52 protein-coding genes (2 of these 52 cut by a window edge) are annotated in these 57671 nt (G+C 39.0%); 45 read left to right on the forward strand and 7 right to left on the reverse strand.

From position 1 onward, the window contains the following. The 3 genes in view from H8692_RS08315 to H8692_RS08325 are tightly spaced (at most 24 nt apart) and all read left to right on the forward strand, a layout consistent with a single transcriptional unit that may run on beyond the window. A protein-coding gene (locus H8692_RS08315; protein WP_187525449.1) for a metal-dependent hydrolase family protein crosses the window boundary here: on the forward strand, window positions 1-1091 show its 3' portion. It extends 241 nt beyond the left edge of the window; only the last 1091 of its 1332 coding nucleotides appear in the window; its start codon lies beyond the left edge, outside the window; the stop codon is at window positions 1089-1091. 14 nt (window positions 1092-1105) lie between these two features. Continuing rightward, a complete protein-coding gene (locus H8692_RS08320; RefSeq protein ID WP_187525450.1) occupies window positions 1106-2800 on the forward strand; it encodes a M28 family peptidase in 1695 nt (564 codons plus the stop codon). Between the two features lie 24 nt (window positions 2801-2824). Continuing rightward, the gene (locus tag H8692_RS08325) at window positions 2825-4114 is read left to right on the forward strand and encodes an MFS transporter (protein ID WP_187525451.1); all 1290 of its coding nucleotides are present in this window, start codon (window positions 2825-2827) and stop codon (window positions 4112-4114) included. A 72-nt stretch (window positions 4115-4186) separates the two neighbouring features. Here the strand turns inward: H8692_RS08325 and gdhA are convergent, their stop codons facing one another. Then, entirely contained in the window at window positions 4187-5554 is a 1368-nt protein-coding gene (gdhA, locus tag H8692_RS08330; RefSeq protein WP_177268495.1) for an NADP-specific glutamate dehydrogenase, read from the reverse strand. A 249-nt stretch (window positions 5555-5803) separates the two neighbouring features. Between gdhA and H8692_RS08335 the strand changes: the two genes are divergently transcribed. From H8692_RS08335 to H8692_RS08465, 27 genes are all read left to right on the forward strand, one after another. Beyond that, a complete protein-coding gene (locus tag H8692_RS08335; RefSeq protein WP_187525452.1) occupies window positions 5804-10675 on the forward strand; it encodes a nicotinate-nicotinamide nucleotide adenylyltransferase in 4872 nt (1623 codons plus the stop codon). Next, window positions 10672-11643 carry a lactate/malate family dehydrogenase gene (locus tag H8692_RS08340; protein ID WP_187525453.1) on the forward strand — a complete coding sequence of 324 codons (972 nt, stop codon included), beginning with the start codon at window positions 10672-10674 and terminating at the stop codon, window positions 11641-11643. The genes H8692_RS08335 and H8692_RS08340 overlap by 4 nt, the downstream gene beginning before the upstream one ends. A gap of 35 nt (window positions 11644-11678) precedes the next feature. After that, a complete protein-coding gene (locus tag H8692_RS08345) occupies window positions 11679-12743 on the forward strand; it encodes a flavodoxin family protein (RefSeq protein ID WP_187525454.1) in 1065 nt (354 codons plus the stop codon). A gap of 51 nt (window positions 12744-12794) precedes the next feature. After that, window positions 12795-14201 (forward strand): magnesium transporter, encoded by a 1407-nt coding sequence (gene mgtE, locus H8692_RS08350; RefSeq protein ID WP_243206956.1) that lies wholly within the window; start codon window positions 12795-12797, stop codon window positions 14199-14201. Between the two features lie 143 nt (window positions 14202-14344). Then, window positions 14345-15610, forward strand: a complete 1266-nt coding sequence (locus H8692_RS08355) for an ArsB/NhaD family transporter (RefSeq protein WP_187525455.1) — start codon at window positions 14345-14347, stop codon at window positions 15608-15610. A 242-nt stretch (window positions 15611-15852) separates the two neighbouring features. Continuing rightward, a complete protein-coding gene (locus tag H8692_RS08360; RefSeq protein ID WP_187525456.1) occupies window positions 15853-16719 on the forward strand; it encodes an NAD(P)H-hydrate dehydratase in 867 nt (288 codons plus the stop codon). A gap of 148 nt (window positions 16720-16867) precedes the next feature. Next, a complete protein-coding gene (locus tag H8692_RS08365) occupies window positions 16868-17227 on the forward strand; it encodes a type II toxin-antitoxin system PemK/MazF family toxin (protein WP_177268482.1) in 360 nt (119 codons plus the stop codon). Window positions 17228-17284: 57 nt separating this feature from the next. Next, complete coding sequence (locus tag H8692_RS08370; RefSeq protein WP_187525662.1) at window positions 17285-18103, forward strand: transketolase; 819 nt, start codon at window positions 17285-17287, stop codon at window positions 18101-18103. Further along, entirely contained in the window at window positions 18103-19032 is a 930-nt protein-coding gene (locus H8692_RS08375) for a transketolase family protein (protein ID WP_187525457.1), read from the forward strand. Before H8692_RS08370 ends, H8692_RS08375 begins: the two co-directional genes overlap by 1 nt. Window positions 19033-19124: 92 nt before the next feature. After that, complete coding sequence (locus H8692_RS08380) at window positions 19125-19601, forward strand: protease complex subunit PrcB family protein (protein ID WP_177268476.1); 477 nt, start codon at window positions 19125-19127, stop codon at window positions 19599-19601. Window positions 19602-19747: 146 nt separating this feature from the next. Beyond that, a complete protein-coding gene (gene ftsE, locus H8692_RS08385; protein WP_177268474.1) occupies window positions 19748-20518 on the forward strand; it encodes a cell division ATP-binding protein FtsE in 771 nt (256 codons plus the stop codon). Next, a complete protein-coding gene (gene ftsX, locus H8692_RS08390) occupies window positions 20512-21408 on the forward strand; it encodes a permease-like cell division protein FtsX (RefSeq protein ID WP_346727778.1) in 897 nt (298 codons plus the stop codon). Before ftsE ends, ftsX begins: the two co-directional genes overlap by 7 nt. Before the next feature lie 23 nt (window positions 21409-21431). Further along, entirely contained in the window at window positions 21432-22469 is a 1038-nt protein-coding gene (locus H8692_RS08395) for a murein hydrolase activator EnvC family protein (protein WP_177268472.1), read from the forward strand. An 81-nt stretch (window positions 22470-22550) separates the two neighbouring features. After that, window positions 22551-23678, forward strand: coding sequence for a peptidoglycan DD-metalloendopeptidase family protein (locus H8692_RS10940; RefSeq protein WP_177268470.1), 1128 nt, complete (start codon window positions 22551-22553; stop codon window positions 23676-23678). 23 nt (window positions 23679-23701) lie between these two features. Continuing rightward, entirely contained in the window at window positions 23702-25327 is a 1626-nt protein-coding gene (gene recJ / locus H8692_RS08405) for a single-stranded-DNA-specific exonuclease RecJ (protein ID WP_177268468.1), read from the forward strand. Continuing rightward, window positions 25327-26493 (forward strand): S41 family peptidase, encoded by a 1167-nt coding sequence (locus H8692_RS08410; RefSeq protein WP_177268466.1) that lies wholly within the window; start codon window positions 25327-25329, stop codon window positions 26491-26493. Before recJ ends, H8692_RS08410 begins: the two co-directional genes overlap by 1 nt. A 49-nt stretch (window positions 26494-26542) precedes the next feature. Continuing rightward, complete coding sequence (gene recQ / locus H8692_RS08415; protein ID WP_187525458.1) at window positions 26543-28375, forward strand: DNA helicase RecQ; 1833 nt, start codon at window positions 26543-26545, stop codon at window positions 28373-28375. Window positions 28376-28455: 80 nt separating this feature from the next. Next, on the forward strand, window positions 28456-28758 hold the full coding sequence (locus H8692_RS08420; RefSeq protein ID WP_177268463.1) for a YerC/YecD family TrpR-related protein: 303 nt from the start codon (window positions 28456-28458) through the stop codon (window positions 28756-28758). A 71-nt stretch (window positions 28759-28829) separates the two neighbouring features. Continuing rightward, a complete protein-coding gene (locus H8692_RS08425; protein ID WP_187525459.1) occupies window positions 28830-29336 on the forward strand; it encodes a 4'-phosphopantetheinyl transferase family protein in 507 nt (168 codons plus the stop codon). A gap of 23 nt (window positions 29337-29359) precedes the next feature. Further along, window positions 29360-30217, forward strand: coding sequence for an MBL fold metallo-hydrolase (locus tag H8692_RS08430; protein WP_187525460.1), 858 nt, complete (start codon window positions 29360-29362; stop codon window positions 30215-30217). Then, window positions 30180-30668 carry a RecX family transcriptional regulator gene (locus tag H8692_RS08435; protein ID WP_187525461.1) on the forward strand — a complete coding sequence of 163 codons (489 nt, stop codon included), beginning with the start codon at window positions 30180-30182 and terminating at the stop codon, window positions 30666-30668. Before H8692_RS08430 ends, H8692_RS08435 begins: the two co-directional genes overlap by 38 nt. 16 nt (window positions 30669-30684) lie before the next feature. Beyond that, window positions 30685-31386, forward strand: coding sequence for a tRNA threonylcarbamoyladenosine dehydratase (locus H8692_RS08440; RefSeq protein WP_187525462.1), 702 nt, complete (start codon window positions 30685-30687; stop codon window positions 31384-31386). Window positions 31387-31388: 2 nt separating this feature from the next. Next, a complete protein-coding gene (locus H8692_RS08445; protein ID WP_207722979.1) occupies window positions 31389-32645 on the forward strand; it encodes a DNA recombination protein RmuC in 1257 nt (418 codons plus the stop codon). A gap of 15 nt (window positions 32646-32660) precedes the next feature. Next, window positions 32661-33368 (forward strand): metallophosphoesterase, encoded by a 708-nt coding sequence (locus H8692_RS08450; RefSeq protein WP_187525463.1) that lies wholly within the window; start codon window positions 32661-32663, stop codon window positions 33366-33368. Between the two features lie 16 nt (window positions 33369-33384). Then, the gene (locus H8692_RS08455) at window positions 33385-34689 is read left to right on the forward strand and encodes a pyrimidine-nucleoside phosphorylase (protein WP_177270014.1); all 1305 of its coding nucleotides are present in this window, start codon (window positions 33385-33387) and stop codon (window positions 34687-34689) included. 9 nt (window positions 34690-34698) lie between these two features. Further along, the gene (locus H8692_RS08460) at window positions 34699-35778 is read left to right on the forward strand and encodes a BMP family ABC transporter substrate-binding protein (protein WP_243206957.1); all 1080 of its coding nucleotides are present in this window, start codon (window positions 34699-34701) and stop codon (window positions 35776-35778) included. A gap of 98 nt (window positions 35779-35876) precedes the next feature. Then, the gene (locus H8692_RS08465; protein ID WP_177270016.1) at window positions 35877-36521 is read left to right on the forward strand and encodes a TetR/AcrR family transcriptional regulator; all 645 of its coding nucleotides are present in this window, start codon (window positions 35877-35879) and stop codon (window positions 36519-36521) included. 13 nt (window positions 36522-36534) lie between these two features. Here H8692_RS08465 and H8692_RS08470 read toward each other — a convergent pair whose 3' ends face one another. Beyond that, the gene (locus tag H8692_RS08470) at window positions 36535-37629 is read right to left on the reverse strand and encodes a CdaR family transcriptional regulator (protein ID WP_177270018.1); all 1095 of its coding nucleotides are present in this window, start codon (window positions 37627-37629) and stop codon (window positions 36535-36537) included. 146 nt (window positions 37630-37775) lie between these two features. On the opposite strand from H8692_RS08470, the gene H8692_RS08475 reads away from it, so the two are divergent. The 7 genes from H8692_RS08475 (at window position 37776) to H8692_RS08505 (ending at window position 43860) form a co-directional block, all read left to right on the forward strand. Beyond that, window positions 37776-39164, forward strand: coding sequence for a C69 family dipeptidase (locus H8692_RS08475; RefSeq protein WP_177270020.1), 1389 nt, complete (start codon window positions 37776-37778; stop codon window positions 39162-39164). 26 nt (window positions 39165-39190) lie between these two features. Further along, complete coding sequence (locus H8692_RS08480; protein WP_177270022.1) at window positions 39191-40783, forward strand: APC family permease; 1593 nt, start codon at window positions 39191-39193, stop codon at window positions 40781-40783. Further along, complete coding sequence (locus H8692_RS08485) at window positions 40776-41924, forward strand: glycerate kinase family protein (protein ID WP_187525464.1); 1149 nt, start codon at window positions 40776-40778, stop codon at window positions 41922-41924. The genes H8692_RS08480 and H8692_RS08485 overlap by 8 nt, the downstream gene beginning before the upstream one ends. A gap of 177 nt (window positions 41925-42101) precedes the next feature. Further along, window positions 42102-42536: a hypothetical protein gene (locus H8692_RS08490; protein WP_177270026.1), complete on the forward strand. Its 435-nt coding sequence runs from the start codon at window positions 42102-42104 to the stop codon at window positions 42534-42536. 137 nt (window positions 42537-42673) lie between these two features. Beyond that, entirely contained in the window at window positions 42674-43237 is a 564-nt protein-coding gene (locus tag H8692_RS08495; RefSeq protein WP_346727779.1) for a D-alanyl-D-alanine carboxypeptidase family protein, read from the forward strand. Between the two features lie 146 nt (window positions 43238-43383). After that, window positions 43384-43635 (forward strand): hypothetical protein, encoded by a 252-nt coding sequence (locus H8692_RS11050; protein WP_187525465.1) that lies wholly within the window; start codon window positions 43384-43386, stop codon window positions 43633-43635. A 3-nt stretch (window positions 43636-43638) separates the two neighbouring features. Then, on the forward strand, window positions 43639-43860 hold the full coding sequence (locus tag H8692_RS08505; protein ID WP_187525466.1) for a hypothetical protein: 222 nt from the start codon (window positions 43639-43641) through the stop codon (window positions 43858-43860). Window positions 43861-43997: 137 nt separating this feature from the next. Here H8692_RS08505 and H8692_RS08510 read toward each other — a convergent pair whose 3' ends face one another. The 3 genes from H8692_RS08510 to H8692_RS08520 form a co-directional block, all read right to left on the reverse strand. Then, entirely contained in the window at window positions 43998-45029 is a 1032-nt protein-coding gene (locus H8692_RS08510) for a HAMP domain-containing sensor histidine kinase (RefSeq protein ID WP_177270032.1), read from the reverse strand. Continuing rightward, window positions 45019-45699: a response regulator transcription factor gene (locus H8692_RS08515; RefSeq protein ID WP_187525467.1), complete on the reverse strand. Its 681-nt coding sequence runs from the start codon at window positions 45697-45699 to the stop codon at window positions 45019-45021. The genes H8692_RS08510 and H8692_RS08515 overlap by 11 nt, the downstream gene beginning before the upstream one ends. A gap of 176 nt (window positions 45700-45875) precedes the next feature. Next, the gene (locus H8692_RS08520; RefSeq protein WP_187525468.1) at window positions 45876-46406 is read right to left on the reverse strand and encodes a nitroreductase; all 531 of its coding nucleotides are present in this window, start codon (window positions 46404-46406) and stop codon (window positions 45876-45878) included. A 201-nt stretch (window positions 46407-46607) separates the two neighbouring features. On the opposite strand from H8692_RS08520, the gene H8692_RS08525 reads away from it, so the two are divergent. Both H8692_RS08525 and H8692_RS08530 read left to right on the forward strand, forming a co-directional pair. Next, window positions 46608-48371 (forward strand): ABC transporter ATP-binding protein, encoded by a 1764-nt coding sequence (locus H8692_RS08525; protein ID WP_187525469.1) that lies wholly within the window; start codon window positions 46608-46610, stop codon window positions 48369-48371. Next, complete coding sequence (locus H8692_RS08530) at window positions 48364-50226, forward strand: ABC transporter ATP-binding protein (protein WP_187525470.1); 1863 nt, start codon at window positions 48364-48366, stop codon at window positions 50224-50226. The genes H8692_RS08525 and H8692_RS08530 overlap by 8 nt, the downstream gene beginning before the upstream one ends. Window positions 50227-50703: 477 nt before the next feature. Here H8692_RS08530 and H8692_RS08535 read toward each other — a convergent pair whose 3' ends face one another. Both H8692_RS08535 and H8692_RS10670 read right to left on the reverse strand, forming a co-directional pair. After that, window positions 50704-51435: a helix-turn-helix domain-containing protein gene (locus H8692_RS08535; RefSeq protein ID WP_187525471.1), complete on the reverse strand. Its 732-nt coding sequence runs from the start codon at window positions 51433-51435 to the stop codon at window positions 50704-50706. A 1029-nt stretch (window positions 51436-52464) separates the two neighbouring features. Further along, the gene (locus H8692_RS10670) at window positions 52465-52719 is read right to left on the reverse strand and encodes a hypothetical protein (protein WP_207722980.1); all 255 of its coding nucleotides are present in this window, start codon (window positions 52717-52719) and stop codon (window positions 52465-52467) included. A 221-nt stretch (window positions 52720-52940) separates the two neighbouring features. On the opposite strand from H8692_RS10670, the gene H8692_RS08540 reads away from it, so the two are divergent. The 6 genes from H8692_RS08540 to H8692_RS08565 all read left to right on the forward strand — a co-directional run. Next, window positions 52941-53534, forward strand: coding sequence for a GNAT family N-acetyltransferase (locus H8692_RS08540; protein WP_187525472.1), 594 nt, complete (start codon window positions 52941-52943; stop codon window positions 53532-53534). 392 nt (window positions 53535-53926) lie between these two features. Then, entirely contained in the window at window positions 53927-54676 is a 750-nt protein-coding gene (locus H8692_RS08545; RefSeq protein ID WP_187525473.1) for a class I SAM-dependent methyltransferase, read from the forward strand. Window positions 54677-55144: 468 nt separating this feature from the next. Beyond that, on the forward strand, window positions 55145-55762 hold the full coding sequence (locus H8692_RS08550; protein ID WP_187525474.1) for a TetR/AcrR family transcriptional regulator: 618 nt from the start codon (window positions 55145-55147) through the stop codon (window positions 55760-55762). Between the two features lie 87 nt (window positions 55763-55849). Further along, a complete protein-coding gene (locus H8692_RS08555; RefSeq protein ID WP_187525475.1) occupies window positions 55850-56449 on the forward strand; it encodes an MptD family putative ECF transporter S component in 600 nt (199 codons plus the stop codon). Next, window positions 56449-57144, forward strand: a complete 696-nt coding sequence (locus H8692_RS08560; RefSeq protein ID WP_187525476.1) for an energy-coupling factor transporter transmembrane component T family protein — start codon at window positions 56449-56451, stop codon at window positions 57142-57144. Before H8692_RS08555 ends, H8692_RS08560 begins: the two co-directional genes overlap by 1 nt. Next, window positions 57141-57671: the 5' portion of an ABC transporter ATP-binding protein gene (locus tag H8692_RS08565; protein ID WP_187525477.1), read on the forward strand. It continues 855 nt past the right edge of the window; the window shows 531 of its 1386 coding nt (coding positions 1-531); its start codon is at window positions 57141-57143; its stop codon lies beyond the right edge, outside the window. The genes H8692_RS08560 and H8692_RS08565 overlap by 4 nt, the downstream gene beginning before the upstream one ends.

The following is a 57671-nucleotide window of genomic DNA, read 5'->3' on the forward strand; positions in this document are numbered from 1 at the left end:
TGGATGGAGATATTATTTCAGAACCGAATCTTATGAGAGGAATGCGTTCTGTTGGAGATGCTCAGACGTTGCTGAAAAGCGGAATTACATCGTGCAGGGATATTTCGTGGAATGGCCTTTATTTAAAAAGAATTTTCAGAGAGGAACGCATAGTGGGGCCGAGAATCATAGCTTGTGGTCCGGGCCTTGCGAGAACAGGCGGACACTGTGATACATTTCAGTTTTCTGAGGAGATGGTGCAAAAACGGCATCAGTGGGCTGTGCTGGCAGATGGTCCCGAGGAATGCCGCAAATGGGTGAGAAGGATACTCAGGCAAGGTGCAGATCAGATAAAGTTTTGGGCTTCAGGAGGTGGGAATTGGGCTACAGATAATGTATTTGATGTACATTATACTTTTGAAGAAATGAAAATGATATGTGATGAAGCACATAAAATCAGTGGAACTATGGTGTGTGCTCATGCTGAGAACCTGGAATCAATTAAACAGTGTATAAAAGCAGGAGTAGATACAATAGAACATGGAGAAATGTTAGATGAGGAATGTATGGAGCTAATGATTGAAAGAGGAATTATTCTTGTTCCAACGATAAATCTTCTGACAAATGCAAGCGGCAGTTTTGATTTGGGTTCAGAAGAGGAAAAACCCATAAGAACATTTGCATTTCATCAGAGAAGTGATGGTGGCCCTGAAACATCTTTGTATTCAGATGAAGAACTTGAAATGTATACTAATATGATTATCGACAATTTTTCCAAGGCAAAGGAAAAGGGTGTGAAGATAGCGATGGGTTCGGATACTGTATACGAACCAGTGACTCCGTATGGAGAATATACTATGCAGGAATATAAGGCCTTGAAGCATATAGGGATGACTGTTTCGGAAATAATTACTTCTGCTACGCTGAATTCTGCAAAAGCGTTAGGAATGGATCATAAGACAGGAACTTTAGAAGTGGGGAAATTAGCAGATATCTTGGTACTTATAAAGAATCCTGCAGAAGATATAGAAATATTATGTGATAATTCAAATATTCGTTATGTAATACAAAATGGAAAAGTAGTTGTTGAAGAAGGGTACTTAAAATATTAAGAAAGGATTAAAAGATGAAAATAAAGTTTAAAGAAAAATTATTTCCTAAAAAAGAAGAAATTTTTTCATGGATATGTGATTTATCGCAGTGGGGGCACAGAAAAACAGGCTCAGAGGAAGGGCGAAAGTCAGCTGAATATATTGCTTCCAAATTCAATGAATTTGGACTTGAGGATATCAAAATCGAGGAGGTTCCCGCAGTGTTTCTAAATACCGATATATGCAGTTTGAATATAGACGGCGATGATTTTGAATGTTTTGCGGGAAATGGAACTAACAGAAAAGCAGAGACAGGTATTTTTGAGATTGGAATTGACGGATCGGAAGCAGAATTCGTATATATAGGAGAAGGTAGTGAGGAAGATGTAAAAGATTTAGATCTGACCGGGAAAATTGTTGTCAGTGATATGCGTTTTCAGAAAATGAGTGCTGATATGCGTATGGATATCTTTGAAGAGGCGGAGCTTTTTGATCCTGAAGGAAAGCTTAAAAAAACGCTGAAAAAATACAATATTTTTACTCCGGGAACATGGCCTTTTAATTATATCAATGCTTCTAAAGCAGGAGCAAAAGGTTTTATAGGGATATTGGATGATTATTATGATGATCCGTATTGGTACAATGAAGATTATACGGATATCGGACTTCCTTTGGAAACGGAATATATGGCTTTGCCGGCAGTTTGGATATCAAGAAGTAGCGGAAATATTCTCAGAGACAAATTCAGGAAAAAAGAAGTGCTGAAGGGAGTTATGAAACTGCGTTCTGATTATAATTACAGAACTGCAAGGAATGTAAGCGGAAAACTGCCGGGTCAATCTGATGAGATAATACTGGTTCATTCACATCATGATGCTGTTTTCACAGGCTCGGTTCAGGATGGTTCAGGGATATCGGAGATGATGGCTCTTGCTAAATATTTTTCTCAGATACCTGAGGAAGAACGCAAGAAAACTATGATGTTTGCAGCTACAGATACTCATTATGCTAATTATGTCGGGCATGAAGAATTCATACGTACAAGACATTCCAATGGTGAAAAGCTTATACTCGATCTTTGTATTGAACATATAGGAAAAGAAACTGCTTTTGATGAAAATTACAATGAATATGAAACAGGAGAACCTGAATTTAGAATTGTGTATGTATCTAATCAATCCGGCTTGTATGATATCGTAAAGGAAAAATATGTTAAGTATGGTCTTGATAAAACTCTGTTTGTTAAAACAGATGTAGGGAGAGGTCTTGATCAGGAAGAATATGAGTTTTCAGAAAACGAAGTAATATCGGATGCATATTGTTTTAATGAAGATGGAATTCCCATAGTCAGCATGGTCTCTCCTCAGATGTATATTTATCATCCGTCTGATAAACCTGACAGAATTCCTATTGATCAGCTGGAACCTGTCGGTAAAGCTTTTGCGGAAATTGTGCTTGAGGCAGCTGCAGGAACAGGAAAGGTTAATCAAAATTCAAAAGAAAAAAAAGGTACAGAGGAATTTTCTAAAGGTATATCAAATACGGTAAAAGAAATATTATCAAATGAGGAGGCGGTAAGGATAATCGAAAAATATGCGCCAGGCCTTACAAAGGATCCGCGTATAGATATGGCGATGGGTATGAAGCTTAAATCTGTTGCCCCTTTTGTCGGTTCTAAACTTAACAGGGAAGTTTTAGCAGCAATAGATAAAGAACTGAAAGAATTATAAAAATCATATTAAGGAGGAAGTATTATGGTTACTTCAATGATTCAATTAAAGGTTCCCAAAAGTAGAAAAGCTATATCACTTGTAATGATTATTTTGATGGAATTATGTATATGTTCTGTTTATTCATTGGCAGTCTTTGTCGGACCGTTAAATGAGGCTTACGGTTGGTCTGAAAATAAAATAGTCTTGGCATATACATTAACTATGTTTTGTGAGTTTCCTGCATTTTTAATAGGCGGATGGTTTATGAATAAATTCGGTGTGAAAAAAGTCCAGGTAACATCAGGTATACTTTATGGTGCGGCAATAATTATAAGCGGACTGACATCAAATGTTATGATATTTGCGATTATGCAGGGAATTATGGCAGGATTGGCAATGTATGGTGTGTATATATGTAATGTAGCGCTTATAAATTCCTTGTTTCCTCGTAATAAAGGGCTTGTTATGGGTATTATGTTTGGTGCACAGGGAATAGGGAGCATTGTAATATCTCCTGTATTGGCATATTATATACAGTCCTTTCCGGTTAGCAGCGTTCTTGTGGGAGAAGGTGCAGTATTTACCATAGTTTTGCTTATTGCCACTATGTTGGTATACGATCCTACACAAGGAGATAAAAAATTGCAGGCAGAGATCCAAAAAGCGGCAGATGAACAGGAAATAGCAGAGACCATTGCAGGCAGAGACGAGAAGGCATTGCCGTCTATGGGCTGGAAAAAGGCATTGACTCACCCGGCGTTTTACATGATTTTCTTTTCAATTATTACCATTCAGATGATAGGTAATGTGTTGGTAACTGATATTGCTGTTCTGGCAGAAAATATATATGGTATCAATGAAATGGGTTCTGCGTGGGTAGTTTCTGCATTCGGAGTAGGTGCCGGATTGGGAGGAATTATCATAGGTATCGTTTCAGATAAGATAGGGCCATATAGGACAACTTTTTTTCTCGGAATAATAAATGGCATATTATTGATAGGGTTTGTAGTTCTCGGAGTAAATAGTTTTACGGCATATGCTGTTATATGCATAATACAGGGATTTACATATAACGGCATGACAACACTTAATCCGATTATGATAACCGACAGCTATAGCATAAAAGATATGGGAACCATATTGGGGCTGATAGGAATATCATATGCTGTAGTTGGCGCTATAGGCCCTCAGTTGGGATTATCCGTTCAATTTATCCCTATGATTGTAATATGTGCTTGTCTGAGTTTGGCAGGTGGAGTTTTGGTAAAAGGAGCTGCTCAAAAATTAAACAAATATTATAAAATGACGGGGAGTAGTTGTGTTGTGAAATAAGTTTTACTATATTATTAAAGCCCAGTTCAAAATTAATTGAACTGGGCTGATATTTTTTGAATGGCTATTGATTTATACTAATCCCTGAGCCATCATAGCTTCAGCAACTCTTTCGAAACCGGCGATGTTAGCACCCTGTACCAGAGCGTTTTTATTGCCAAAATAAGTTTCTCCGGCTTTTGCACAAGCGCTGTAGATATTCTTTATAATCTGGTGCAGCTGTGCATAAACGTCTTCATGCTGGAATACAGTGTGTCCTGCGTTCTGACCCATTTCGATGCATGAGCAGGCAACGCCGCCAGCATTAGCAGCTTTAGAAGGTCCTACAGCAATCATTTTATCCATCAGATAAACGAGAGCATCGTTAGTTGTAGGCATGTTAGCACCTTCGCAATAGAATTTGCAGCCTGATTCAACAATGTTTTTAGCATCTTCCATATGTACGTCGTTCTGCATTGCACATGGGATGAACAAATCAACATTAGCTCCGAAGTCCTGATGAACGCCCCAAGGCTTTTTGCCTGCAGTAAACTTAGCATTAGGGAATTTTTCAGCATAAGGTGAGCAGATGTTTTTACCTGATGCTCTGAGTTCAAGAAGGAAATCAACCTTTTCATCAGTGTTGATGCCGTCAGGGTCATAAATGTATCCGTCCGGACCTGAGAATGCAATCAGGTTAGCGCCTAACTGCTGCAGTTTCCATGCAGCACCCCATGCCACATTACCAAATCCTGAGATAACAACATCTTTTCCTTTAATGTCTTCGCCATTGGCTTTTAGCATTTCTTCAGCATACCATACGATACCGAATCCTGTAGCTTCTGCTCTTCCGAGGAGTCCGCCGTAAGGAATTCCTTTGCCGGTGAGAACGCCTTCATATCTGTCAACGATTCTCTTATACTGTCCGAAAAGGTAACCTATTTCTCTGGCGCCGACACCGAGGTCTCCTGCAGGGACATCAGTGTTAGGTCCGATGTGTCTGTATAATTCAGTCATGAATGCTTGACAGAATCTCATTACTTCAGCGTCTGACTTTCCGTTAGGATCAAAGTCGGAACCGCCCTTGCCGCCGCCGATAGGAAGCCCTGTTAAGCTGTTTTTGAAAATCTGCTCAAATCCGAGGAATTTGATGATTCCGGGATATACGTTTGGCGCGAATCTGAGACCGCCTTTGTAAGGTCCGATTGCACTGTTGAACTGGTATCTGTATCCTTTATTAACCTGTACTTTACCAGCATCGTCAACCCAAACAACTCTGAAAGTTACTCCTCTTTCAGGTTCAGTTAATCTTTCGAGAAGAGCAGCTTCTTCATATTCGGGATGCTTTTCGCAAACCGGTGCCAATGAAGTCAAAACCTCTTCTACTGTCTGGTGGAATTCTATCTCGCCAGGGTTCTTCTGCTTACAAAGTTCAATAACTCTTTCAACATAATTTGACATTTTTTTTCTCCTCTTTAATAATAAAATTCGCAAAGTTGGTAATGCCTTATTAACTTAAATATATCACTTTGTTAAAATGCAGTCAACGGGTTTTCAAAGGTTTAATCAAAACCGCAACTTTATAATAAACGCGTTGCAATAAATGTAAGTAAAGGTAAAATCTCATCAACCATTGTTTGTTGATTCATGGCAGACATGATATAATAATCGGAAGAAAAAAAGCCAAACTGTGTAAATGGAGGAACAGGTTTGATTCGTAATATAGTGAGAGAAACACAACAGGTGCTTACAGACAGAAGATCCCTCGGTTTTTTCGGTACAAACAGAAAAAACATGATCCGTCTTTTAAATGATCTGCAGTGGAAAAAGGTTTTTACAAAACTTGCCGAGAACAGAGAGTTTTCGGCGGAAAAAATATTGGAGGAAATGAAGCCTTTCATGGAAAAATGGTCAGAAGAACCAGAATGTGGCTGGCTTCAGTTTATATGTGAAGAAACTAAAGCTGCCATGTATCCGGAAAATTATATTGCACGGGCAGAAACCGGGCAGAACAGAGCCAAATATTTTTTCCTTGAAAATTACAGGGCTTTGTTGAGATATGAGAGGCAGAGCAAAGGTTTTTCGCCTACAGATCATATAGACTTTTTTGGGAAAGATCAGGTTAAGGAATGCATCACTTTTAAAGAATATGAAAGACTGTTAGATTTCTGGAAACGTGATTATATTTTTGAATTTATGAGGATTAGCCGGGAAATAACGCCGTTTAATACGATAGGTCATATAGGTGGGGTTCACTATGTTGCTACATTTGTCGGAAAACAGCTTTTAGGTACCGATATACCTATAGATATGGCACTTGTCTCGGGTGCCGCCGCATGCCATGACTTGGGAAAATTCGGATGTAGTCCGCAGGAAGCCGAGCGAATCCCGTATCTTCATTATTATTATACAGATGAGCTCCTTAAAAAAGAAAATATGCCTATGACAGCGCATATCGCCAGCAACCATTCCACATGGGATCTTGAACTGGAAAACCTTTCTGTGGAATCTTTACTTTTGATATATGCTGATTTCAGAGTGAAAAGCAGCAGACGAAACGGTGAGGAGACCATACATTTTTATACTCTTTCGGAAGCTTTTGATGTCATATTGGAAAAGCTTGATAATGTTGATTTGGAAAAGCGACACAGATATGAGAAAGTTTATGCAAAGCTTAAGGATTTTGAAGATTATCTTATTGACTTGGGCGTAGAAACAGATGTATGGAGTTCTCCTGCTCACAATGTGGGAGTCTATGAGCAGGATATGGCACTTTTGATGGCAGATCAGGTAGTGCAGCATATAAAGTATACTGCTATAGAGCATAATATACAGATAATGGGAATATTCAACAATGAATCTGCTTTCGGAAGTCTCATAGAGGCTGCCAGAAGTGAGAAACAGTGGAAAAGCCAGAGGACTTATCTTAATATTCTTTCGGAATATTTTACTTATATGACAAAGCCGGAAAAACAGCTTACGATAAATTTTCTGTATGAATTGTTGTCTCACAGAGAGGGGGATATAAGACGTCAGGCAGGAAGGCTTATGGGAAATATAATAGCTGAATATGATGATGTATACAGAAAGGAGATTCCTGAGTGGGCCGGAAGCGATAGCATAGATGTATCTGAGGCTGCTGAGATATGGGATACATATCTTCACAAAATAGTGTTTCCGGATTATCGTGTTACGGATCAGCACAGAAGCTGGATAGGATATACTCTCAAGGTAGTTCTTCAGGGGCTTATCGAAAGCTCTGAGGATGGTAATATAAGTGTTTTTATGAGACAGTACTTCAGGCTGTTCGGATTCAGCCGTGTTAAAGACAGTGCTGTATTTGTGCTTCTTGATTCTGTTATAACGATTCCGCAAAAGCTGTTTTCTGAAGAAGAAATGATTTCCGTTTTAGAATTCGCCGAGACGGTATCTGTAAGGGAACCTGTTGAAATTAAAATAGGAGCTCTGAGAGTTGCCGAATATATTTCTGACAAGATGGACAGCTATTACGTAAAAAAATGTATAAAAAATATAATAGGCAATGCATGTGATACCATGGATAATATAAGTGTGTCATATTTGGTCTATAAAATACTGAAGAATATAGGAGAGGAAGAAAACGCCAAGAAATGTTATGATAAGATTGGATTACTGGAAGAACAAGGTTCTTTGAGTGATGCTGTATCGGCAATATTCAGAGAGAATCTCAAAGTAGGAACTCCGTGGGTTGTGAAGATTGTTAATATGGAGTTTCTTCTTGAACATGCTCTAAATGACAGACTCAAAGAACAGACCTTCTATCTGGCCTCTCATTTTTCTAATCTGATAAAAGTCAGTGAGAGAGTTACCGTAAGGCATAAAGCGGGGAGAGGTCTGATTGAGATCGCAAGGACACTTCCTATAGAGCAGATAAATGAGATAGTTATAGAATTAACAAAGGGGCTTGAGATTGGTGAATATCAATTTTCTAAATATATTCCGGAGTATCTGGGTGAGCTTGTTCTTTATCTGTATCCGGGTGAATTGGATGAGTTTATGGACAATATAGGAGAATTGATAGAAAATACTAATGACAAGGTAGGTTCAGTAGCATTGGATACCATAGGAGAAGTTATAAAAAAATATTCGTCTTATAGATATAAGAATATTGAGCCTAAGGTAGAATATGAGAGTCGCAAGACAAAGATGCTGGGGATGCTGCTTAAGGGGTTTGCCAATTATCATGAAGTGGTCAGTCAGGAAGCAGTCATGGTTACAGGTCAGTATATTTTCGGAACAGAAGAACTTTCGCAAGAAGAAAAGTTTGATATTTTCAGGCAAACATATAAGAAGATTCTGACTCTGATAACAGATATAGAAGAGTATGATATGAATTTCTTTACGAATGCGGCTGCGCTGAATCATATATATAGATTTATTTCTGAATACAAGTTTAGCTGCGGAGATATGAATCTGCCGGAAAATCATAATATTGCATTCTTTCCGGGAACTTTTGATCCTTTTTCTCTTAGCCATAAAGGAATTGTACAGGCTATAAGGGATGAAGGATTTGAGGTGTATCTTGCCATAGATGAATTCTCATGGTCAAAAAAAACGCAGCCGAGGATGATAAGAAGACAAATAATTTCAATGTCTGTGGCAGGAGAACCTGATGTTTTTCTGTTTGCTGATGATTTTCCTGTCAATATTGCAAATCCTGAGGATCTTAAACATTTGAAAGAACTGTTTCCCGAAAAAGATCTTTATATAGTGGTAGGAAGCGATGTGATAATCAATGCGTCTTCATACAGGTCAGAAGCAAGCTGCGATTCGATTCATTCTATGAATCATATTGTTTTCCAGAGAGAAACCATGGAGAATAGGGGCAAAGACAGGATAGCTCTTGAAAAGGCATATGAAAACATGAGCGGAAAAATAAGGGAGCTAAAGCTGCCGGTGTATCTGGAAGATATAAGTTCAACAAGAATAAGAGAGAATATAGATTACGGACGTGATATATCAAATCTCATAGATCCTGTAGCCCAGAATTTCATATATGATAACAGCCTTTATCTGAGAGAGCCTCAGTATAAAAATGTATTTGAGATAAAGAATATATCATTTGAATCTCTTAAGTACAGAGGAAGCCAGATACTGGCGGATATGGAAGAAGATCTGAGAGAAAGAGGATTGGATGTGGCTTGTATAAAGCGATATCTGGATGATCCGGATGTAAGTGCTGCGGTCATGTGGAATGAGAATCGGCGCATATGTGCTATTGCGGCTGTGAATGAGATAGAAACAGGAGAGCTTTATGACGAATTCAAAGATGTGGAGATAGCGTCTTACCTGAGGGAAAAGGCTACAGGGCGGATGCTGATTATACGGGGCCTTTACTGTTCGTCGAATACAGATATGAGAAAACTGCTGCAGATAATAACGACAGAGGTATTGTCAGAAGCAGTAGCAGATGATATGACATACGGTATATATCATCCTCTTGAGGAACAGCCAAGTAATAATATATTGGACATACTGAGTCTGCAGGGATTTACTGAAATAATTTTAAAAGGCGAGCCTCAGGGTGTGTATGAAGTCAATATGAAGGAGCCTATCGCTGTTATTGAGAATATGGATACGGTTTTGAAAGAGCCGTTTAATACTAATCAAAAAATACTCAGAATACTTGAACAGACTCATATAGAGATGCAGAGGGCGTTAACTAAGCTGAATCCGGGGAATCTTGTCTTGTCTTTTAATGCAGGAATCATGCATCAGAAGATAGTCGACATGGTAACCAAGAATAATAATGTTCCAAATTACCCCGGAATGAAGCGGAATTTGGGAGAATGTATGTGCGTGCCTTTTGGGAAGATACTCAGAGGTATGGTAGTACCTAATACTGTGACAAAGACTCTTCATACTGAAAAGATGTTTTCGCCGACTCTTGACAGTTTCACTATAGAAGAATATCCGATGTATGCTACCATACCTAATCAAATAAAGACGATAAAGTCTTTTAACAGACCGGTGATACTGGTGGATGATCTACTTCATAAAGGGTACAGAATAAAAGCTCTTGATCCTATTTTTAAGGAAAATGATTTGAAAATAAGAAAACTGATAATGGGTGTTCTTTCGGGGTATGGCAGAGATTTAATGACTATTCAGGATCGTGATGTGGAAAGCGCTTATTTTATACCGAATCTTAAAGCATGGTTTGTTGAGTCCACTTTATGTCCGTTTATAGGAGGAGACGGTGTTCAGAGTTTTGAGAAGACAGAGGCGAATTTGATACCGTCCATAAATCTGATACTGCCTTTTGCAGCACCTACATTTCTTCATGATTCCAGTAAGGAAGCAGTTTATGAGATGTCAATGGTATGCATTGACAATGCGGCCAAGATCTTCAAGGTCTTGGAAGAAGAATATCAGACGCTGTTTGAGCGAAAGCTGACTATAAAACGCCTCTCGGATGTTATAAAATCGCCGAGAATGCCTAATGGATCAAATAGAGTAGCCGTGGATTTCAACTTATCTCCGTCGGTATATATGGCTGATTACATGGAGAGACTTTTAAGATTGGAAAGTGCGTTAAAATGAGATATATAAGTGAATTGATAGATAAAAACAGAAAAACGAAGCTTAGTGAAAGCTCGGTGATGTTTCCTGACAAAAAAAGGATAAAAAAGGACAGCAAAGTGAATCTTCTTGCTTTAGGGGATGTTGGAGGTACCGTTCTTATGGGATTGAAACTTCTTGGAGGAAGTACCATAAGTCAAATAGGAATATATGATCTGGATGAAAAAATGGCGAGACGATATGAGATGGAGATCAATCAGATATCTTTTCCCGATGGAAGAAAACTGCCTTTTGTAGAAATCCTCAAGGAAGAACGAATTTTTGACTGTGATATGTTTGTGTTTTGTGCATCTCTTGGCGTACCTCCGGTGGGATCTTCGGGAGATGTAAGGATGGCTCAGCTGAAAGCCAACCGCAGATTGGTATCTATGTATGGAAAAAAGGCTGTGAAAAGTGGATTTGACGGTATCTTTGCAGTTGTATCTGATCCTGTGGATCCTCTGTGCAAGGCAGCTCTTATGTCAGGTCTTGATCCCTGTCAGATCCAAGGATATGGCCTTGGTGTCATGAATGGACGAGCTCGTTATTTTGCAGAAAAAGATAAACGGTTCACCAGATATTTGAGAGAAGGGAGAGCTTTCGGGCCTCATGGAGAGGATCTTGTAATAGCAGACAGCATCAAAGTATATAATGATGAGATATCAAAGGAATTGACCAAATTTGCGGTGACTGCTAATATGAGGGTGAGAGAAGATGGATTCAAACCTTATATTGCTCCGGCTATGTCATCGGGGGCAATATCTCTTATAGAAACTCTTAAGGGAGAGTGGAATTATTCCTCAGTTTATTTTGGCTGCGGGGAAAAAGGAGCGTTTTTAGGGTGTAAAAATAAGAGAACGCCGGAAGGTATAGTAGCAGAGAATCTTCCACTTGATGAAGCGCTGTTTATGAGAATAAAGTATGCATATGATAATTTGAAGAACCTTTAAAAAAAGACGGTCCTCAGCAGATGAAAGGAGAAGTTATGAAAGATTTGATTGTAATAAATCCATACTGTCCAGAGGAAAGTAAAAAAGAGAGGCTTGAAAAAATAGTGCGGTACAGTGTAGGAAACAGGATTCATAAGGTTTTTTCCACTGTGGAAGAAGTGGAGAATGCTGATCTGAGGAATAAAAGAATACTATTCACTATTTCTTTGGGGCAGTCCGGTATAAACTTAAGCTGGTATGCAATCATGAAATATCTGAGGATTAACAGCAATGCTCTTGACGGATCCGTAGGAGGAGTTATCCTTGACGGCAACAGCGAGATATTCACGAAATCAACAGGACGGAGTCTTGTGTTTACTGCTAACAGAGCCGGATGCACGTTTCCGGGCAGACCTCTTGTGGAAGGGACAAGGACTTTGAAGAATTACAACATACAGGCGCAGAATCTTAACACTGATAATATGGGAGCATATATGACAGCCGGAAGAGATCTGGTAAATAATATTATGAAATATTCTCCGAAGAAGAAAGCCCATCCCAATATACTGGTACTTCATGCCGGAAACAGCAGTATATCAAACAGTTTGGCTCTTTGGAACATGGTGAAAAAACATCTGCCGCAGTGCCATTTTAACGAAATTTCTTTGAGAAACGGGCAGATTATAGACTGCAGGGGGTGTTCATATGCAACATGCAGACATTTTGGAGAAGAAGGCAGTTGTTTTTATGGGGGAACTATAACTAAGAAAGTGTATCCGGCTATTCTGGCTTGTGATGCTCTTGTGATGGTATGTCCAAATTATAATGATGCTTTAGGAGCTAATTTGACAGCTTTTGTGAATAGAATGACAGCGCTTTTCACTGCTCATAGGTTTTATGATAAAAGTCTTTTCGGAGTTGTGGTTTCAGGCTACAGCGGAGGGGATATTGTAGCGGAACAGCTTATAAGCGGTCTTAATATGAATAAAACCTTTGCTTTGCCCGGCAAATTTGCTATACTGGAAACAGCTAATAATCCCGGAGAGATAACAGTCTCGGAAGGAGTGGGCAGAAGAGCTGAGAGCTTTGCACATAACATGAAAAGTGTTCTGATAGGATAAAGCTGAAAGTTCAATTTTTAGATTTACATACTCGGGAAAGGAGGCAATATCATGACTGAAACATCTATGGATACGGATATGAAGACACAGCAGTTCGATGAAGATGTTGACAAGATTTTGGGACTGCTGCAGGAAAAATCATATTTTAAAGCGAGGGATGAGATATTAAAACATAATGAAGTTGATATTGGTGAAATTCTCGAAGAGGTGCTGGAATCTTTGGGAGTAGAAAAGACTATCATCATATTCAGGATGCTGCCTAAAGATGTATCCGTAGAAGTATTTTCTCATTTGCCCTCAGACGATCAAGTGACTATTGTTCATGGAATAACCGACAGGGAAATTTCATATATCATTGAGGAACTTGATTTTGACGATAAGATTGACGTATTGGAAGAACTGCCGGCAAATATAGTAGATAAGATACTTGAAAATACGCCTAAAGAAGAACGAAAACTGATAAATACTTTTTTAAATTATCCGGACACATGCGCAGGAAGTTTGATGACGCCTGATTATATAAGCCTTCAGGAGACCATGACAGTTTCTGAGGCTATGGCTCACATAAAACATGAGGGTATGGACAGCGAGACTGTTTATACGTGTTATGTGAAAAAAGGCGGGAGAAAGCTTGACGGTATCGTTTCTCTCCGAGCCCTTGTCATCGCAGATGATGACATGAAAATATCAGAGCTGATGAATACTGACTATGTATATGTCAATGTTTACGATGATCAGGAAGAGGTGGCTGAAACTTTTAAAAAATATGGTTTTTTAGCTATACCTGTGGTTGATAATGAACACAGGCTCGTAGGTATCATAACATTTGACGATATTCTTGAAGTAATAGAGGAAGAGACTACTGAGGATATCCAGAGAATGGCAGGAGTAATGGATGATTCGGATACAGAATACCTTGATATGGGGGTTTTCAGGCATGCTCGTAACAGGATACCGTGGCTTGTTTTCATGAATATATCAGCCATGATAACAGGAACCATAATTCTAAGGTTTGAGACAGTACTGGCTCAAGTGATTATATTGGTTTCGTATTTGCCTCTTCTGATGAGTACAGGTGGAAATACAGGATCTCAGGCGGCGACTCTTGTCATAAGAGGTATGGCTGTAGATGATATAGATTTGAAAGATGCGCTGAAGGTTGCTTGGAAAGAGTTCAGGATAAGTATAATACTGGGAATATCCCTTAGTATTTTGAATATGGCAAAGGTTGTATTCATAGACGGACAGAAAGTGATTATAGGATTTACGGTGGCACTGTCTATGATAATAATCGTAGTTTTTGCTAAACTTTTGGGAAGTCTTCTGCCTATGGCTGCGAAAAAGCTCGGTATAGACCCTGCCTTAATGGCGAATCCTATGATATCGTCACTTACAGACATGTTTTCATCGGTTACATTTCTGCTGATAGCATCTTTGCTTTTGGGAATAACTCTTTAAATTTGTTTGTAATAAAAAAATTACAGGTCATTGAAGGTACTTTTTTCACTGACCTGTTTTTATTTTTTCTTTGAGGAATTTTAATGTAATATTTATATATTATTTAATATTGTATTTTATTTCCCGGAGGAGGATATAGATTTATGAGTGATTCTGCTGTAGCGTGCATTATTTTTATTGCGGTTATGATTATTATAATCTCTGAAAGAATACACAGGGCTGTTGTTGCTATTTTCGGTGCTGTACTGCTTCTGGCATTGGGAGTAATGGATGTTGAAGCGGCTGCCGTATATGTAGATTTTAACACCATAGGGGTTTTGGTGGGAATGATGTTGTTCATGGCAATAGTAAAATACTCAGGTCTTTTTGAGTCTCTTGCGGTGATATCGGCTAAGGCTGCAAAGGGAGATCCATGGCGCATTATGATTATATATATGATTATTACGGCTTTGTTGTCATCAGTGATAGATAATGTTACAACAGTTCTTTTGATGGGTCCTGTAACCTTAGCTATAACCAGAGCTTTGAGAGTAAATCCTGTTCCATTTTTGATGACTCAGATAATGGCTTCTAATATAGGCGGTACGGCGACTCTTATAGGTGATCCTCCTAATATAATGATAGGCGGAGCTGCGGGCTTATCTTTTATGGATTTTGTGATATTTAACGGACCTGTTGTTTTGATAGTAATGACAGTGATTATTATTTTTTTCAAGTTTCTTTACAGGTCAGAGATGAAGAACGATAGCTTGGGTACGAAAAAGATCATGAAAATGGATGCAAGCCGTATGGTATCTGATAAAAGTCTTCTTGTGAAAAGTATAATAGTCATGTTGGCTACGGTGACAGGTTTTGTATGCAGCAGTTCGTTTAATATTGAAACGTCTGTAGTGGCTTTGTCTTCTGCAGTGATAATGCTGATAATTGGAAAACAGGATCCGGAAAAAATTCTGGCTGCTGTAGAATGGACCACTATAATATTTTTTATAGGTTTGTTTATAATAGTAGGCGGACTGGTGGAGACCGGAACAGTAGATCGCATTGCATCTGTAATAGTTAATATTACGCAAGGAAATCCTATGACAACGATGCTGATAATATTGTGGGTATCAGCTGTGCTATCATCGACACTTGATAATATTCCGTTTGTAGCGACTATGATTCCCCTTATAGCAGCTATGGGAGAGAGCGGTATGGATATATCTCCTCTCTGGTGGGCGTTGTCATTGGGTGCATGCTTGGGCGGTAATGGTACTATAATAGGCGCGTCAGCTAATGTTGTGGTGACAGGTATGAGTGAAAAAAACGGATATCCTATAACATACATGCAGTATTTTAAGATTGGGTTTCCTGTGATGCTGCTGTCGGTGGCGATATGTACCGTATATATGGTGGTTATGTATAGATAGATTGAACGTAATGATATGAAGTCATTTCTATATATTTTGATGGATTAATAGGATTGAATCGTTCATTTTTTAATTTTAGCATTTGGTTTATACACTTTTCTCAGATGTACTATTTAGATGACAACTTCTTTTGTAAAAGAAAAAACAAATAAAATCGTGTTGAATAGAAAAAGTAAAAATGATAGAATCTTAGTAGTCCTTAAAAATTTGACGGTATAAAAACAGAAGTTGCGGAGAATTTTATGGAAAATACGGGTTTAATTACTTTTGAATATGTAAATACTGTAATTAAGGAAAGACCGAAAGAAATACATAAGGGGCAATGCGGGCGAGTGCTTATTATAGCCGGTTCTGTAGGTATGGCGGGCGCAGCTGTACTTGCGGCCAGGGGAGCTTTAAAGTCCGGTGCCGGACTGGTAAGAATTGCCGCACCGGAAGAATTGTTTGATATTTTGCAGACTGCGGTGCCTCAGGCAACATGTATGAGTATTTCTGAGGTGATTTCTCTACGGTCTGCTGAGATTTATAAAGCGATAGCTATAGGACCGGGAATGGGAGTTGATGAGAAGAATTATTTTCTGATAAAAGAGATACTTAGAGAATATGACGGACCTGTTGTTTTGGATGCTGACGGACTTAACTCTTTGGCCAGGTTCGATGAAAATCTTGAAAATATAAGACAAAGAAAAAGTCCGACTATATTAACGCCTCATCCGGGAGAAGCGGACAGGCTTCTTGCGGCTCTGGGAGAAAACAGTGTCAAGCTTTTAGGGCGCATAAAATCCGCAGAGCTTTTAGCTGAGAAAACCGGAGCGGTAGTATTGCTGAAAGGTGCAGGCACATTGGTTACCTTTAAAGGTAATGGCACATATATTAATACTACAGGTAATCCAGGGATGGCAACCGGAGGAAGCGGAGATGTTCTTACGGGAGTTATAGCAGCGATAGCTGCATCCGGAGTGGAGGCCTTTAGTGCTGTTAAAGCAGGAGCTTTCATACATGGCATGGCAGGCGATATTGCCGAAGAACGCCATGGCCAATGGGGAATGACTTCAGTGGATATAGAGGAAGCGCTGCCCGCAGCATTTAAAAAAATAGTAGGAAAATGATCGCTTCATTGTAGGGCATTATCCCAGAAAACAATGAAGGCAGATCAAAAAATTTAAAAATACCACGTATTTAAAAACTGTGGTTTCTGTATTTGAACCGCATGACGTATCAAGGGTGCGGGCGGTTCATAAAGGGAGTGTGAGGGACTTGAGCATTAAAAAGGGTGACCTTTATTTTGCGGATTTAAGTCCGGTAATGGGCTCCGAACAGGGCGGGGTGAGACCCGTGCTGGTGGTACAAAATGATGTAGGAAATAAATTCAGTCCGACGATAATAGTCGCGGCAATCACTTCAAGGAAAAATAAAGCCGATCTTCCGACACATGTAGCAATAGAGGCTGGCGGAAACGGCTTATCAAAGAATTCAATAGTATTGATGGAACAGTTAAGGACAATCGACAAAAAAAGACTTAAAGAAAGAATCGGAACAATCGACAAAACCCGTTTACCGGAAGTTAATGAAGCGCTCAGCGTGAGTCTGGGCATTGAAAACAATTCATTTTTCTGATGTATGAAAGGGCTGCATTGTCAGCCCTTTATATATAATAAAAATATGGAGGAAGCTATGGATATAAAAGCTCTGGAAAAAAAAGCAGCAGAGGTTAGAATAGGAATAGTCAAGGCTATACATAATGCGGGCTCGGGACATCCCGGCGGTTCGCTTTCGGCGGCGGATATAGTAACCGCTCTTTATTTTGCCGAAATGAATGTGAATGCTGACGAGCCGGAAATGAAAGGAAGGGACAAGTTTATACTTTCAAAGGGACATGCAGGTCCTGCTCAGTACTCGGCATTGGCCTTAAAGGGATATTTCCCTATGGAGGATTTTATGACGCTGAGAAAACTCGGCTCAAAATTCCAAGGGCATCCGGATATGAATAAGGTTCCCGGAATAGAGATGTCTACCGGATCTTTGGGACAGGGCTTTTCTGCGGCAGGCGGCATGGCGATGGCCAATAAACTTGATAATGATCCGGGAAGAATCTATACGCTTCTTGGAGACGGAGAAATACAGGAAGGAATCGTATGGGAAGCAGCGATGTCTGTTGCTCATTATAAGCTTGACAATATGGTGGGGATTCTTGACTATAACGGCCTTCAGATAGATGGAAAAAATGAGGATGTTATTACTGTAGCTCCGGTTGCTGATAAATTCAGAGCCTTTGGCTGGAATGTCATTGAGATAAACGGACATGATTTTGAGCAGATATTGGATGCCTTTGCAAAGGCGAGAGCATGCAAAGGAAAGCCTACTATGATAATTGCTGCAACTGTTAAAGGAAAGGGTGTATCTTTCATGGAAAACAATGCGGGATGGCATGGCAAAGCACCTAATGATGATGAGACGAAACAGGCAATAGCGGAATTGGGAGGTACGATCTAATGGCAGATAAAATGGCAACAAGACAGGCTTACGGCAAAGCACTGATAAAGCTGGGCGAAAAATATCCGGATTTAGTGGTGATGGATGCAGATCTTTCTAAATCTACTCAGACAGCAGAATTCGGAAAGAGATATCCTGAAAGATTTTTTAATATGGGTATAGCAGAGCAGAATTTATATGCATCAGCAGCTGGTATCGCTCTTTCGGGGAAAATAGTATGCGCCAGTACTTTTGCGATGTTTGCGGCAGGGAGAGCTTTTGAGATAATAAGGAATTCCATAGGATATACCAAGGCGAATGTTAAAATCTGTGCTACTCATGCAGGGATAACGGTAGGTGAGGACGGAGCAAGTCATCAGACTTTTGAAGATATAGCGCTCATGCGAACGATTCCCGGTATGACGGTAATAAATCCTTCGGATGCAGTCTCGACAGAAAAACTGCTGCAGCAGGCCATAGACATGACAGGTCCTTGTTATGTAAGACTGGGACGTGCAGCTGTACCTGTATTTTATGATGAAAATGATGACATAACTTTAGGAAAGGGAAATGTTGTTAAAGACGGAAAAGACGTGGCAGTGATAGCCACAGGGATAATGGTCAATGAGGCTGTTGAAGCGGCTAAGGTATTGGAGAAGGAAGGTATAAACGTCAGAGTTATAGATCTTCATACTATAAAGCCTCTTGATGAAGAGATAATAATTAAAGCTGCGGAAGAGACCAAAGCTATAGTTACAGCTGAAGAACATTCCGTAATAGGCGGTCTTGGCAGTGCTGTGGCTGAAACCATAGTAAAAAAACGGCCTGTCAAGATGGAAATGGTGGGTCAGCATGATACTTACGGAGAATCGGGAAAACCTGAAGAATTGAAGAAAAAGTACGGGATGACCAGTGATGATATAGTAACTGCTGTAAAAAACGTGCTCTAATATTTTCTTTAAAATAAACATGAAGTCATAAACTCTTCTTTTCGTAATAAATTCTATTATATGAGAATTTTACGCAGAGAGGAGTTTTTATTTTGAGAAAGTTCAATAAAGAAAACAGCAGGAAGCTGTTCAGCGGAAAGAAAAAAATTATAGTAGCTTGTTTATTCCTTGTGACAGCAGCAGGAGTGATTATCGGGGGAATGGGATTGTTTGGAGGAGATACACCTGTAGATTTTCAGGAAGTGAAAGAAAGTAAAATGCCAAGCGATATAACTTCCGATATAATCCCTGAGTATAAAACTCTTGAAAGAGCGTTAGCCTGCGCTGTAGATGATGATATATATGTGATAGTTACAAGGGGCGAGAAGCCTACTTCCGGATTTAATGTGTCTATAGATAAGATAAAACTGGAAGAAAAAAATGGTAAAGACAATTTGATAGTATATGCTCTTTTTGAAGATCCTCAGAAGCAGACAGCAATATCGCAGATAATAACATATCCAATACAGGTAGTGAAAACAGATCTTAAGGCTTTGCCCGACACTATAGAATTGAGAATACAGTATTAAAAATTCTTTTCACATAACCTTCACTAAAATACGACAGGGCCGAATAATATAAAGCATATTTCACCATAAAATATTGAAAAACAATGTTGAATATAGTACAATCAAAATGTATGTTTTGCGATACAGAAAGGGGCAAAAAACAACAGATGATTGTATTCAACAATGTTACTAAATATTATAAATCAAATGTGGGAATTGAAAAGGTTTCCGTGAGGATAAACAAAGGCGATTTTGTGTTTTTGGTAGGCCCCAGCGGAGCAGGAAAGTCCACTTTCATAAAACTTATTCTGAAGGAGATAGATGCAGATTCGGGAAGTATCAAGGTGAGAGGAAACGAAGTCACGACCCTTTCCAACAGACAGGTTCCGAAGCTGAGAAGAAATATAGGTATAGTTTTTCAGGATTTCAGATTGCTTCCCAAAAAGACTGTATATGAAAATGTGGCTTTTGCCATGGAAATAATACATCAGCCGAAGAAGCTTATTAAGAAATATGTTCCTCAGGTTCTCAGTATGGTGGGCATAGCTTCAAAAGCTGATAAATATCCGGACGAGCTTTCGGCAGGAGAGCAGCAGAGAGTAGCTATAGCAAGAGCTATAGTCAATAAACCGAGGATACTTATAGCTGATGAGCCGACAGGTAACCTTGATCCGGATACAGCATGGGAGATAATGCAGCTTCTCGATCAGATAAATATGAGAGGCACGACAATTCTGATGGTTACTCATGCAAAAGATATTGTAGATAAGATGGGAAAACGTGTAATAGCTATAGAAAAAGGCCGTATAGTAAGAGATGAATTCGGCGCTTACGGTTATGAGGAAGCGCTGGCGGAAATGGAAATGACAGAAGACACTATTCAGAGCAAACGTACCTTCCGATCCAGATTTAAGAGAGGAGGGAACGACAAGTGGTGATTAAAAGATTTTTTTATACTTTAAAACAGGCATTTGTACAGGTTTTGAGAAACAGGGCGATGTCCATTGCTTCTATATTCGCCATAACAGCTATGCTGCTGATACTGAGTCTGTTCTTTATACTGGTGATAAACGTTAATACGGCAGCAGAGACTATACAGCAGGATTATGATTCAATAGAGATATTCCTTGCCGATGATACCACAGAGGAACAGGCTGATGTGATAATAGATGATATAAAGGGAGAGAAAGGTGTCGAAGATGCCTTTTATAAAAGTAAAGAAGAAGCGATGTCCGAGTTTAAGACGAGATGGGGAGAGAATGGGTATCTGCTCAACAGCCTTCAGGAAAATCCCCTGCCTAATTCGGTAGTTATTATGATAAATGATCTTGAACAGGCTGATTCTTTGGCAGAGAAAGCTGCTACGTATGATGGAATAGAGGATGTAAAATTCTATAAGGATACTGTGGACAAGCTCCTTGATGCTACAAAGTTTATTCAGATAGCTGCAGTAATAGTGATGGTGTTCCTTATTATAGTATCCATAGTAGTAGTGTCAAATACCATAAAGCTGACTGTCTTCAATAGAGCTAATGAAATCAATATCATGAAATATGTGGGGGCGACAAACTGGTTCATACGTGGACCGTTTTTGGCAGAGGGAATAATCATAGGTATTATTTCTGCAGGGATTTCTGTAGGTCTTTCAGCTCTCATTTATGATAAGATCATAGATGCTATAGGAGGGCAGCTGTTTTCAGTACTGTCGATGCCTATGGTTCCTGTGGGATTTCTCGTTTATAATTTTGCATGGATATTCCTTGCATTGGGAATAAGCATAGGAGCATGCGGAAGTATCATATCAATGAGAAAATTTCTGGATGCATAAATCTGAGTCGGAGGTAGTTTGTTTTGAAAAGCAGAAAAATAATTGCTGCAGTATTGCTGGCGGTCATATTGGTGTTGGTCGTAGGAACTACAACGGCGAGTGCCGCATCGCTGAGTGAGCTGAGAAAACAGATAAGTGAAAAGCAGAGTGAACTGGATGAGGGAAAGAAACAGGAAGAAAGTCTGAGCCAGAAGCTGAATGAACTTGAAGAAGCAATTGCGCAAAACGAGGATAAGTTGATTGTCCTTGAGGAAGACCTAAGAGCGGCAGAAGAGAAAGTAGAAACCCAGACCACTAATCTTAACAGCCGTCTGAGGAATATGTATAAGAATGGATCTGTGGGATTTCTCGATGTACTTTTAAATTCCGGAAGTTTTTCAGAATTTCTCACTAATCTGGATATGGTGGAGCTGATTTATTCAAGCGATAAAGATGTGCTGGATGATCTTCAGGCTGCTTATGACGAAGTGGAAGAAAAGAAAACAGAAGTAGAGACTCTTCAGGCAGAACTTAACGAATCAAAAGAGGTTGTAGAAGCGGAAAAAGCGGAGATAGCTGCTTCCAATGAAGAGACCGAGAAAATGCTGGACGAGCTTCAGGCTGATGCCGACAGAATGACTCAGACTATCATAAATAACGGAAGCTCAAGCAGTAATTCATCGTATCTGGGAGGTCAAATGGCTTGGCCGGTACCTTCGTCAAGCTATATATCCTCACCTTTCGGATACAGAATACATCCTATATACGGATACAGCAAACTTCATACAGGTATGGATATAGGCGCATCGTCAGGGAGTGCCATAGTAGCTGCAAATGCAGGAACGGTTATTTCGTCGGGATGGAACGGAGGATATGGTAAGTGCATCGTTGTAGATCACGGGGGAGGAGTGACTACTTTGTACGCTCATTGTTCAGCGCTTTATGTAAGCGTAGGACAGTCAGTAACGAGAGGTCAGCAGATCGCGGCAGTAGGCAGTACAGGTAATTCTACGGGACCTCACTGTCATTTCGAGGTAAGGATTAACGGTTCTTATGTGAACCCATATCCGTACGTTACATAAATAAAAGACAGACACCGAATTATGAAGAAATGTTCATCGAAAATTATATAGAAAAGCAGACATGTATTTGGAGGAAAAACAGTGAAAAACAGACGTACTATTATACTGACAACAGTTCTTACAGCATTACTCATATGTATGAATACATCTTTTGTCAGCGCAGCTTCATTGAGTGAAATAAGGGAACAGATAAAAGATAAAGAGGCTGAGTTAAAAGAAGGACAGTCAAAGGAAAGCAGTTTGTCTACGCAGATGCTTGAGCTTGAAGAAAAGATTCAGACTATGCAGGGGAGTATAGATCAGCTTGATTCGGCTATTGCAGAGGGAGAGGATCAACTGAAAACTTTGGAAGCAGAACTGAAAAAGGCTGAAGAAAAAGTTGAGGTTCAGAATGATAATTTGGGCAGCAGACTCAGAAATATGTATAAGAACGGATCTGTGGGATTTCTCGATGTATTGTTGGATTCCAGCAGCTTTTCGGAATTCCTGACAAATTTAGACATGGTAGAGAGGGTATATTCCAGCGATAAGGATGTCCTCAGTGAACTTGAAGCTGCTTATGATGAAATAGATACGAAGAAAAAAGAAGTGGAAACACTTCAAGCAGAGCTTAGTGAATCTAAGTCTGTTGCTGAGGAGAGCAAGAGCGAACTTGAGTCCAGCAAAGCCACAGTAGAAAAGCAGAAGGCGGAGATATCAGCATCTAATAGTGAAACTCAGGAAATGCTTGACAGCCTTAAGGCTGATGCAGCTGCGATGTCTCAGAATGCAGTGGAGAAAGGAAGCTCCAGCAGCACTTCTTCATATACAGGAGGTGCGATGGCATGGCCTGTTCCAAGTGTGGGAACCAGTAATATTACTTCAATATTTGGCTGGAGAACTCATCCTATTTTCGGTGTAGGTAGAGGGCATACCGGTGTTGATATCGGAGCCTCATACGGATCAAGTGTAGTGGCGGCTAATCCGGGAAAGGTCATATATGCAGGTTGGTACGGAGGCTATGGAAATTGTGTGCAGATCGATCATGGCGGTGGAGTTGTTACACTCTACGGACATAATTCCAGCCTCAATGTACGAGTAGGCCAGCAGGTATCAAGAGGGCAGACTATAGCATTTATAGGATCGACAGGTTATTCTACAGGTCCTCATTGTCACTTTGAGGTAATACTTAATGGTACTCAGGTAGATCCGCTTGATTATATTCTTTAGAAAGACAGAACAGGGACGTCAATATGAAAAAATCGGGAGAAATTTTAGAAGGGATCCTGCGAAAGAGAGGAATCTCATCTGAAGAAGATATCTCAGAATTTTTATCCGACAGACCACAGAAAACATATGATCCATTCCTGCTTTTAAATATGGAGGCGGGAGTGGATTTATTGTTATCGGAAATAAATTCAGGACATAGGATATGTATATATGGAGATTACGATGCTGACGGAGTCACCTCAATATGCATATTATCACATGTTATAAGCATGATTACGGACAACTTTACATATTATATTCCATCGAGGTTTGATGAAGGTTACGGTCTTAACAAAGAAGCCATATCAAAGATAAAGGCGGATGGAACAGAACTCATCATAACAGTAGATTGTGGAAGTGTATCATATGAGGAAGTCGAATATGCCAAAGAGCTTGGACTTAAAGTTATAGTGACGGATCATCACAGTATAGATGATGTCAGGGCAGACTGTTTGCTGATAAATCCAAAACAGCCTGAGTGCAGGTATCCTTTTAAGGAACTGGCCGGTTGTGGAGTAGCCTTTAAGATGGTGCAGGCGATATGTCGCCGCAAGGGACTGCCTAAAAGTGTAATAACTGATGTATTGGATCTGGCTGCTGTGGGAACGGTGGGGGATATAGTATCTCTTACTGATGAGAATAGAACCATAGTAAAGTATGGTCTTAATAAAATAAATACCGGAAATCGCCGTGCTCTTAAACGGCTGGCAGAGGCTATTTCACTGTCAGTGGTAACATCGGAAGCTATAGCTTTCGGTATAGCGCCTCATATAAATGCTGCCGGCAGGATGTCTACTGCTCACGAAGCTGCAGAGCTGTTTCTTACATCTGACAGTAATGTCATAGAAGATAAAGTTAGAAAATTGGTGAATTTTAACAAAGAACGTAAGAAAAAGCAGGAAGAAGCGTATAATCGATGTATGGACATGATATCAGGAAACGAGGATTTTATTGTTCTTTATATGCCTGATATACATGAAGGTATTGCCGGAATAGTTGCAGGAAAAATAAAGGAATACGCAAACAGACCGACTGTTATTGTAACACCTTCAGGAGACGGGTTTCTTAAAGGAACAGGAAGAAGCATAGATAAGATAGATATATTTTCATTGCTGAAGAAACATGGAGATCTTTTTTGCAGATTTGGCGGTCACAGGAGTGCGTGTGGCTTTCTGATGGCCGAAGAGAATCTGGGAAAGCTTAAGAGGAGTTTGAATGATGAAATAAGATATCTTAAAAGAAACGATTCCAGGTTACTTGATAAAACGATATCGTGGGAAATGACGATTTCACCGGAGGATGTAACACTTCAGCTGTCAAAAATGCTCGATAAAATGCAGCCTTTCGGCCAGAACAATCCCAAGCCTGTATTCAGAATCTGCGGGGTGATTCCTTCGCAGGTAAGATTTATGGGTGACAATAAAATTCATGCGGGATTTACGGCGGTATCTGAGAATGGAAAGCGAGTTGACTGTATAATTTTTCAGAAAGCTCAGGAAAAGAAAAAACTGCTTACTGATAATGTACCGGTAGACATAATAGGTACTATAAGCGAAAAGACGTGGATGGGAAATACGAGAGTACAGTTTGTTGTCGAGGAGATAATGTGATGGAGATGAAAAAGAAAAAATTTGTGGTATGTATCGTTGCTGCTTTTCTTGCGGGAGCAGCTGTTACAGGGGGTAGCTGCGCAGTAGCTTTTAACGGAGTTTTTGGATATGTTAAAGTATCAAAGGATGATTATGAAAAAATGTCGCAGACATATCAGAGGTATGGAAAGCTGAACCAGCTGTACAATACTGTGAATACTACTTTTTATGATGATGTGAACGAGGAGTCTTTAATGGAGGGCGCATATAAAGGCCTTGTATCGGGACTTGGCGATCCATATTCATCTTATATGACAGCTGATGAGTATAAGACTTGGAAGGCAACTGCTACAGGAGAATATTCTGGCATAGGAGTGACATTTACAAAAGATGAAAATGGCAATTTTGCAGTTATTTCAGTGGAAAAAGGGTCTCCGGCGGAAGAAGCAGGACTAAAAGCAGGGGATTTTATTACAGCGGTAGATGATAAGGAATATGATGATCTGGATGTTATAGGGAATGCTATAAGAGGGGATGAGGGAAGCAAGGTAAAGCTCACATATGTAAGGGATGGAAAAGAAAAAAGTGTGACGCTTATCAGACAAACCATAGTACAGCACAGCGTTGAGCACAAGATGATGGATGGTAATATAGGATACATCCGTATAAGTTCTTTTATAGAAACTACAGGAGACGATTTTAAGGAAGCGCTCAAGGACATCGAGGGGAAAAGTGCAAAAGGTTTAATTCTTGATCTCAGAGATAACGGAGGGGGTCTTGTCAACTCGTGTGTAGAAGTAGCGGATGAGTTTCTTGATGAAGGTGTAGTCGCATATGTAGAAGATAGAAACAAGAACAGAACTGATTATGAAGCTAAAGACGGGAAAACTGATCTGAAAACAGTAGTACTGGTTAATGAAAACAGCGCCAGTGCTTCGGAAATACTGGCGGCGGCTCTCAAAGACAATGGCTTTGATTTAGTAGGGCAGACTACTTACGGCAAAGGCGTTATACAGTCTACAGCAGAACTTGAAGATGGTTCTGCTCTTAAGTTGACTATTATGCAGTATTTTTCACCTGATGGTAACGCTATAAACAAAAAAGGCGTAGAGCCTGATTATAAAGTTAAAAATGAGGAAAATTCCGGTTCCGATACACAGATGAAGAAAGCTGTCAGCCTCTTTTAAGAAGCAGGAAGATTATTTAGAGAAAGTTATATGAGAATGATTTTATATTATGGATAAAAAGAGATATTTACAGAAATATTTTGGGTATGATTCGTTCCGCAATGGCCAGCAGCAGCTTATAGACAGCATTCTGTCAGGTGGTGATACCTTTGGAATTATGCCTACAGGAGCAGGTAAATCTATATGTTATCAACTTCCGGCGATAATGATGGATGGGATAACAATTGTTGTGACTCCGCTTATTTCTCTTATGAAAGATCAGGTATATTCTTTGAAGCAGGCTGGTATAAGAGGAGCTTATTTTAATAGTTCTCTTACATATAATCAGTATTTGAAGGCTCTGGAATATGCTAAAAAGGGAACATATAAGATAATATATGTAGCTCCCGAGAGGCTGACAAACAAAGAATTTTTGGATTTTGCAGATAAAGTTACAATAAGTATGGTTGCCGTTGATGAAGCTCATTGTGTATCACAGTGGGGACAGGATTTCAGACCAAGTTATCTGAAGATACTGGATTTCATAGACGGCCTTGAAAAACGTCCTATAGTAAGTGCTTTTACAGCGACTGCCACATCCCAGGTAAGAGATGATATCGTAAAGATATTGAATCTGCACGATCCTACGGTTGTGACTACAGGTTTTGACAGGCAAAATCTGTTTTTTGCTGTTGAAAAACCAAAAGACAAATACAGCGCTGTCAGAAAATATATAAGAGAACATCCTTCAAGCAGTGGGATAGTCTATTGTTTGACAAGAAAGACAGTAGAAGAAGTTTGTGACAGACTGAATGAAGATGGAATAATTGCTACGCGTTATCATGCAGGACTTTCTGATGAAGAGAGGAAACTTAATCAAGAGGACTTCATATTTGATGTAAAAAAAATCATGGTGGCTACAAATGCTTTCGGAATGGGTATAGATAAATCCAATGTGAATTTTGTTATTCATTATAATATGCCTAAAAATATGGAGAGTTATTATCAGGAGGCGGGACGTGCCGGTCGTGACGGAGAAAAAGCTGACTGCATTCTTCTGTACAACGGAAAAGATGTTGTCACTAATCAGTTTTTTATAGAGAAAGATAGTGAAAATGATGAACTGAGCATGGAAGAACGGGAGAGAGTCAGAGAAAGAGACAGGCACAGACTTAAAAAGATGACTTTTTATTGTCATACAAGTGATTGCCTGAGGAATTATATGCTTAGGTATTTCGGAGAACATGCTCCGGAATATTGTGGCAAATGCAGTAATTGCCTTACTTCTTTTGAAGAAGTGGACATAACAGAAACAGTCAGAGATATCATAGGATGTATTAATGATTGTTATAGAGGATACGGAACGGGGACTATATTGGAGACTTTAAGAGGAAACAATACAGAAAGAGTTGAGAGATACAGGCTTTACGAAAATTCTTATTATGGGTCAGAATCGGATAAATCCTCAGTATTTTTGAAAAAAGTGATGAATCATATGGAAGCTGAAGGATATATTATAAAAAGTAATGACCGGTATGGTCTGCTTGAAACTACAGAAAAGGCAGGAGCTTTTTTACTGAAGTCAGAGACTCTTAAGCTTAAGATTGCAAAGGAGAAAGAAAAGGAGATAATTGCAGAAAAGAGAAAAATAAAGCATAAATCAGAATCGTATACTGAAAATCCGCAGCTTTTTGAAGAACTTAGGGCATTGCGTATGAAGATCGCCAAAACTCAGAGCGTGCCTCCTTATGTTATTTTCACAGATAAGACTCTCAATGAGCTTTGCAGTGTCATGCCTGCAAGTGAAGCGGAAATGCTCAAGGTTTCAGGTGTAGGCGAGGCTAAACTGCGGAAATATGGAAAGGATTTTCTAAAGGTTATAAAAATGTATCACACGCTTTAAAGCTTTAAAGTATTTGTTGACTGTAATATCTGTAAGTGATATAATTCAGCTATGGTTATGTGTGGCGAAAGGAGTATGATATGGCATACGATTCCAAATTTAAAAGAGAAGACATAGATGAACTTTTTAAGGCGATATTGCTGCTGGAGAATGAAGAAGACTGCTATAGATTCTTTGAGGATATATGCACTATCAATGAGATACACTCTATTGCGCAGAGACTGCAGGTGGCAAGACTGCTTTCGGAAAACAAAACCTACAGTGAGATCGAAGGTATTACTAAAGCGTCTACAGCTACTATCAGCAGGATAAACAAATGTCTTGTATATGGCTCTGATGGGTACAGACGTATCATAGAGAAACTGGATAAAACTGAAAAGTAAAGCAAGAACAGATAAAAGAGAATAAGAGAAGAGGTTTGGCGGACACATTGTGTTCCGCCTTTTTAAACATTATGGAGTTATATATATATGAAGATTACAGAGTGATGTTTCCGGAAAGCAGCGGCAGGCATCTGACGGATATACTGATAAAAGATGCACTCCGAGCTTATGGGATAAAAGACTGTAAAATTATGCGTACCGATAAAGGCAAACCGTATGTTGAAAAATCTGAAAGCAGTTTCCAAACACATATTTCCGTAAGTCACAGCGGACCATATTTCGTATGTCTTATTTCCTCTGATCCTGTCGGTGTAGATGTTCAGGAAGAGAGACATGTAAATGCGCGAAAGATAGGCTGTCGTTATTTTACATGCCGTGAGCGTGAGATCATAGACCGGAGAGGAAATGATGGTTTTTTTTTCATATGGGCAAGAAAAGAGGCTTATTCTAAATATACGGGGCTTGGAATGGAAGAAATATTCAAGGGAACGCCGGTTATTGACAGAGAGGATGTAGAGTTTGTGGACTTTCAGCTTGAAAAAGGCGTGTACTGTTCATGCTGCCGGCGGAAACGGTAAAAGAAAGGAAAATAAGAAGCGATATGGATAAAGGAATAAAATTCAAATTTCTGATGGAAAACAAGACAGATAATCCCGGGATCTTGGCCGAACACGGACTTTCCATATATATAGAAGCATGCGGCAAGAGGATATTATTTGATGCCGGAGCTACGGATATATTTGTGAAAAACGCTGAGATGATGAATGTGGATCTTTCCGACGTTGATTTTGCCGTAGTAAGCCATGGACATTATGATCATACGGGAGGATTTCCCTCTTTCTGTGAGATTAATGAAAAGGCTGATATATATATACATAAAAATGCTTTCAGAGAATCTTATGTTTTGAAAGACGGAAGGCTTTACGGCCCTGATGACGGAATAAGATGGAACAGAAGCCAGTATGATTTTATGAAGAAAAGACTTGTTTTTACGGATGGGCCTGTTCGTATAAGTGATGATATTTGCGTTACAGGAACTATTAAAAGGGAAGATGGTTTTCAGCCTACTGAGAAATTTTATTACAGAGATGGTGAGGGAAATATAACAGAGGATGATATGTCTCATGAGCAGTGTCTTGTTATAAGGCAGCCTGAGGGACTTTACATTTTCTCCGGATGCAGTCATACAGGAGTTATATCAGCGATAAACACCAGTAAGGCGCTGTTTCCGGGAGAGCGTATGGCTTTGCTTGTGGCTGGGATGCATCTTTACAGCGCCTCGCTGCAGATAAGAACAGATGTTATAGATAGGATAGAAGCTGAGCAACCTGAATGTGTGATGCCTGTGCATTGTACAGGCATAGAGGCCATATGCGATCTTAAGTCGAGATTGGGGGAACGGTGTATTATCGCTACAGCAGGTGATAGTTACAATAGGAATGGTGATACAAATGGCTGATGTCAGAGAAAGCGCAGTCAGATATTTGAATGTTAAGCCGAGAACAAAGCAGCAGGTAATAAAGTATCTTACGCGCAAAGGGTTTAATGAGGATGATATAGGTCAAGTTGTGCAGGATCTGGAGGAATATCATTATATAGACGACCTTAGTTACAGTTCATTGTATTTTGAGTATGGATTTGGAAAAGGAAGAGGGATCGCCAGAATAAAAAGAGAGCTTGCGGAAAAAGGCGTAGATCATGAAATCATCGAAATGGCACATCAAGGGCTTGAGAGTGTTCCGGATCAGTATAAGGCAGCCTGTGATATCGCCGGTAGTATGATGCGAGGAGTAGATACAGAGACTATGGATTATGACGAAAAGAGAAAGTTTCAAGCAAAGATAGGAAGACGGCTTATGACAAGAGGATTTTCTTCTGATATAGTGTATAAGGTCATAAATAATTTATGATGCGAAAGGTTTAGAAATGAAAGAACAATTTGACAGAACAGAGCTTGTCATAGGTGAAAAAGGTATCGGCAGACTGTCCTCTGCTTCTGTAATAATACTGGGCGTAGGAGGAGTAGGAAGTTATACTGCAGAGGGTCTTGCTCGAGCAGGTATAGGAAAGATAACATTGGTGGACAGGGATACTGTAGATGTAACTAATATAAACAGACAGCTTCCGGCTCTTTACAGTACTGTAGGGCGTCCTAAAGCTGAAGTAATGGCAGAACGCATAAGGGATATAAATCCGCAGTGCGATGTGACTGCAGTAAAATGTTTTTTTCTTCCTGATAAAGCTGATGAGTTTGATTTCAGTAAGTATGATTATGTCGTAGATGCAATAGATAATGTTACAGGCAAACTGTCTATCATACAGAAGGCATGCAGTGAAAATGTTCCCGTCATATCATCGATGGGAACGGGGAATAAACTGGATCCCACAAGGTTCAGGATAGATGTTATCGAGAAGACAAAAGTATGCCCTTTAGCAAGGATAATGCGAAAAGAACTGAAATCAAGAGGGATACAGGGGATTAAAGTCCTCTATTCCGATGAGGAGCCTATAAAGCAGGCGGGAAGAAAGGCGCCGGGGAGCATATCTTTTGTACCTTCTGTGGCCGGACTTATAATTGCAGGGCAGGTAGTAAGGGATATACTTGGGGACATTGACAGAGAGGAATAGATATGGAGAATATAAGTCTTGTGTTGCTGGTATTGTTTACGGCAATAATAGTTTTGATAGTATTGGCAATAATCATAATAATGAAGATGACACGGCGCGGCAGCATGGGCCAGGAAGGAGAACTGCGGAGAGATATCAGAGAAGAGATGAGCCGCTCCAGAAGAGAAACTGCTGAGTCTGTTCAAGGAAGCATAAAGCGTATGAGTGAGATGATAGCCCAGAATCAGCGAGAAAGCGCAGAAGCTCAGAACAGAAGGCTTGCTGAACTTAACAAACAGCTGGCAAGTACCTCTATGAGTATAGAGCAACGGCTTGAAAATATCAGAATTTCTATGGAACGTAAGGTTACGGTTATGACGGAAGAAAACAACAGACAGCTTTCAGAAATGAGAAATACTGTGGATGAAAAGCTGCAAAAGACTCTTGAGGACAGAATCGGAAGGTCATTCAGACAGGTGAGCGATACGTTGGAACAGGTAACGAGAGGTTTGGGAGAAATGCAGACATTGGCGGCAGGAGTAGGAGATTTGAAGAAAGTCCTTTCTAATGTTAAAACAAGAGGAATAGTCGGAGAGATACAGCTTGGCGCTATATTATCACAGATGCTTTCTCCTGATCAATATGATGAGAATGTAGCTGTTAAAGGCGGCAGTGAACGTGTAGAATATGCAGTAAAATTTCCCGGTGAGGGAGATTCACCTGTATATCTTCCCATAGATTCAAAATTTCCGGCTGATGCTTATACTAATCTTCTCGATGCTTATGATACGGGAGATAAACAGATTATAAAGGCTGCTGCTGATGGACTCAGGAATGCTGTCATCAAAGCAGCGAAGGATATAAAAACGAAATACATAAGTCCTCCGGCGACAACTGAATTTGCTATAATGTTCCTTCCTTTTGAGGGGCTTTACGCAGAGGTTTTAAGACAAGGTATAGTAGATACTCTTCAGCGTGATTATAGGATAAGTATAGCAGGCCCGACTACGATGTCAGCAATGCTCAACAGTTTTCAGATGGGATTCAGATCATTGGCGCTCCAGAAGCAGTCGGGGCAAGTATGGGATACTCTTGCTAAGGTAAGAAATGAATTTGATAAATTTGGAGATGTCCTTGTCAAAACTCAAAACAGAATGGAACAAGCGCAGAAAGAGCTGGAAACACTTGTAGGGGTGAGAACTCGAGGTATACAGAGGGCTCTTAAAAATATATCGTCTGCAGGAGAGTCTGAGAAATTATCTGAGAAATTTGAAGAATAAAAAAGGATGAATCAAATGAGCATATATGCTATATCAGATCTGCACCTATCTTTTTGTCCGGATATTCAAAAACCTATGGATATATATGGTCCCAGGTGGCATGATCATGCAGAGAGGCTTAAAGAGAACTGGTGTAATATCATAACAAAGGATGATACGGTGATATTGCCCGGAGATATATCGTGGGGACTTAAATTCGATGAAGCTAAGTATGATCTTGACTGGGTGGCGGAGCTTCCCGGCCATAAGGTGATTTTCAAAGGCAATCATGATTTATGGTGGAATGGTATAACTAAATTAAATAGGATGTATGAATCTGTTACTTTTATTCAAAATGACTGCTATAGAGCTGAGGATCTGTTCATATGCGGGACAAGAGGTTGGATAACTCCTGATAATGATGATTTCAGGGAGTCTGATGAAAAGATATATAACAGGGAGATGCTCAGGCTCCGTGCATCTTTGGATAGGGCAAAAGCTAAAGGCTGCACGGATGGGAGTCATGTACTTGGAGTTCTGCATTATCCTCCTGTATCAAAGGCGGCGTCATTTTCAGGGTTTCAGAAAATATTTGAAGAGTATGGAGTAACACGTGTCATATATGGACATATACATGGTGAGGATGGGTTTAGGAATGCGATAGAAGGAATGCATTATGGTGTGGAGTACAGCCTTGTGTCTGTGGATAGACTTTCCTGTATGCCTATCTGTATAAAGCCATGAGAAGGAGGGGGATTAAGTGGATACAGTAGATATAATCGTAAAAAAAAGAGATGGCGGAAAGCTTGATGATGAAGAGATAAGATATATGATAATGCGTTATACTAAAGGGGATATACCGGATTATCAGATGTCTGCTTTTCTTATGGCTGTGTATTTTAAAGGAATGGATAAAGGTGAAACGACAGTCCTCACAGATGTTATGAAAAGATCGGGAGATGTGGTGGATCTCAGTTGTATAAATGGTATAAAAGTAGATAAACACAGTACAGGCGGAGTTGGTGATAAAACTACTTTGATAGCAGGCCCTTTGGCAGCTTCATGCGGAGTTCCTGTGGCTAAAATGAGTGGCAGAGGTTTGGGATTTACAGGAGGGACGATAGATAAACTTGAATCCATACCGGGGTTTAAAGTGTCTGTGGAAAGAGAAAATTTTATAGAACAGGTCAATACGAAAGGGATAGCTATAATAGGCCAGACAGGCCATATAGCGCCTGCCGATAAGAAGATATACGCTCTCAGGGATGTCACAGGTACAGTAGAAAATTTCAGTCTTATAACTTCAAGTATAATGAGCAAGAAACTTGCTTCAGGTTCTGATGCAATACTTCTTGATGTGAAATGTGGAAGCGGAGCTTTTATGAAGACTCAAAAGGATGCTGAAAAATTGGCTTCTATGATGGTAGATATAGGTAATATGAGTGGGAAGAAAACTATGGCAGTCATCACAGATATGGATCAGCCTTTGGGACGTGCAGTAGGAAATGCCATGGAAGTAAAAGAAGCTATACAGGTTCTTAAAGGGCAGGGTGAACATGACATAACTGAGTTATCTGTATATCTTGCGGGTATTATGATATATCTGGGACAGAAGGCCGCAACAGTTGAAGCAGGGATAAAGATGGCTTTCCATGCGCTCCGAAACGGCAGAGGTCTAAAGAAATTTAAAGATCTGATAACAGCTCAGGGAGGAGTTTTGGATATAATAGACAATACAGATCTTTTACCATCCGCCGGTGTTTCTCTTGACTTTAAAGCTTATGATGACGGGTATATAAATAAAATCGATGCTATGAGGATAGGAATAGCTTCGCAGCATACGGGAGCTGGCAGGTTTACGAAAGATGATGATATAGATTTTGCAGCAGGGATATATTTTTATAAAAAAACGGGCGCAGAAGTAAAAAGGGGAGAAGTTATTTGTTCTGTTTATGGCAATGATGTGAAAAAAGTTAAAAAAGCATTGGAAGAAATTAAAAGTGCTGTTAAAATAACCAGAGAAAAACCGGAACAGAGAAAACTTATAAAAAAGATAGTAAGGTAAGAAGGTATTATGATGAAACGCTTAATCAGTATAGTGGTAATATTAATCTCGACTGTGGTTTTGGCATCATGCAGCAGTTCTGAAAATCAGAAAAAAGCAGATGAGGAGGAAGGCTGTGAAATAGCTATGATTGCGGAAAGCGCTGATGTTGAAGACGGATCTTTTACTCAGGCTACATGGGAAAGCGTAAAGAGCTTTTCGGAAGAAAACGGTGTAAAAGCAAAAGTCTATAAACCCAAGGAGGCTTCACAGGAGCAATATATGACTTCTATAAAGGAGGCCGCAGATGACGGCGCCGGATTTATCGTTTTGGCAGGAAGCGGGTTTGAGACTACTGCATATGCAGCACAGTCTCAATATGCAGATTTAGATTTTCTTTTGATAGACGGAGTTCCTCATGATGAAAATAATACTTATGCTACAGCTGCTAATATGGTGAGTGTTGTTTTTGCTGAGGAAGAGGCAGGATATATGGCCGGATATGCAGCAGTGAAAGAGGGGTATACTAAACTCGGATTTATGGGAGGACAGGCTCTGCCTTCTGTAAAACGTTACGGATACGGATTTGTTCAAGGTGCTGCGGCTGCGGCTGCTGAAGATGAAGTAAAAGTAGAGATGAATTATAAATATACCGGAGTTTCGAAAGAATCAGAAGAAACGGAGAAGCTGGCATCCCAATGGTATGAAAGCGGTATTCAAGTGATCTTCGCTTCAGGCGGATCTATTGGAAAATCAGTAATTAAAGCAGCTGAAAAGTCTGAGGGTAAAGTAATAGGTTCTGATATGGATCAGAGTTCTTTGTCTGAGACTGTTATAACTTCTGCAGTAAAAGGAATCGATTCGGCTGTGGAAACCGTTCTTAAGAGTTATATTGGAGAGACTTTCACCGGAGGGACAGCGTTTAATTATGCGGCAAAGAATGACGGTGTAAAACTGGAAATGGAAAAATCTTCTTTTAAAAAGTTTACTGAAGAAAATTATAAAAAAATTTTTAATCAACTGAAAAACGGAAAAACAGAACTAAAAAAAGATACCGGAGTCGGCTCTGTGACAGAACTTACGGGAGAATGGGTAACGATAAAAGAATAAAACATGTTAAAAACATATGAATAATATAGGAATATTTTATAGACCATTTAAACAATCTGTGATAGTATAATTACTATGCATAAAAATGGAGGGACGACATGAAATCAAATAGAACAAAAGGAAAAATATTAGACACATCCATTAAATTGTTTAATGAAAAAAAGGCATCAAATGTAAGTACAGTTCAGATCTCCGCGGCTATGAAAATAAGTCCGGGTAATTTATATTATTATTACGCCAATAAAGAAGAAGTGATAAGATGTATCTGGAAGGAACGCATGCTTAAAGAAATAGAAGATCTTATTATTCAATATGAAAAGGTAGAGAGCGCAGGTGGTTTGCTTGACTTTTTCAAAGGAGCTATTTTGCATTGCTTAAAGTATAAGTTTTTCTATACTGAAATGCCTACATTATTCGTAAATGACAATTCATTGATAGATATATATGGAAGAGTGGAAAAACGGATAAGATCCGCATCAATAAGCATGTACAGATCGCTGACAGAAAAGGGCAAAGCTATAAGTCTTGAAAGAGAGATCTTGGAGACAGTAGCCTGCAATGGTATGTCTTTGCTTATAGGCGTCGTATCATACTGTGATGTGATGTCTTTAAAAGGCTTTGATATAAATGATGCGTCAAAAATAGTATGGGAGCGCATGACATGCTATATGCGGCCGTTCTTTACGGAGACGATGCAAAGTGAAGTGAATAATGAGCTGGCTTTAAGAGGGGTAGAAGTCTGATTGCCTAAAAGCTTTAACCGGCGGAAGGGCGGTACCATCTGCCGGCAAGATACAGGGCTGTGAGATCCTTGGAAATTCTGGGATCCAGCCCTGTTTGATTTATTATCTTATTTATTTTGTATTGTACCGTATTCTTATGAATGAACATTTCTTTAGCTATGGCGTTGATAGACCCATTGTTTTTATAATAAATGTCTATAAAATGTACTATATCGGGAATCTCATTTTTTCTGCAGGTTTTGAATACTCTGCCTGTAAAGCGTTTCTTACTGTCTGTGTCTACAGAATCAATAATTACATCAAGAAGCAGTTCGTCATATATATAGATACCGGGGCTGTTATTTTTATTAAGCATCATTATTCTGCGCGCCTGTCTGAATGATTCCGAAGCTGTGCTGCAGTTTGAACTGCAGGCACCTATAGCGCATATATATTTTTCCGCAGGAAATTCTTTGTTGAAGCATGAGACGAGATAGTCTCTGAATTTTTCAGGAGAATTAAAATTACCCACCACTATTCCCATGTCATTAGTATATCCGGTCAGTATATGATCCTTTATGAAACGGAGATCCAGAAAATCTTGGACATTGTTTGTTTTATCTATGTTGCAGATCAGTGCCACAGCGATAGCTGAACGGGGATCCATGTGATATTTTTGAAGTTCTTCTGTTATATCGGTAATGCTGTCAATTTCATCGTTCAGCCAGCTGTTTATGAAAAGCATTCTGGCCTGTTCTTTTTTATTTTTTCTCTGGATTATATCAAAGTCGTTTATCAGTATTTCGGTGACTTTTTTGATCAGTTTAGCGTACTGGCTTACTTCCGCAACATCTCCGGTGATACCTACTACACCGATTATACCGTTATCTGAAAAAATAGGAAGATTAATACCTTTTTTGCATCCTGTATATTCATCGTCATAATATACAGGCAGCTCATGAAGATGTTTTTTTATTACAAGATGGGCGCCTTCGTGAAACTGGCCTGCTCTCATAGGATCGGTACTGGCCATTATCATGCCTGTATCATCCATTATATTGATATCATAATCTATTACGGCGCTGATTTCACGTATTAGCTCAGTGGCTGTATTTTTTCCTATTTTCATGATAATACCTCTTTGTTTTATCAAGTCGTTTAGTACATATAACAATAAAATGTCGTTATTTTCAGATAAATACCTATATATAAATGTTATATATAATATTATAATAAAATCATTAATATACGTCAATCAAATCAGGAGGTAAGGAAATGAAAAAGAATTCAGCTGCTTCAAGATCGTGTTCTACGTTAATAGCATTAAAAAGCGCGACGAAACAGGGAGATATCATATTTGGCAAGAACAGTGACCGTCCTGTGAACGAGTCACAGCCTTTGGAATATTTCCCTCCGGCAGATCATGAGAAGGGTGAAATGGTACAGTGTACATATATTAAAATTCCTGAAGTGGAGCATACTTATGGATATATTGGTTCAAGACCATATAATATATTCGGATTCGAGCACGGTGTCAATGAAAAGGGCGTAATAATAGGCAACGAAGCAGTGACCGGAAGAGAAACCCCGGAACTCAAATGGGGCCTTATCGGAATGGATATTCTGAGACTGGCTCTGGCCAGATCAGACAGCGCAGCAAAGGCTGTTGAAGTTATGGGAGAGCTTCTTGAGACATACGGTACGGGTGGAGATCCTCTTATCAGACCGCAGTATTTCAATGCTAATTATATAATTGCGGATTATGATGAAGCGTATATGTTTGAATCATGTCAGCGAATGTGGGCCGCAAAGAAGATAGAGCATGTAGGACATATAGGAAATATATATGCTCTCAGGGATGATTATGACATGATTGGAAAAAATGTAATAAAAGATGCTGCTGCAAAAGGTTGGTGCAGAGAAGAAGAAAAGATAAACATAGGTCTCACTTTTTCTATTTCAGACTGTGACTATGAAGATGGAGAAGCATATTTCAGATACATAAGACAGGAAGAGCTTATGAGGGACAGAGATCCTTTTACAGTGAAAATGATGATGAACAATTTAAGAGATCATTATGATATGGATTACAGAAAGCCTATACAATATGATATTGCTACATCAAAAATGCCTACTATATGCTGTCATCCGGGCGGAATGAACGGGTGCGCATCAGCTGCAAGTGTAGTGTGCTCTCTGGATAAAAATGCTGCGGATCCTTTCAAGATCACATATTGGGGAAGCATGGCACCTCCGTGTTGTTCTGTTTTCACACCTAAGTTTAATCTGGGATGGATTCCTCAGCAGCTTAAAGTAGCAGATGCTGAATATGATTCAGCCAGTCCATGGTGGGTATTTACTGAGCTGGAAAGATATATATCCCTTAGTTATGAAGACTTTGCACCTATGGCGCAGGAAATATTTCAGCCTATGGAGGACGAATTTATCCAGCAGGCAGAGGATGCAAAGAAAAATTATGATGGAAATAATGAGAAGCTCAGGGAGTTTTCTCAGGAAGCCTTTGACAGAAGTATAGCTGCAGCCAGAGATTTGACATCGAAAATCAAAGCTAAGCTTCCGGATACAAAGATAAATTATCTTATGCTTGACTACTTTAGAGATTCTTCGGATATGTGCGGAATGCCATATGATCTGAAGCTATAGATGTTTACCGGCAAAGGAGAGGAAAAATGAGCAATAATGGATTGAAGCAGCATAAAGTAGGTGTTATCGGGATTGTAGGTATGATATATGCTATGACTGCTGCCGGAGCATATGGAATAGAAGATATGGTTTCTTCATCAGGTCCGGGCATGACTGTCATCATGCTGTTTGTACTGCCTTTGATATGGGCATTCCCTATAGCGTTGGCTTCAAGTGAATTGGGATCAGCCATACCTGATGAGTGCGGATTTTACAGATGGGTACAGAGAGCTCTGGGCGAGTTCTGGGGGTTTCAGATCGGCTGGCTAAAGAATATAGGAATATATATAAATGTGGCTGTTTTCGTAGTTCTGGCTACTGACTATATAGCTTCGTATCTGGGCCTTACCAATTTTCAGAGTTATATATGCAAGGTTGTCATAATAGCTGTATTTACATGGATAAATTTGAGAGGAATAAAAGATGTAGCCATTGTAAGCTCTATTATTTCGGGAGCTATATTGGTAGCTTTTGCAGGAATTGCTATAATAGGTTTTCTGAATTTTTCTCAGAATCCTTTTGAGCCTGTTGTAGCGACAGGGCAGACTGTAATAGGGAGTATAGGATCCAGTATAGCTATAGGAATGTGGATGTATGCCGGATATGAGTCGATGTCGAGTCTTGCCGGCGAGGTGGAAAATCCTCAGATAATACCTAAGGCCATAATAATAGCGCTTCCTCTTATAATAGGGACTTATGTTCTTCCTACTGTGGCATCTCTTGGAGCAGTGGGGCAGTGGGACAAATGGGGATCAGAAGGAGTTTCCTATGTGGATGTGGCGATGAAATTCGCTCCAGCCTTTGGTGTAGCCTTCGTAATGGTAGCCTTTATTTCCAATATTTCGATGTTCAATGTTTATCTGGCTTCAGGTGCCCGTGGATTTTTCGTAATGGCTGAGGATAATCTGGCTCCGAAAGCTCTTGTGAAGTGTGATAAAAAGCATGGTGTGCCTTATGTGGCTATCCTGAGTTTATCAATAGTTTCATTAATACTGTGTGCTTTCAAATTTGATATATTGGTTACGATAGTATCTCTTTTCAATCTGGGGCTGTATTCGCTGATAATGATATCTCAGATGGTACTGAGAAGGAAAGAACCTGATCTACCGAGACCTTATAAGATAAGATTGGGAAAAGTCGGCACTGATATTTTTTGTACGATACCTATAATAGTAGCTTTCATAGCATTGTTTATAAATGGAACAGATTATTTTGTAATGGGACTTTTAGGGATGATATCAGGACCTGTAGCATATATAGTATTTAAACGGATATATGGAGGCCTTTACAAGAATGATCCCGTGAAATATCCTATAAATAAGAAGACTAAATTGGCAGTGGGCGATACGAGAAGAATAGCTTTTGCCTTTGGCCTGCTGGCAGTACTGATGTTTATAGGGAGACTTTTCCTTCCGGGATATGAAGATCATCAGTATTATGCTGATACATATGGTGTAGATGGGATGTTCGATATATTCATGACTCTTATAACCATAGCTGCGATTATATGTGCAGTGTTGTCTGTGATATTTATGGTGATATATAATAAAACAGATGCGAAGGATGTAGTTAATGAATAATAAATGTTCAAACAAGAAATATCTTTTAATGCCTGATTCATTTAAAGGAACGATGGACGCTATAGAGGTTTGTGATATCATGAGAACTGCTATCTATGACAAAGACCATGAGGCTGATATCATAAGTGTTCCCATTGCTGATGGAGGCGAGGGAACAGTAGACTGTTTTCTTTCTGCTTTTGGAGGAGATAAAAAACATATATCCGTAACAGGCCCTTATGGAAAACAAATCACGTCTTTTTATGGGATTACAGGAGATGTTGCTGTTATAGAAATGGCTGCGGCATCAGGATTTTCTTTTGACAGTGACGGCATGAGAGATCCGTCTTCAGCGACTACTTTCGGAGTTGGAGAACTGATCAAAGACGCAGTTGAAAACGGCAGCAGAAAAATTATTCTGGGGCTGGGAGGAAGCTGTACCAATGATGGCGGCGTGGGAATGGCAGCTGCTCTGGGAACAAGATTTTATGATAGAAATGGAAGAGAATTTGTTCCTGTCGGTAAGAATCTGTGCAGTATAGAGAAGATAGATAATTCAAAAACCGATAAATTTCTGTCAGCAGTTTCTATAGAAGTAATGTGTGATATTGATAATCCTCTGTATGGTCATAATGGCGCAGCCTATATTTTTGCTCCTCAGAAAGGTGCAGATGAAGCCATGGTAGAGATGCTGGACAGAAATCTTAAATATTTTGCTGATCTTGTGAATTCAAATCTCGGTATAGATGTTTCATGTCTTTCCGGAGGTGGAGCTGCAGGGGGAATGGGCGCAGGAGCGTATGTTTTCCTTCATGCAGATATGAGGCAGGGAATAGATGTGATTTTAGATATGCTTCAGTTTGAAAGATTGCTAAAGGACTGCAAAGTCATATTTACAGGTGAAGGACAGTTTGACAGACAAAGTCTCGGAGGCAAAGTTGTAGTGGGTATATCCAAGAGAGCTAAAAAGGCAGATGTCCCGGTGATAGCTGTGGTTGGACGTATGAAGGAAGACATTCCAGAGCTTGCCGAGGTAGGCATTAACCATGTATTTCAGACAGATCCCGGTATATATAAAAATAAAGAAGAGCTCATAACGCATTGCAGAGAGGATTTGTATAATGCTATGATAAAAATTCTTGATGGGAATTATATAAATTAAATTTGTTCTTAGCGCACACGCTTTGATAATTGTTACAAGACTGAAAAAATGAGATTTCGATTTTACGGGATCTCATTTTTTCTTAGCCGGAATAATTCGGGAGAAACCAGCCATACTTATCTTATGATAAATAATTTAATATGGGGTTACCCGGATATGATAAGGAGTTGAAAATCAATGATTGAACAGGATACAATAAGATTGCTGAGGGAATGTGATGCAGGCATTAAGATGGGAGTTTCTTCTATAGATGATGTTTTTGATTATGTCAGCAGCGATGATTTTAGACATGCTCTTAAATATTGTAAAGATCAGCATGTAAAACTTCAGGATGAAATACAGACTCTTTTGGATAAATACCATGATGATGGAAAAGAACCTAATATGATGGCAAAAGGCATGTCATGGATGAAAACTAATGCCAAACTTGCTATGGATGGTTCAGATGAAACTATTGCAGATCTTATGACAGACGGATGTAATATGGGAGTTAAAACCTTAAATAAATACCTTAATCAATATGAAGCAGCTGATGAGCAATCGAAAAACATAACGAAGCGATTGATAAATCTTGAAGAAAAACTGGTGATGGATTCTCGCAGATTTCTATAACATGCAGAGCAGTGAATTGACAGAAAAATATTTATGATATTGCAGCATCAGTCATGATTTTATGATAGCAAAGCTTTGATCAAACCTTCTTTTTCCTTGAGATTATGCATACATTTAAGGAGAAGGGAGGTTTTTTAGTGAAAAGAATCTTAAAGAGATGGGAAAAAGTGCTTACAGGTGCCCTTATAGGTATATTTTTACTTGCAGGCGGTTTCATGGGTGTGGATAAATTTATGACTAAAGAGAGAAGTTTGACTATATTTGATGAGGCTTCTGTTGTATCGGGAAACGCACCGGCTGATGAATCTGCATCTTCTGATAAAGAAGTTAAAAATTCAGATCTTAAAATAGATGCTAAATCAGCTGTACTTATAGACGGAAGCAGTGGGAAAGTGCTGTTTGCGCAGAATGAAAAGGAACATCTGCCTCCGGCGTCTGTAACGAAGGTAATGACTCTTCTTTTGATATTGGAGGCTTGTGATTCGGGTAAGATATCACTTGATGATAAAGTGACCGTTTCAGAACGAGCAGCAGCCATGGGAGGCAGCCAAATGTATATGGAACCGGGTGAACAACATACTGTGGAGGAATTGCTCAAAGGGGTGATTATGGTCAGCGCCAATGATGGATGTGTTGCGTTTAAAAATATGCAGTTTAGGGAACAAAATAAAAACAGTATTACAAGCATTTGCAGCAGCTGATTGATTTAGGCTACGTTTATGTAGAAAAAAATGCTAATAATAGAAAGCTGAAGGGGAGGAATATATACATACTTCTATTACAGCTTCACCAAAATAGAGCAGAGAGTATTGATACCGCTGAAAGTACACTTTTAAAAGGTAGTATAATGTTTGAAATGGTTTCCAATATACCGGATACATCCGGCGGCATGAGTACAGCGCCGAATATGGCGAATATGTCTGGGGAAAGATCAGAAGTGTCAATGATACAGTCATCAAATGGCTTTGATGAGATGCTTGAGGGAACAGAAGGAGTGGACGGAGAAGAACAGATTGCATATACAGATATTTTTGTTTTGGAACATACCAAAGAAATCGGTATTCTGCGAGCTATTAATGCATTAAAACATAATATTTAGCAGGTGTTTAATGTAGAAACGTTCATTATTGGATTATATGCAGGATTGATCGGCATTGGAATTACAGAATTTTTATTAATTCCATGTAATGCGATTATTCATAATGTGATAGGAACAGAGCTTGTTAATGCAGTTGTGCTTATTCTGTTGGCATTGATTGGTGTATTTATTCCGGCAAAGAAAGCCGCGAAAAAAGATCTGGCAACTACATTAGAGGTAGCATAATCGTTATGGCATTGTTATTAAACAGATAAAAACACTGTCAATTCTTGAAGATACAATAGGAAATTGACGGTGTTTTTACTATGGCTGAAGAAAGAACTTTGATGTGTTTGCCTGCATGATTTCTGCGGAAATTACGATTATTTGAGTGGAAGCGTTACAGTGAATGCAGTCCCTTTTCCTATCTCACTGGAAACAGAAATTGTTCCTCCGTGAAGATCAACAATTCGTTTTGCAAGAGTTAATCCTAAACCATTTCCAATCTCGTTGCGTGAAGAATCAGCCTGATAAAACTTTTCGTAAATTCGTTTCAAAACATCTTTGCTCATTCCGATTCCGTTATCAACGATAGAAATTTTTACGGAACGTCTGTCTGTGCTTAGTAGAACACGGATTTGTCCACGATCTGGAACAAATTTCATCGCATTTCCGAAAATATTCTGCCATACCTGCATCAGCATTTCTCTGTTGCCTGTGTAATTGACAGTGCAGAGGTCAATATCAAGATCCAGTTCTTTTTCTATCCATTGCGATTCAAACAACAAGATCACTTCCCTAAGCTGCTCATCCAGAGAGAAAGTTTCCTTTTTCACTTCAATTTCCTGATTTTCAAGTCTGGACAGAAGAAGAATATTTCCAGTCAGATTGGAAAGACGGCGAGTGTTAAAAAGAATTCTATTCGTATATTCTGTTCGTTTTTCTTCCGTTAAAGAATTATTTTGCAGTAAGGTGGCATATCCTTCAATGGCAGAGCAAGGTGTCTTGAATTCGTGAGAAACATTTTCAATAAAATCTGTTCGGAAAATTTCCGTATTGGAGAGTTCTTGAATCATCTTATTAAAATTTTGTGCTACGGAACGAAGCTCTTCTGCCTGAATGTTATCACTGAGTCGTACTTCAAAATTGCCTTTTACCACTTCTTTTGTTGCATTATCAATATTCTGAATAAATTTCAGAGGACGTTTTCCAATGACCTGAGAGAAAATTGTTCCAACAATAATACTGACTAGTGCAGATACAAGCAATATAAGTTCCGGTCTTGGGTTGGTTAAAATTCCACTGCGCAAAAGAAGAATAATAAATAAGTTAGTTAAAAAAACAGTAATAACAAGAATTAGAAAGACCATAGCGGAAAAAACAACCGTGATGTGAAACGTTTTTTTATTTATCATTTTTTTTCACCGCCTTATAGCCAAGTCCCCGGACTGTTACAATCTCAAAATCAGGATTTTCTTTAAATTTTTCACGCAGACGGCTAATATGGACCTCAAGTGTGTGTGTATCCGTTTCGGTGTCCGGTCCCCAGATTTCATCCATGATCTGCCGCCGTGTGAAAATACGGTTTGGCGAAGAAATCAGTTTGAATAACAGAAGAAATTCCTTTTGCGGGAGTTCTGTTTTTTTAGAATTTGTAATTACCGTGAAAGTTGTGCTGTCAAATTCCGTGTTTCCGAGTTTTGCCATTCTCTGGTTGACAATCTGAGAACGGCGAAGCAGCGCTTCTACACGCCACACCATTTCATTGACATCAATGGGTTTTACCATATAATCATCAGTTCCGGCGAGAAATCCTTCGTGTTTGTCCGCAGCATTTTCTTTTGCTGTGATGATGAGAATAGGGATAGTGTATCCGGCCTTTCGGATGACTTTTGTCATTTCAAAACCATCCATATTCGGCATCATGACATCAGAAACAATTACGTCTATATAATTTTTTTCCAACATATCAAAAGCATTTAGACCATCTGATGCGGGAATCGGCTTATAACCGTTATCGGAAAGAACAGTACAGAAAAGATCGCGAAGCTCTTTATCATCTTCCACAACTAATATCTGAAACATAGCATGTACCTCCTCTATCAGTATAATCCTTATATTTTTTATCATAACATAAAAACCTCAACTATATCTCAATAAAAGCCATCCATAGAACTTTTTTTGAACACTTTTCCATTCAGAACAATAAAAGGATCCCGGAAACGCCGAGACCCAATGAGAAAGCAGTATATAAGTATTATTTATTTTACATGAAGAATATAGTTTTCTTTTCGCGGAGCGGTTTTTGGAAGTTCGCCGTTTGCATATCCCAGTGCAATAGAAGCGACGCCCATGAGATTCTCAGGCAGACTCAATTGTTTTAACAGGACTTTGCCTTTTTCTGAAGAAAAGATATCTTTGGAGCGGTGAATCCAACAGCTTCCCAGTCCGGCAGCATAAGTTGCATTCAGCATGTTTCCGGCGGCTAAGGAACCGTCTTCGACAGGTGCAACTCCATCTTCCGGTGCCAATACGAAGATAATTGTCGGTGCGCCGTAATATGGATGAAAAGCTCCGGTGGGATCTACAATTTTCCCGCTCATTTCGTCGATCTGTTTTACCAGTTTTGGATTTTGAATAGCGATAATGACAGGAGCCTGAGAGCCGTTGCTATTTGCAGCATACGTTCCAGTTTCCAAAACTGCGTTTAATTCCTCGTCTGTAATCTGTTCCGGTTTGAAAGAACGGATACTTCTTCTTTCTTTTAATACCTTTAATACTCCATTGTTCATATTCAAATACCTCCATTTATAAATTTGAATGTTTGGATCTTGGATATCATAGAACAGCATTCTCAACTCAACCTCAAGTAAATGTGAAGGAAATATAAAAGGGTAAAATCTAAAAAGTTGAGGTTCAGTTGAGGTTGGATTGAGGTCTAGTTGAGAAAAGTCAGATATCGTATCAGCAGAATAAAAATGAGGAGGTTCATTATGCTGAAAATATTAAGATATCTCAGAAAGAAAGACTTGGGACTGATTTTTATCAGTTTGCTGTTTATTGCTACTCAGGTCTGGCTGGATTTGAAGATGCCGGATTATATGTCGGAAATCACGCGGCTGGTACAGACGGAAGGAAGTGAAATGGGAGAGATTATGTCTGCCGGAGGGAAAATGCTTCTCTGCGCTTTCGGAAGCCTGATAGCGGCAATGATTGTCGGTTTCATGGTAGCGAAAGTGGCGGCAAGTCTTTCTATGCGGCTTCGTGAAAAAGTATATGATAAAACAATGTCGTTTTCTATGGAAGAGATCAATGGTTTTTCAACTGCCAGCCTGATTACTCGTTCTACAAATGATATTACGCAGATTCAAATGTGTGTGGCAATAGGATTACAGGCAATAATTAAGGCACCGATTATGGCAGTCTGGGCAGTTGTGAAAATTGCAGGAAAAGGTTGGGAATGGACGGCTGCAACAGGAGGGGCGGTCATTGTTCTGATACTGATGCTCGGAAGCGTGATTGCGCTTGCTATGCCGAAATTTAAAAGTATTCAGAAACTGACGGATAGTTTGAACCGTGTAGCAAGAGAAAATCTGACCGGACTTCGGGTTGTCAGAGCCTACCATGCGGAAGATTATCAGGAAGCCCGTTTTGAAAAGGCAAATGATGATTTGACAAAAAACCATTTATTTACCAGTCGTACTATGGCGTTTATGCAGCCGGGAATGCAGCTTATTATGTCTGGGCTTGGACTTGCGATTTACTGGATTGGTACGTATCTGATCGACGGAGCGGCAGGACCGGATAAGCTGACACTGTTTTCTGACATGGTGGTATTTTCGCAGTATGCAATGCAGGTGGTTCTGGCGTTTATGCTTCTGACGATGACATTTATCATTCTTCCGCGTGTTATCGTTTCAGCAAAACGTATTAATGAGGTTCTGGACACTAAGACGAAGATCCATGATGGAAAGGTGACAGATTCTGAGCTTTACGAACAGGGAGAAGTGGAATTCAGACATGTCAGTTTTCAATATCCGGATGCGGAAGAATATATTCTGCATGATATTAGTTTTACTGCACATAAAGGGGAGACCGTTGCATTTATCGGCTCAACAGGAAGCGGAAAGAGCACATTGATTAATCTTGTTCCGAGGTTTTATGATGCAACAGAGGGTGAAGTTATTGTAGATGGAATTAATGTTAAAAACTATACGCAGGAAGCGCTTCACAATAAATTGGGATATGTGCCGCAGAAAGCGGTAATGTTCAATGGAACGGTTACTTCCAATGTAACCTATGGTGAAAATGGAAGAGCTCCGGCAGAAAAGGACGATATTATAGAAGCAGTATCCGTTGCTCAGGCAGAGGAATTTGTTATGAAAATGGATGGAACCTATGATGCGAAGATTGCGCAGGGCGGAACGAATGTGTCCGGAGGACAGAAACAGCGTCTTGCTATTGCAAGAGCTATCTGCCGCAGACCGGAAATCTATGTGTTTGATGATTCATTTTCAGCGTTGGATTATAAGACGGATCGAATTTTGCGGAAAAAACTGAAAGAAACAACGAACGGTGCAACCAGCCTGATCGTGGCACAGAGAATCGGAACCATTATGGATGCGGATAAAATTATCGTATTAGATGAAGGAAGGGTTGTCGGTCAGGGAACGCACAGGGAGCTGTTGAAAAACTGTCCAGTTTATCTGGAAATTGCAGAGTCACAGCTTACAAAGGAGGAGATTGCAAATGCCTAAGAATGAATACAAAATGGGAGAATATAAAAAAAATAACTCTTCGCATGGCGGCCCGGGAGGCCCGGGAGGAGCGGGCGGAATGACCGCCGGTGAGAAAGCCGATGATTTTGGAAAAGCCATAGGGCAGCTTCTCTCTTACTGTAAAAAATACCTTCCGTTTATGTTGGGGGCTGTTATACTTGCGGCAGCAGGAGCGATCTTAAATATTATCGGACCAAATAAATTGGCAGATATAACGGATTTGATTACAGAAGGACTGATGACAAAAATTGATGTGTCGGCGGTGGTAGATATCTGTATGCTGCTTGTTGTCCTGTATGTATGTGGATGGGCATTCAGCCTGATCCAGGGACAGATTATGGCGGTCATCACACAGAGAGTATCTAAAACCCTGCGTGCTGATATTTCAGATAAAATCAACCGGCTTCCGCTGCGGTATTTTGATTCTAACAGTATTGGAAATACGCTGTCCATAGTGACCAATGACGTGGATACCATCTCCCAGACCATGAATCAGAGCATGGGAACGCTAGTGTCGGCACTGGCCACCTTTGTCGGCGCACTTGTAATGATGTTTTATACCAATTGGATTATGGCAGTGGCTGCGATTGTGGCAAGTTTATTAGGATTTGCGCTGATGATGGTGATTATTTCTCGTTCTCAAAAATACTTCCTGCGTCAGCAGATGGAACTTGGCGCCATCAATGGACACATTGAAGAAACATATGCCGGACATAATGTGGTAAAAGCATATAATGGAGAAAGACATGCAAGAAAGACATTCTGTGAAATGAACAGGCGTCTGTATGACAGTGCATGGAAGAGTCAGTTTATGTCTGGTCTAATGCAGCCGTTGATGGCATTTGTCGGTAATTTCGGATATGTAGTTGTTTGTATCGTGGGAGCGCTGCTTGCCTTGAACGGACATATCTCTTTCGGTGTGATTGTTGCGTTTATGATGTATGTACGGCAGTTTACACAGCCCCTTTCACAGCTTGCCCAGGCGGCAACCAGTCTGCAGTCCACAGCGGCAGCCTGTGAACGTGTATTTGAATTTCTTGGAGAAGAGGAAATGGAAGATGAAGGTCATAAGACAAAAGCGCTTTCCAATGTAAAAGGCAATGTGGAATTCAAACACGTTCAATTTGGATATAATGAAGACAAAGTGATTGTAAAAGATTTTTCGGTAAAGGCGAAAGCAGGGCAAAAAATTGCGATTGTCGGACCGACCGGAGCGGGAAAAACAACAATGGTTAATCTGTTGATGCGTTTTTATGAGACAAATTCCGGAGATATATTGATTGACGGAACACCATCGAAGGATGTGAAAAGAGAGAATCTGCGCAGTCAGTTCTGCATGGTGCTTCAGGATACATGGCTGTTTGAAGGAACCATTCGTGAAAATATCGTTTATTCCAAAGAAGGCGTGACAGATGAACAGGTGATAAAAGCCTGCAAAGCAGTGGGGCTTCATCATTATATAATGACACTTCCGCATGGATATGATACAGTTCTTGGAGATAACGCAAGTTTGTCACAGGGACAGAAACAGTTGATTACCATTGCAAGGGCAATGATTGCAGACGCACCGATTTTAATATTAGATGAAGCAACCAGTTCCGTAGATACCAGAACAGAAATTCTGATTCAGAATGCAATGGATAAGCTGATGGCTGGAAGAACATCTTTTGTCATTGCACATCGTTTGTCCACAATCCGCAATTCGGATTTGATTCTGGTGATGAAAGACGGGGATATTATTGAGAGTGGAAATCATGAAAAATTGATGGAAATGGGCGGTTTCTATGCAGATTTATATAATAGTCAGTTTGAAGAAAAAGAGGAAGCAGTATAGGAAATAACAGGGAAGTGTTTTTACGCTTCCCTGTGAAAGGAGAAAAACGAAAATGAAGTATAATTATATCGTAATTGAAAGAGAGTTTGGCAGCGGAGGAGCAGTCAGTAATACAAAAGCTCGCACAAAATGGTCCGGCAGTATTTATGGATAGTGGAACTCTTGGAATAAACAAATGTGTGGAAATTTTGAAAAATATTATGTTGATAACTTCTGAAAACTAAGTATTGACTTGTAGTCTGTTAGTTTACCAAAGCACACAAGCGGCATTGTGTTTTTTGCCGCTTGTGAAAATGAGTAAAACTGCAGGCCTATAATGTATTTTAACATTCTAAGTTATCTTCGGCATCTATCCACATCTGCAAATTCCCATCCAATGCCAATGTCACATATTCCAAGGATTTGTCTATAGCTGGCGCATTTAAGGCACATTGAGAATTAGGAGTTGTTCATAATTTATCCTTTGCAACATTACAATCAATTCTTAAAATATATACTTTCATATATTTTCTTACCATCTTTAAGAACGGTGCTGATATTCGGATTTGTTTCACGTAATTCTTTTTCTTGTATTTCTGAAAGAGTATACTTATAGTTACCATATTTATCTAAGCAAAAAACGGTATGTTCTAATTCTTCATCTTTGTTCTTTCCGCTCCACCTTATTTGGATATTTTCTTCGTTCTCTTCTGTATAATAATCTAAAACTGCATTGTGAAAATGAAGAACAAAATCAAAATAACCCGGCATTGACTGATTGGGCAATGTGTAATAAGTATCCTCATCAATTACCTTTTTATAGTGCCCCAATTGCTTATCAAAGCGAAATTCATTTATTTCTACGCCATTTTCAAATTTTTCTTCTAAAGATTCCTTTGTATTATTCCAAATGATTCCCCAACCTATTGCACTCAAAATCAATATTGTCATAATACAAAACAGAATTAAAAGTGTATTTTTTTTAAACCTTTTACTAAAGGTTATCTGCATATTCAATTTCTTAGTCATCTTCTTGTCCTCCTTTAGCATAACATCTAGGGAGATATTGAATTGATCACTCATAGCTATAAGTGTTTCTAAATCCGGATAATTCTTTTCTTTCTCCCAATTTGACACCGTTTGTCTTGTAACATGAAAAATCTGGGCAAATTCTTCTTGAGTCATTTTCTTTGCTTTTCGTATATCAGAAATTGTTTGTCCTATGCTCATGCCTTGTATCCTCCTTTCGGTTTCTATTATGTCTTTAATCCTTTCAGATGGCTAGCAAGTTTAAATTGCATTGAATACTGTACTTCGCAAGCGGTATTTACATACTGATTTTTTTCTTGTTCTATTATAATCCAGCGTTTTTTGAATCGTAATAATTTCAGATTTTTTGATTTCGTTTTTTTATTATAATCATTCTTTCTTTGGGATTCAATTATTTCCAAACGTGAGTAAAACTTTATCAGAGACTTATATATAATAGCACTCTGTGATTATATTACAATTTATATTAAAATATCATAAATTGTAACAATATAAAGGGTGTTAGGGATTATCCCTAACAAGTGGCGTTTTGTGTACACAAAATGCGTAACTTGCAGAGGAATGTCTATAGGCAGGCGTAGTAAAGTGCTGTATTTTGTTATATAATGCAATAAAATAAAACAAAGTGTTATAATTTATTGCAGAATGTAACGCACAAGGAAGTTATTTTATTTCATACGTTTGATATTTTTAATAAGATGGATAAAGTGATTATTAGCATAATTGTTTTCACTGTGGGTACTATATTTTTCAGCAAGGATATCTAAGGTTTTTTACATTTAACTTCTGGTCACGATGACCAGAGGTGTTCTTTTCTGACTTGTGGCCACAATGACCAGAAGTTAAAGATCGCCTTTCTCCTTACATTTTTATTATTGTTATTTATCCAATATGTCGTAAAAACCCTTTTTTTAGCTGTAGGAAAGTATTAATTAAAAGAGATACACAAGTGTATAAAACTGATAGAAAAATATGGATAGATTATTTGTCAGCAGATAACGACAGTTGAGAATTAAGGAATATCTTTTTTATATTGCTGTTGACCTGTGTTCACCTGAAAATGCGGAAAAAACAAATCAAGTGGTTGTGGAATGCTATTCGTTCTTTTGATGAATTGATGGAGCGATATCACCGCTATGAATATCAGTCTTGGTACAGCCGAGGTATGCGTGTCCTTCCGACAGATAATTTTGTGATTTTGTATATTTTTTACTTGGAGGAAAAAATTGTGCATATCGTTACTGTTATGTATAATGGACGAGATATAGGTGAGCAGTTGAAGTACCTGTAACTAAACAAAGCAAAATAACTTATGTCTATTGCCGCTGCTTGCTTTAATTTCCCAGACTCTAATAGATCCGCCAGAGAATCAATGAGGTATGTAAGACATATTTTACGCTGAAGAGTCCGTGCACTTACACCATATTTTTCTGCAATAATTTCACCAGTTCTTTCTTCGTTCAACTTTGTGTCATCGTGGCACGAAGTCGTTTTCGCATCAGAAAAGTCGAAAATATTTTTTACAAGGTTTTGATAAGGATACCATTGACCGAGTGAGAGGGTGGGCACTTTGGAAAGTACTGATTACTTGTACAGATACAAATGAAGCTGTCGCCGAAAATGCAAACCATACATTCAATAAGATCATCACTGAATTTGATAAAAGTTATAAAGGAGAAAATATTATGAATACCCCAGCAATCGAAACAGAACGCCTGGTTTTAAGAAAATTTACAGAGGACGATATGGAAGCTCTCTTCTTAATTCTCAAAGATGAGGAAGTCAATAAATTTCTTCCGTGGTATCCGATAAAAAACCTTGAAGAAACTAAGAAATTTTATGAGGAACGATATGCCGCAAAGTATGCAGAGCCACAGGCTTATGCGTATGCTATTTGTCTTAAAGAAGATAACTATCCAATCGGCTATATAAAGGTTGACATGGAGGAACACCATGATTTTGGCTATGCTCTTCGCAAAGAATTTTGGCATAAAAGTATTGTTTCCGAAGCAGCGAAAGCCGTTGTTGAGCAGGTAAAAAAAGATGGGATTCCATATATTACTGCCACACACGATAGAAATAATCCGAGAAGCGGCCATGTTATGGAAGTTGTTGGTATGAAATACTGCTATACTTATGAGGAACAATGGCAGCCAAAAGATGTTCCTGTATTCTTTAGAATGTATCAGCTTAATTTTGATGGGAATAATGAGCGAGTATATAGGAAATATTGGAATATGTACGAAAACCATTTTATCGAGAAATTGTCAGTCGAATAAATAATATAACTCCCAGTTTATAGAACTAAGAAAATCGGAATTTAAGACTGAGGTAAACTATATGGAATATGGAATTATAACTTTAATGATAATTGGTGGAATTTTACTTTATATAAAAATCAATGAATTGCAAAAACAAGTAAAATCATAACAAGTACAGATTGATAAATTGTGTAAAGAAATTGGAAACCAATAATTAGCTAGATATTTTATTTCCGATGAAGAAAAGGAATATATAGCACATCTAAAAAACAGTGGCAGAGAGGTATAATCTGTAAAAAAGGTAAGAAAAGTTGCTTCTGCGGATTTGGTGCAGGCAAAGCAATATGTTGATACGCTATAAATTGTAGTTGATGTAACTAAGAAAAATTAGAATTAGTGAGGGAATAGATATGGGAATAACTCAAAATTATTACGGCAGTCTATGTACAGAAATGTATGAGATTTTACACAAAGAAGCACCACAGGATGAATTAGAATTCTATCTTTCTTATGCGGAAAAAGAAATGAAAATTTTAGAACCTTTATGTGGCAGTGGTAGGTTTTTAATTCCTTTTTTAGAAAGGGGATATGATATTAAGGGGATAGATTTATCAACAGAAATGCTGGCGAAATTGAATGAAAAAGCCCCCAACGCAAAAGTATTTCAAAAAGATATACTGGAATATGATTCAGCAGAAAAATACGATTATATTTTTATATCCTCTGGTTCTGTATCGTTATTTACAGATATGGATTTATGTAAAAGGATTTTACATAAAATGAAAGAATTATTGAAAAAAGACGGTAAGTTTGTTTTTGCAGTTGATACAATAGCTGATAAATGTCTTAATGATACAGATTACAAAACTTCAATATCTGTAAAGACAAAAGAAGGATATACGTTAGTTCTTAAAATAAAGAATTATTATTACGAAAAAACACGTACTCAATATTCTCCAAGTATTTATGAATTATATGACGGGACAAAATTGTTACAACAAGAAAGAATGGATTTTCAAACACACCTTTATAAGTTAGGGGAAATAGAACCCTATTTAAAAGGAATAGGATTTAGCAAAATAAATGTATATTCGTCTTATGATAAAAAGATAGCAGAAAATAATCTGTCAGAAATGTTTTTGTATGAATGTTCTTTTTAATAAATTCAGCTTATAAAACTAAGAAAATTGGAATTTATAGAGGCATCGAAAATGATTAAAGCTTTAATGTATATTGAACTGAAAAAAAGATATTAAGATGATGCTCTTGCATGGATAGGATATATAAAAGCTTCAAAAAGAAAAAAACAATTTATTTTAATGACTATATTTTTCAAAAAAGCATAGGGAACTATTCAAACTATATAGATATTGAAAATGGCGATGAATATTGGATTTCAGGGGTAATTCATTTGAAGTAGTCAATATAGAAGATAAATTTCCTATTGAAAGAGTTAATGAATTGTTAAACGAAAAATATTAGACGAAAAACTGAAAGGAAAACAAGTTATGAAATGTTTAGATTGCAGAATGTAATTTAAACAGAAATATTATTGACAAAGGAAACGGATCATGCTAATATATCGATGATATATATCACTGATATGTTAGCGGAAAGGGTATTTAGATATGGCAGAGTACACAGAAACTCAACGTAAAATTCTTAAAATCGGAAAACGGGAATTTTTAGCGAAAGGATTTAAAGATGCCTCTCTCCGTGGCATCGTTAAAGAAGCCGGCTTTACTCAAGGGGCATTTTATGGATATTATCCGGACAAGGCGGCACTCTTTGATGCACTGGTCTCCGAGGTTGCAGATGGTTTGATGGAGCAGTTCAAGATGGCTCAGCAGGCACATTTCGAATTAATACCGGAGGATAAAACGGCTCAAAGCAGAGAATTATCGACAGATTATTTAAATCGTTTTATTAATTTCATCTATGATAATTTCGATACTTTTAAATTGCTGATATGCTGTTCCGAAGGAACAAAGTATTCCAATTATGTTCATGATTTGGTCGAAGTTGAGATTGCTCAGACAGAAATCTATTATGATCGACTTCGTCAGCTTGGCAAGTTGGATGGAACTGTCAGCCGTGAGCTCCACCACATGATCACAAGCGCCTATTTCACCGCTGTTTTTGAAACAGTAGCTCATGATATGACGAGAGAACACGCAGTTCAATATGTAAATGAGCTTGCCGTTTTCTTTAATTGCGGCTGGGATGGACTATTAAGGCTCAAATAGGCCTTAATTTAGCTCCAAGTGTTAGTTAAAACTAACTAAATGATTTGGAAAATTATTTTCATAAAATATAATTAGGAGGAAAATTTAATGAAAACAACGCAGAAATGGAACATCAAGGATGTAATTACTACGGTGCTGCTTACCGTGTTACTCATTGTCATCCAACTTATTGTAAATATGGTTTGCATGGCAAATGACTTTGTCAGCATGGTTCTGTCAGTGGGCATTACTATGATTTTATGTGCGCCTGTTTATTTTCTCATGATAAGCCGGGTACGTAAACATTTCGTGTCGCTGATTTATATGATAATACTTGGTCTTGTATTTCTCATCATGGGGAACTGGTATCTGCTTCCATATTTTTTTATTGTGGGAATCATCTGTGAGGCAATCTTGTGGAAGGATGGCTGGAACTCGAAAAAGAAAATGATTATAGCTTGGTCAACAGCAAGCCTGCTGTATAATGGAGTGAATCTTCTGCCCATTTGGTTCTTTTGGGATACCTATGAAGCCTTTGCACTTTCTAGCGGCATGGAACAAAGTTACATTGATTCCTTTGTCCATTATTATACATCTCCGGGTTGGCTGATGTTCATCATTTTGTTTACAATGCTTTGCGGATTCCTTGGCAGTCTGATTGGCGGAAAACTGGTTAATAAGCATTTCAAAAAAGCAGGAGTCCTTTAATGCGTCGTAAGAACTTTGCTATTCCGGTTAAACTTTGGGTATTAGCTTGCACAATTATTGGAATATCCCTGACTTCTGACACCATGTTGACATGCATATTTACAGTCGCAGGCTTTGTCTATTTAGGATTTCAGCAAAATTGGAGACTTCTGTTTTCTATGGTGATATTTTACATAATTCTTATGGGGCTTTTATACTTTATCCGTTTCCATGAATTCCATCCAGTAGTATTTTCAGAATTTTATGTGCTGATGTTCTGGAACTTAACGCCAGTTTTCTTTGTATCTTGGGATCTTATTACTACACCACCTGGTGAGTTTTCAGCATTTTTATCCCGTGTTCACACGCCTACATCTGTGATACTCGGCTTGTTAGTCATATTTCGCTTTTTTCCTACAATGAAGTCTGAGTTGAAGTGTGTATGGCTCTCTATGCGTAACCGGGGACTGACTGCACCTATACAAATTGTAAGACATCCGATGGCGTCTTGTGAATATGTTCTTGTACCTCTATTGCTACGTTGTTTGCAAATTGCCGACCAGCTTTCAGTTTCAGCCGTAGCGCGCGGAGCGGAACGGCCCGGAAAACGTGGCAGCTATTATGGAAAGAAGGTAGGCATCTATGACTATATATGGCTGGTACTCTGGTTTATCGTGACGGTGGTATTCTTTAGTATTGGGGGTGTATGTATATGATTTCCTTACAGAATGTGACATTCCAGTATGCAGGTTGCAAAGAGGGCGTCCATGATATTGACCTTACTGTGCGCGACGGAGAATGTGTTGTGCTGACAGGTCCGTCAGGAGGCGGAAAAACAACGATAACAAGGTTGATAAACGGTTTGGCTCCATCTTATTATCAAGGAAGTTTAAATGGTTCCATATGGGTAAACGGTGCAGAGATTTCTGCACTTCCGAGTTGGAGGATAGGTATGGAAATAGGAAGTGTATTCCAGGATCCCAAGAGTCAGTTTTTTTCTTCGGAGCTTGCAGGTGAAGTTGCATTTGCCTGTGAAAATTATGGTATGTCAAAGCAGGAAATACGGAAACGCACGGATGATGCAATTGCGTCTTTTGGATTGGAGAGCCTGTGTATGCGTCCCTTAGATGTACTGTCCAGCGGTGAGAAACAGCGTGTGGCGGTCGCATCAGTTTATGCGTTGCGTCCTTGTATCTATGTTTGCGACGAACCTACAGCAAATCTGGATGGTGAAGGGGCTTTA

This window comes from Lentihominibacter hominis (assembly GCF_014385065.1).
Lineage (GTDB): Bacteria > Bacillota > Clostridia > Peptostreptococcales > Anaerovoracaceae > Lentihominibacter > Lentihominibacter hominis.

What these genes read in the sequence shown, in the direction of transcription:
- H8692_RS11050 (WP_187525465.1), top strand. Translation starts at nt 43,384, where the DNA reads ATGTTTGAAATGGTTTCCAATATACCGGATACATCCGGCGGCATGAGT.
- ftsE (WP_177268474.1), top strand. Translation starts at nt 19,748, where the DNA reads ATGATTGTATTCAACAATGTTACTAAATATTATAAATCAAATGTGGGA.
- H8692_RS08420 (WP_177268463.1), top strand. Translation starts at nt 28,456, where the DNA reads ATGGCATACGATTCCAAATTTAAAAGAGAAGACATAGATGAACTTTTT.
- H8692_RS08530 (WP_187525470.1), top strand. Translation starts at nt 48,364, where the DNA reads ATGCCTAAGAATGAATACAAAATGGGAGAATATAAAAAAAATAACTCT.
- H8692_RS08445 (WP_207722979.1), top strand. Translation starts at nt 31,389, where the DNA reads ATGGAGAATATAAGTCTTGTGTTGCTGGTATTGTTTACGGCAATAATA.
- H8692_RS08480 (WP_177270022.1), top strand. Translation starts at nt 39,191, where the DNA reads ATGAGCAATAATGGATTGAAGCAGCATAAAGTAGGTGTTATCGGGATT.
- H8692_RS08360 (WP_187525456.1), top strand. Translation starts at nt 15,853, where the DNA reads ATGGAAAATACGGGTTTAATTACTTTTGAATATGTAAATACTGTAATT.
- gdhA (WP_177268495.1), bottom strand. Translation starts at nt 5,554, where the DNA reads ATGTCAAATTATGTTGAAAGAGTTATTGAACTTTGTAAGCAGAAGAAC.
- H8692_RS08430 (WP_187525460.1), top strand. Translation starts at nt 29,360, where the DNA reads ATGGATAAAGGAATAAAATTCAAATTTCTGATGGAAAACAAGACAGAT.
- H8692_RS08545 (WP_187525473.1), top strand. Translation starts at nt 53,927, where the DNA reads ATGGGAATAACTCAAAATTATTACGGCAGTCTATGTACAGAAATGTAT.
- mgtE (WP_243206956.1), top strand. Translation starts at nt 12,795, where the DNA reads ATGACTGAAACATCTATGGATACGGATATGAAGACACAGCAGTTCGAT.
- H8692_RS08470 (WP_177270018.1), bottom strand. Translation starts at nt 37,629, where the DNA reads ATGAAAATAGGAAAAAATACAGCCACTGAGCTAATACGTGAAATCAGC.
- H8692_RS08370 (WP_187525662.1), top strand. Translation starts at nt 17,285, where the DNA reads ATGGATATAAAAGCTCTGGAAAAAAAAGCAGCAGAGGTTAGAATAGGA.
- H8692_RS08485 (WP_187525464.1), top strand. Translation starts at nt 40,776, where the DNA reads ATGAATAATAAATGTTCAAACAAGAAATATCTTTTAATGCCTGATTCA.
- H8692_RS08550 (WP_187525474.1), top strand. Translation starts at nt 55,145, where the DNA reads ATGGCAGAGTACACAGAAACTCAACGTAAAATTCTTAAAATCGGAAAA.
- H8692_RS08320 (WP_187525450.1), top strand. Translation starts at nt 1,106, where the DNA reads ATGAAAATAAAGTTTAAAGAAAAATTATTTCCTAAAAAAGAAGAAATT.
- H8692_RS08490 (WP_177270026.1), top strand. Translation starts at nt 42,102, where the DNA reads ATGATTGAACAGGATACAATAAGATTGCTGAGGGAATGTGATGCAGGC.
- H8692_RS08540 (WP_187525472.1), top strand. Translation starts at nt 52,941, where the DNA reads ATGAATACCCCAGCAATCGAAACAGAACGCCTGGTTTTAAGAAAATTT.
- H8692_RS08375 (WP_187525457.1), top strand. Translation starts at nt 18,103, where the DNA reads ATGGCAGATAAAATGGCAACAAGACAGGCTTACGGCAAAGCACTGATA.
- H8692_RS08450 (WP_187525463.1), top strand. Translation starts at nt 32,661, where the DNA reads ATGAGCATATATGCTATATCAGATCTGCACCTATCTTTTTGTCCGGAT.
- H8692_RS08460 (WP_243206957.1), top strand. Translation starts at nt 34,699, where the DNA reads ATGATGAAACGCTTAATCAGTATAGTGGTAATATTAATCTCGACTGTG.
- H8692_RS08560 (WP_187525476.1), top strand. Translation starts at nt 56,449, where the DNA reads ATGCGTCGTAAGAACTTTGCTATTCCGGTTAAACTTTGGGTATTAGCT.
- H8692_RS08515 (WP_187525467.1), bottom strand. Translation starts at nt 45,699, where the DNA reads ATGTTTCAGATATTAGTTGTGGAAGATGATAAAGAGCTTCGCGATCTT.
- H8692_RS08325 (WP_187525451.1), top strand. Translation starts at nt 2,825, where the DNA reads ATGGTTACTTCAATGATTCAATTAAAGGTTCCCAAAAGTAGAAAAGCT.
- H8692_RS08425 (WP_187525459.1), top strand. Translation starts at nt 28,830, where the DNA reads ATGGAGTTATATATATATGAAGATTACAGAGTGATGTTTCCGGAAAGC.
- H8692_RS08410 (WP_177268466.1), top strand. Translation starts at nt 25,327, where the DNA reads ATGGAGATGAAAAAGAAAAAATTTGTGGTATGTATCGTTGCTGCTTTT.
- H8692_RS08520 (WP_187525468.1), bottom strand. Translation starts at nt 46,406, where the DNA reads ATGAACAATGGAGTATTAAAGGTATTAAAAGAAAGAAGAAGTATCCGT.
- H8692_RS08525 (WP_187525469.1), top strand. Translation starts at nt 46,608, where the DNA reads ATGCTGAAAATATTAAGATATCTCAGAAAGAAAGACTTGGGACTGATT.
- H8692_RS08535 (WP_187525471.1), bottom strand. Translation starts at nt 51,435, where the DNA reads ATGAGCATAGGACAAACAATTTCTGATATACGAAAAGCAAAGAAAATG.
- recJ (WP_177268468.1), top strand. Translation starts at nt 23,702, where the DNA reads ATGAAAAAATCGGGAGAAATTTTAGAAGGGATCCTGCGAAAGAGAGGA.
- recQ (WP_187525458.1), top strand. Translation starts at nt 26,543, where the DNA reads ATGGATAAAAAGAGATATTTACAGAAATATTTTGGGTATGATTCGTTC.
- H8692_RS08355 (WP_187525455.1), top strand. Translation starts at nt 14,345, where the DNA reads ATGAGTGATTCTGCTGTAGCGTGCATTATTTTTATTGCGGTTATGATT.
- H8692_RS08465 (WP_177270016.1), top strand. Translation starts at nt 35,877, where the DNA reads ATGAAATCAAATAGAACAAAAGGAAAAATATTAGACACATCCATTAAA.
- H8692_RS08475 (WP_177270020.1), top strand. Translation starts at nt 37,776, where the DNA reads ATGAAAAAGAATTCAGCTGCTTCAAGATCGTGTTCTACGTTAATAGCA.
- H8692_RS08555 (WP_187525475.1), top strand. Translation starts at nt 55,850, where the DNA reads ATGAAAACAACGCAGAAATGGAACATCAAGGATGTAATTACTACGGTG.
- H8692_RS08340 (WP_187525453.1), top strand. Translation starts at nt 10,672, where the DNA reads ATGAGATATATAAGTGAATTGATAGATAAAAACAGAAAAACGAAGCTT.
- H8692_RS08345 (WP_187525454.1), top strand. Translation starts at nt 11,679, where the DNA reads ATGAAAGATTTGATTGTAATAAATCCATACTGTCCAGAGGAAAGTAAA.
- H8692_RS08440 (WP_187525462.1), top strand. Translation starts at nt 30,685, where the DNA reads ATGAAAGAACAATTTGACAGAACAGAGCTTGTCATAGGTGAAAAAGGT.
- H8692_RS08510 (WP_177270032.1), bottom strand. Translation starts at nt 45,029, where the DNA reads ATGATAAATAAAAAAACGTTTCACATCACGGTTGTTTTTTCCGCTATG.